Below are 56,809 nucleotides of genomic sequence, written 5' to 3'. Positions count from 1 at the left end.
TAGGCCACGCCTTCCTCGTCCGCGATATGGCGTGCATAGCGCCCGGCAAAGCGATCGAGCGCGGCCTCGTCCGCAGCGCCAAAGGCGCAGATCTGCCCATCCGCGAGGGCCTGCAATGGCTGCCGCGCCGCGGCCCAATCGGCCACCATGTCCCCATGGTCCTGCAGCAGGCGCCGCACCAGCGCGACCACCGCGGGCGCCCCCTGGGCCAGCAGCGGCGGAAACACATGCAGTTCCTCGTCCTGGTGGTGCAGGGGCGCCGCGATGTCGAAGTAGCGCAGCACGTCGCGCGCAGCCTGGCGGGCGGAATCGTCGCTGCCCCGCTCCCGGACGTGTTCGCGCAACCGGCCCAGCAATGCCAGCGTGCGCTGCACGCGCTCGTGGCAGGCCTCCAGCATGGCAAAGGGTTGCTCGAAGCCCACGGCCGGGGTGTTGAACCCGGGAGGCAAGCCCATCAGCACCGCCCCTCGGCCGGGTCGAAGGGCTGCACCACGCCATCGGCGCCCAGGGTGCTCACGTAGGCGCCCGCCCCAGGCCGCACGCGGGCCGCGGCCTTGCGCGCCTGCACCGTGCCGATGCTCAGGAAGCACAGGGCCAGCTCCTGCGGCCCCAGCCCGAAGAGCGCCCGCAGCCCCGCCGACTTGAGGGCCCGGCCACTGGTCAGGGCCGAGCCATAGCCTTGCGCCGTGGCCATGAGCAGCATGTTCTGCAGCGCACAGCCGGCGGACACCAGGCGCTCCGGCAGGTCGATGCGCGGATCGCCGCGGCCGGTGTCCACCACCGCCAGCACCAGCAGCGGTGCGCGGTAGGCCTTCTCGCGCGCCAGGGCCAGTTGCTCCGGCGAGGCGGCAGCGTCGCGCTCGGTCAGTGCCTGGGCGAACACCTCGGCCAGCGCCGCACGCGCGGCCTCGGGCACCAGCACAAAGCGCCAGGGCAGCAGTTGCCCGTGGTCAGGCGCATGGGCTGCCGCATCCAGGATGGCAGAGAGCTCGGCCCCGCTGGGGCCGGGCGCCACCAGGCGCTTGGGCAGCACGGTGCGGCGGGAGCGCACCAGCGCCCAGGCGCTGGCCGCCACGGCGTCCTTGCCCGGCGCCACGGGTGAATCGCCATGCGGCACGGGCCGCAGGGGCCAGGGGATCACCGCCATGGGCAGCCCCCGGGGGCCAGGCCGCCCCTCATCCGCAAGACCCCATGTGGCCGCACTGCGTGCAGTAGTCGCAGCCGTCCTTGCGGATCACGGCATGCGCCCCGCATTCCACGCACTTCTTGCCGGCCATGGCCTGGGGCACGGCGACTGGCGGCGGTGCGGGCTCCTCCAGCGGCAGCAGTTGCTGCACCGGGTCGGCCACGCGGCGCGCCAGGATGTTCTGGATGGCATAGGCCATGGCTGCGACCTCGGAGTCGTGCCACATCGGCACCTGCGTGCCGTCTTCCTTGCGGTGCGTGCCCAGGCGCACGGGGCCCCGGTCCCAGGCCACCTTGCGCATGTCGCTGAGCGCACGCTCCAGGAAGCCGCCGCGCGCCGCCAGCGAGAGCATGCGCATGCTGGAGGTGATCCACTGCTGCGATTCGCCGCTTTGTCCCACGGGCATGAAGAACTCGATGGCCCGGTCCACGGTGGCATTGCCCACGCCGGTGGGCACGGGCAGGAAGGAGACCAGCAGGTACAGGGTCTTGCGACCCTCCTGCGTCCAGTACTCGACCTTTTCAGCCACGGCCGAGAGGCCGCCCTTGGGGCGGCTCTCGATCACGGTGCGCATGGGGTCCACGGGCGGCGCGGCAGGTGCAGGCGCTGCCACCGGCGCACTGTGGGTTTCGAGCACCGATCCCAGGATGCTGTTGGGCCGGTAGGTCGCCAGGCCCTTGAGGCGCGCGCGCCAGGCCTGCAGGTACAGGTCCTTGAAGCCCTCGTACGGGTAGTCGGCCGGAATGTTCACGGTCTTGGAGATGGCCGTGTCCACATAGGGCTGCACGGCCTCCATCATCGCGATATGGCCCTCGGCCGGCATGGCCAGGGCCGAGACGAAATACTCGGGCAGCTGGTGCACATTGCCGCCGAGTTCGCGGTACAGGCGCCAGGCATGGTCTTCCACCGCGTACTCGCTGGTGCTGCCATCGGCCTCGCGCTTCTTGCGCTTGTAGGTCCACGAGAACGGCGGCTCGATGCCGTTGGAGGCATTGTCGGCAAAGGCCAGGCTCACCGTGCCCGTGGGCGCGATGGACAGCAGGTGGCTGTTGCGGATGCCGTGCGTGCGGATGGCATCCTTGATCGGTTCGGGCAGGCGGCTCGCAAACGTGCCCTGCGAAAGATAGGGTCCGGCCTCGAATTTCGGGAACGCGCCCTTCTCGCGCGCCAGGTCCACCGAGGCCAGGTAGGCCGCATCGCGCAAGGCCGCGGCAATGCGCACCGCCATCTCGCGCCCCTCGGGCAGGTCGTAGCGCAGGCACAGCAGGGCCAGCGTATTGCCCATGCCCGTGAAGCCCACTCCGATGCGCCGCTTGGCCATGGCCTCGTCGCGCTGCTGCGGCAGCGGCCAGAAGGTCACATCAAGCACATTGTCGAGCGCGCGCACCTGCAGCGCCACGGTCTGAGCAAACGCCTCGAAGTCGAACGAGGCCACCCCGCCAAAGCCGAAGGGGTTGCGCACAAAGCGCGTGAGGATGATGGGACCCAGGTCACAGCAGCCGTAGGAGGGCAGCGGCTGCTCGCCGCAGTTGTGCGCCACGATGCCGTTGGCATCGAAGGCGTGCACGTCGGCCACGGTCACGTCGTAGACATCCTCCACGCCATCGTCCACCAGCGCCTGCACGGTGGCAGTGAAGCGCTCGCGGTGCAGCGCGCGGCGGTAGCCCGCCAAGGCACTTTCGAGCCGCTCGGCTTTGTCGGTGTCCGCGAAGCCGATGCCCTCGGCAAACACCGCGATGTTGTCGCCGCTGAGCACCAGTTCGTGCTGTGCCCGCGTGCCGTACATCCGCAGGCCGCCTTTGCCATCGGGCATGGGGCGCTCGGCCGCAAGGCGCCGGTCACGGTAGAGGGTGGAGGCCATGCCCAGGCGCAGCAGCATGCGCTGCACGGTCTGCAGCAGTGCTTCATCGCTCTGCGCAAGCCGCACACTCACGCCCTTGTCCTGGCTGCCCTGCACCGACCCATCGGCATCGAACAGGCCACGCAGCAGGCCGCGTGCGAAGTCCGAAGACTGCCGCTCCATGGCCGGCGTGATGGCTTTGCGGCCCGGTGCCATGCCCAGGCCGAATGCCAGGTCGCGCAGCGCCGCGCTGGCCATGCGCGCCTCGCCCCGCCCGGCCACAGGCCGCTGGAAGCCACCGAAAGCGGCGCGGTGCGCCAGGGTGGCTGCAGCGGCCTCGGCCGCCTGCACGATGCCCGCCGCGCCTGTGGCGGCATAGGCCACGGTGCCCTGCCCCACGGCCTTGAGCTCGGGCGCCCAAACCGAAAGCACGGCCTTGTCGGCCTTGAGCGTGCCATCCCCGATGAGCAAACCCAGCAGGTAGCCCTCCGCCTCGCTGCCCGCACCGGCCCAGCCCTGCAGGGCCCGGTGGTCGTGCAGCACGATCTCGTCGCCGGGCGACAGCTGCGCCGCCTCGGCCCACTCCACCTCCAGGCAGTAGCGCGTCTTGCGCGCCACGCGGCGCACGCGGTGCTCAGCCGTCAGACGCAGCGCATGGCCCTCGCGCGTCTGCAGGCGCAACACCGGGCGCGTGCCCGTCTGGAAGAAGCCCTGGCTCTGCACACGGTAGGCGCGCCCGTCGACCACGGCACCGAAGGGCTGGCCGACCAGCTCGGCCACCTGGCGCGGCCCGTTGGTGGTGAGCACCCAGGTATCCGCCGTCACGCAGGGATTGGTGGCAGCGATGTCCTCGCAGTAGTGCAGGTTGTTGTCCTCGTTGATGTGGTCGAGGAACAGGATGCCCGGCTCGGCGAAATCGTAGGCCGACTGCATGATGGTGTCCCACAGCGCACGCGCCGGCACCGTGGCATAGACCCACTGGCCGTCGGCGCGCTGGTGCGCGCCCTGGGCGATCAGTGGCTCGCCGGGGCGGGCGCGGTGCACCAGCTCCCAGGGCGCGTCCTTTTCCACGGCCTGGACGAAGGCGTCGGGCACGCCGACCGAGACGTTGAAGTTGTTCCAGCGCCCGGGTGTGCGCTTGGCGGTGATGAACTCCTGCACATCGGGGTGGTCGATGCGCAGCACGCCCATCTGCGCGCCCCGCCGCGCACCCGCGCTCTCCACCGTGGAGCAGGACTGGTCGAACACATTCATGTAGCTGCACGGCCCCGAGGCCGTGGACGCCGTGCCCACCACGCGCGCGCCCTTGGGGCGGATGCGCGAAAAATCGTAGCCCACGCCGCCGCCGCGCCGCATGGTCTCGGCCGCCTCGCGCAGGGCTTCGTAGATGCCGGGGTAACCGCCCTCGTCCACGCCCTGGATGCAGTCGCCCACGGGCTGCACGAAGCAGTTGATCAGTGTGGCCTGGATGTCGGTGCCCGCCGCGCTCATGATGCGCCCGGCACCGATGGCGCCGGCCTGCAGGTTCTGAAGGAACAGCGCCTCGTACTTGTCGCGCAGCGCGGGCGCTTCGACCGAGGCCAGGGCGCGGGCCACGCGCCGGTAAAGGTCGTCGGCGCTGGTCTCGCCGTTCTTGAGGTATTTCTCGCGCAGGACGTCGAGGCTGATGGCTTGCATGGAGGTGGCGCCGGTCAAAGCACTGGATGTTTCGCGTTTCATGGCTGAAGGTCCTTGCGCTCCATCAAACAAGACGGGGATCCCCCGCACACTGCAAGCCGGCCGGGGAGGCGAAAGCAGCACCATACATCGGCCCTATAGCCACACTGCCACCGTGGCCTCCACCCCGTTCGGGTAGCCTTTGGCGTGCCGTTAGCATTGCGGCATGCGAATCATTACGCTTCTTCCCTCCTCTCTGACGCGCCGAGCCGTGCCCCTGGTGGCGACCCTGGCGCTCGCCGGCTGCGCCAACCAGCCCCCCGAAGTGCCGGCCTCCTGGCCCGCCCGCCTGCAGCAGGTGCTGCCTGCAGACGTGTTGCTGCTGGGCGAGCAGCACGATGCCGCCGAGCACCAGCGCCTGCAGCGCGAGGCCGCGCAATGGCTGGCCGCGCGCGGCGCACTCGCCGCCGTGGTGATGGAGATGGCCGAGCAGGGCGGCAGCACGGCCGGCCTGCCGCACGGTGCGACCGAGGCCCAGGCCCAGGCCGCCCTGAACTGGCAGGACAAGGCCTGGCCCTGGGCCAAGTACGGCCCGGTGGTCATGGCGGCCGTGGAGGCCGGCGTGCCGGTGCTGGGCGGCAACCTGCCGCGCAGCCAGATGCGCGCCACCATGGGCCAGACGCACTGGGATGCGCACCTGCCCGCGCCCGCACTGCAGCGCCAGTACACCGAGATCCGTGACGGCCACTGCGGCCTGCTGCCCGAAGCGCAGATCGCGCCCATGGCCCGTATCCAGATCGCCCGCGATGCCAGCATGGCGCAGACCGCCACCTCGGTCCTGCAGCCGGGAAAAACGGTGCTGCTCATCGCCGGGGCCGGCCATGTCTGGCGCAGCCTGGGCGTGCCCACGCACCTGGGCAGCGGCGTGAAGACCCAGGTGGTGGTGGCACGTGCCGGCGGCGCGCCGGCTGTCACGCACGCCGATGCCGACCTGCTGGCCCCTACGCCCGCACTGCCGCCGCGCGATGCCTGCGCCGAGCTGCGCGAGCAGTGGAAGGCCGCCCCGCGCCAGCCCTGAAATGAAACACCCCCTGAGTCGCTTCGCGCCTTCACCCCTCTCTCATATTGCTTCGCAATCTGGGAGGGGGACGCCCCCAGCGCGGCGGGGCGGCCCTTGCGCGGGGGCACTGGCTTGGGCCGCGCCAGTTTCAGACGTCGCGGGTGGCGCGCAGCGCGATGAATAACTGATACGGGCTCGACAACGGCGCGGCTGCTCAGCCGCCAGCCAGGCTTGGCGCGGGCTGTGCCCGGAGCAGCGCGGCAAACGCCGGCGCGCGCAAGGGCCGGCTGCACAGGTAGCCCTGGTAGGCATCACAGCCCCGCTCTTGCAGGAAGGCCAGTTGCGCAGGCGTCTCCACGCCCTCGGCCAGCACCGACAGGCCCATGCTGTGGCCCATGGCGATGATGGCCGCGCTGATGGCCATGTCGTCGGCGCTCTGCGGGATGTCGCGGGTGAAGCCCTGGTCGATCTTGAGCACGTCGATGGGAAAGCGCTTGAGCTGGGCCAGCGATGAATAGCCGGTGCCGAAGTCGTCGACCGCGATGCGCACGCCCAGGCCGCGCAGGCCCAGCAGCACCTGCAGGGCCTCCTCGGCGCGCTCGGCCAGCGCGGACTCAGTGATCTCCAGCTCCAGCAGCGACGCCGGAAAGCCCGCGTCGGCCAATGCCGCCGCCGTGCAGCCGGCCACATCGGTCAGGTGGAACTGGCGCGGCGAGACATTCACGGCCAGCGTCAGCTCGGGCAGGCCCTCGTCGCGCCACAGCCGGCCCTGGCGGCAGACTTCGCGCAACACCCATTCGCCCAGCGGGCCGATGACGCCCGAGGTCTCGGCCACGGGGATGAAGCGCGCGGGCGAGATGAGCCCCTCGTCGGGGTCGTTCCAGCGCACCAGGGCCTCGGCCCCGGCGATGCGGCCCGTGGCAATGTCCACCTGGGGCTGGTAGTACACCTCCATGTGGCCCTGGGCCAGCGCCAGGCGCAGGCGCGACTCCAGCGCCAGGCGTTCGCGCGCGGCCTGGGTCATGGTCTCGTGGAAGAAGCACCAGGCGCCGCGGCCGCGCGCCTTGGCGCCATAGACGGCCGCATGCGCGCCCTGCTGCAGCCCATCCACCGTGTCCGCATGGGTGGGGAACATGCAGATGCCCACGCTGGCCCCGGCCACCACCTCCAGCCCATCGGGCGAGCGCCAGGGCTCTGCCACGGCGGCGATCAGCTGGCGCGCCACGGCGGCCGCGCCCTCGGAGTTGCGCATGTGGCGCGCCACCACGGCCAGTTCGTCGCCCGCCATGCGACCCAGCAGGTCGCCCGGGCGCAGGGCCGACTGCACCTGGCGCGCGATGTGCTGCAGCACCTGGTCGCCGGTGGCATGGCCGTAGCTGTCGTTCACGTCCTTGAAGCGGTCCAGGTTGATCAGCAGCACGGCCAGGTGCTCGCCGCTCAGCCGCGCCTCGCCCACGGCCTCGGCCAGTTCGGCGCCAAAACGCAGGCGGTTGGACAGGCCGGTGAGCGCATCGTTGTGCGCCAGAAACTCCAGGCGTTGCTGCTGCGCCTTCTCTTCGGAGATGTCGGAGAACATGCAGACGTAGTGCGTCACGGCGCCTGCCGGGTCGCGCACCGCGCTCAGCGACATGTGCTCGGGAAACACCTCGCCGTTCTTGCGCCGGTTCCAGATCTCGCCCTGCCAGTGGCCCGTGCTGTGCAGCGCCCCCCACATGGCGTCGTAGAAAGCCTTGTCGTGGCGGCCCGACTTGAAGACGCGCGGGTTCTGGCCCAGCAGTTCGGTTTCGGTATAGCCCAGCAGGCGGGTGAAGGCCGCATTGACCGAGAGGATGCGGCCCTGGGCGTCGGTCACCACCACGCCTTCGATGGTGTTGTCCACCACCGTGCTGGCCAGGCGCTGGCGCTCCTCGCTGGTGGCCAGCGCCGCCCGCACGGCCGCGATGTCGCCGCGCTCCTGCAGCGCGCGCATGCGCGCCCGCTCGGCCTCGCGCGCACGGTGCGCCAGCCAACCGGCCAGCGCCCCGGTGAGCAGCACGTAGAGCCAGCCCTTCCAGGTCTGGTAGCGCGTCAGCGCGCCCGGCTCCGTGACCCAGTGGGCCAGCAGCAGATCGCCCATCAGCACCCACGCCACACCCAGCACCAGGTACAGCGCCGCCACGCGCCAGGGAACCAGTGGCCTCGGGCCCGCCAAGTCTTGCATGAAATCCTTCTTCCCAACCGATTCCGGGCCTTGCTGCGACAATGGCGCAGCTATGACGACCCAAGCCTACATCCTTACCCTGTCCTGCCCCGACCGCCTGGGGCTGGTGCACGCAGTCTCCGGCTTCCTGCTGGAGCATGGCGGCAACATCGAAGAAGCCGCCCAGTACAACGACCATGCCACGGGCCTGTTCTTCATGCGCGTGCAGTTCGCCTGCGACCAACACGACCATGCCACGCTCAAGGAGCGCCTGACCGCGTTTGCCGAGCCCAACCAGATGCGCTGGAGCCTGCACGCCACGGCAGCGCCGGTCAAGACCGTGCTCATGGTCAGCAAGGAAGGCCACTGCCTCAACGACCTGCTGTTCCGCTGGAAATCCGGCCTGCTGCCCGTGGACATCCGCGCCATCATCAGCAACCACCGCGACTTCTACCAGCTGGCGGCCAGCTACAACGTGCCCTTCCACCACATCCCCGTCACGGCCGCCACCAAGGCGCAGGCCGAGGCCAAGCAGTACGAGATCATCGAGGCCGAAGGGGCCGAACTGGTGGTGCTGGCGCGCTACATGCAGGTGCTGTCAGACGACCTGTGCAAGAAGCTCGCCGGCCGTGCGATCAACATCCACCACAGCTTTTTGCCCAGCTTCAAGGGCGCCAAGCCCTACTACCAGGCGCACGACCGGGGCGTGAAGCTCATCGGCGCCACCGCCCACTACGTCACCGCCGACCTCGACGAAGGCCCGATTATCGAGCAGGACGTGGCCCGCGCCGACCACACCGACACGGTGGAAGACCTCACCGCCCGCGGCCGCGACACCGAAAGCCAGGTGCTGGCCCGCGCCGTGAAGTGGCACAGCGAGCACCGCGTGCTGCTCAACGGGCACAAGACGGTCGTCTTCCGCTGAGCGCCTGATGGCCACGGCCGCCCCCTCCTCGTTCCTCAGCAGCGCGGCACGGCGCATCCCGCCCATCCAGTGCCTGCTGACCTTCGAGGCGCTGGCGCGCCTGCGCAGCGTGACGCAGACGGCCGACGAGCTGTGCGTCACGCCCAGTGCGGTGAGCCACCGCGTCAAACAGCTCGAGCAGATCCTGGGCGTGCGCCTGTTCGGGCGGGCCGATTTTTCGCTGACCACCGAGGGCAGCGCCTACCTGGCCCATGTGCGCGAGGGCCTGGGTGCGCTGCAGCGCTTTCCGGGTGCGGCCGCCGCCCCGGGCCGGCGCCGGCTCAAGCTGGCCGTGACGCCGACCTTTGCGCGCACCATCCTGATCCCGCGCCTGCGCCAGTTCACCGAGGCTTACCCCGAGATCGACCTGGCACTGCAGGTCTCCATCCCGCTGCTCGATGTGGTGGCCGAGGATGCCGACCTGATGGTGCGCTTCGGCCCCGGCCACTATGCCGATGTGGAGCATGTGGAGCTGGCGCGCGACGTGGTCACACCCCTGGCCTCGCCCGCCTTCGTGCGCGAGCACGGCCCCTTTGACCGCCCCGAAGACCTGGAGGGCGTGCCCCTGCTGCGCAGCCCGCTGGAGCCCTGGCGCACCTGGTTCGCAGCCACCCAGCTGGACTGGGCCGAGCCCAGCGAGGGCTCGCAGTTCAACGACATCGGCCTGATGTGCGACGCCGCTGCCGCCGGCATGGGCGTGGCCCTGGTGCGCCTGAAGCTGGGGGCGCCCTGGCTGGAAAACGGCACGCTGGTGCGCCTGTTCGAGACCGACAGCGCCAGCCCCCATGCCCACTACCTGTGCTGGCGCACGGGCACCATGGACCGCTGGGAATGCGCGGCCTTTGCCGAATGGCTGCGCAAGACCATGGTCTGAGCGTGCGCGCGGCCCTGCCCGGGGACGCCGCCGCCATCGCACGCATCCATGTCGCGGCCTGGCAGGCCGCGTACGCAGGCCTCATCGATGCTGCCTTTCTGGCCGCCCTGTCCGTACCCCAACGCGAGGCCTGGTGGTCAGGTGCGATTGCCAAGGGCAGCCCCGAATTGCTGGTCGCACACGGTGAGGATGGTGTCCTGGCCGGCTGGGTCGCACTGGGCGACTGCCGCGACGCTGGCGCACCGGCCACCCGGGGCGAGGTCTGGGCGATCTATGTAGACCCGGCCCGCTGGGGCCAGGGCGCCGGCCACCTGCTCTGGCAGCATGCGCGGGCGCGGCTGGTCGCCCAGGGCCGCACCGAGGCCAGCCTGTGGGTGCTGGCCGCCAACCAGCGCGCGATCCGCTTCTATACCGCGCAGGGCTTCGCGCCCGACCCAGGGAGTGACAGAACCATCACCGTGGCGGGCGCGCCGCTGAACGAACTGCGCCAGATCTGTCCATTGATCCAGCGGTAGGCCCCGGCAGCGTATTTCACGCACCGCCCCCAAAAAATCTCACGGCGCAGCGGGCCGCTATGGCCTACAGTGGCGGCATGCAGTCGACCGCCTCTCCACCCCTCGCAGCCAAGGCCCCCACCGGACCCACGCCAGCCGAACGCAATGCGCGCCAGGCCGAGGTGGTGCAGGCCCTGTCGCGCACCGTACCCGCCCATGCCTTGCTCTGGAACGCCGAGGACACCACACCCTACGAATGCGACGGCCTCACCGCCTACCGCCAGCGCCCGCTGGTGGTCTGCCTGCCCGAGACCTATGAGCAGGTGCAGGCCGTGCTGCAGGCCTGCCACCGGCTGCATGTGCCCGTGGTGGCGCGCGGCGCGGGCACGGGCCTGTCGGGCGGGGCCATGCCCGACGCCATGGGCGTGACGCTGTCGCTGGCCAAGTTCAACCGCATCCTCAAGGTGGACCCGGTGAGCCGCACGGCCCTGGTGCAATGCGGCGTGCGCAACCTGGCCATCAGCGAGGCGGCCGCGCCCTACGGCCTGTACTACGCGCCCGACCCCAGCAGCCAGATCGCCTGCACCATCGGCGGCAACGTGGCCGAGAACTCGGGCGGCGTGCACTGCCTGAAATACGGCCTCACGGTGCACAACGTGCTCCAGGTGCGTGGCTTCACCATCGAGGGCGAGGCCGTGGAGTTCGGCAGCGAAGCGCTCGACGCCCCCGGCTACGACCTGCTGGCCGCCGTGATCGGCAGCGAAGGCATGCTGGCCGTGACCACCGAGGTCACGGTGCGCCTGGTGCCCAAGCCCCAGTTGGCGCGCTGCATCATGGCCAGCTTCGACGACGTGCGCAAGGCGGGTGCCGCGGTGGCCGCGGTCATCGCGGCCGGCATCATTCCTGCGGGCCTGGAGATGATGGACAAGCCCATGACCGCCGCGGTCGAGGACTTCGTGCACGCGGGCTACGACCTCGCTGCCGAGGCCATCCTGCTGTGCGAGAGCGACGGCACACCCGAGGAAGTGGAGGAAGAAATCGGCCGCATGACCGAGGTGCTGCGCGCCGCAGGCGCCGTGGCCATCTCGGTGAGCCGCGACGAGGCCGAGCGCCTGCGCTTCTGGAGCGGGCGCAAGAACGCCTTCCCGGCCAGCGGCCGCATCAGCCCCGACTACATGTGCATGGACTCGACCATCCCGCGCAAGCGCCTGGCCGACATCCTGCTCGCCATTGCCGAGATGGAGAAGAAATACCAGCTGCGCTGCGCCAACGTGTTCCACGCGGGCGACGGCAACCTGCATCCGCTGATCCTGTTCGATGCCAACGACCCCGACCAGCTGCACCGCTGTGAGCTCTTCGGCGCCGACATCCTGGAGACCAGCGTGGCCATGGGCGGCACGGTGACGGGCGAGCACGGCGTGGGCGTGGAAAAGCTCAACAGCATGTGCGTGCAGTTCAGCGCCGAGGAAAACGCGCAGATGGCGGGCCTCAAGCACGCGTTCGACCCGGCCGGCCTGCTCAACCCTGGCAAGGTGATTCCCACACTGCACCGCTGCGCCGAATACGGCAAGATGCTGGTGCGCGCGGGGCAGATCAAGCACCCGGACCTGCCCCGGTTCTGATCCCCTCGTGCAACACCCAGAGCCGCCCTCTGCGGCGCCACCCGCACCCAGCCCCATGAAGGGCCTGCAGGGCCTGGCCTTCCTGCTGCTCATGCAGTCGGCCGGCGAGGCGCTGTCGCATTTTCTGCACCTGCCCGTGCCCGGTCCGGTGGTCGGCATGGTGCTGCTGCTCCTGGCGCTGCAATGGGACCCGGTGCAGCGGGCCGTGGCGCCGGCGGCAGGCTTTCTGCTCACCCACCTGTCGCTGCTGTTCGTGCCGGTGGGCGTGGGGGTGATGACGCACCTCGATCTGCTGGGCGCCTATGGGCTGCGGCTGGTGGTGGTGATCGTGCTGTCCACCTGGGCCGGCATGGCGGCCACGGTGCTGGTGCTGCGCCTGTTCAAGCCCCGGCCGGAAATCCGGGAGGCGGGTGATGGCCAACTTCGTTGAGCTCTGGCTCTACCTCTCGCAAGCGCCGCTGTTCGGCCTCACGGCCACGCTCGCGGTGTACGTGCTGGCGCAGGCGTTTTCCGCACGCATGGGCCATGCGGCCTGGGCCAACCCGGTGCTGTGGTCGGTGGTGGTGCTGGCCTGCGCGCTGCTGGCCACGGGCACGGCCTACCCCACCTTCTTTGCCGGAGCGCAGTTCATCCACTTTCTGCTCGGGCCCGCCGTGGTGGCCCTGGGCTGGCCACTGTGGCTGCGCCGGGCCGAACTGCGCCAGCGCTGGGGCCGCCTGTTGCTGGCCGCGCTGGCCGGCGGCACGGCCGCGGCCACCAGTGCTGTGGGCCTGGGCTGGGCCATGGGCCTGCCGCCGGACATGCTGATGTCGCTGGTGCCCAAGTCGGTCACCGCGCCAGTGGCCATGGGCGTGGCCGCGCAGATCGGCGGCGTGCCGGCGCTGGCGGCACTGTTCGCGGTGCTCACCGGCATGGTGGGCGCGCTCTCGGGCCGCACCCTGTTTGGCTGGCTGCGTGTGGGCACCGATGCCCCCGGCATGGTGGCCCGCGGCTTTGCACTGGGCACCGCCTCGCACGGCATCGGTGCCGCACAGGCGCTGCAGGACGATGCCGATGCGGGCGCCTATGCCGGCCTGGCGCTGGGCCTGCAGGTGGTGCTGGCGGCCCTGCTGGTGCCGCTGGTGGTGAAGTTGTTCTGATCCCACCTCAGCGAGCAGCCGCCCGCCAGATCTCGCCCGCGTGCGACACGCCGAACAGCACCAGGCCGATCAGCCCGCCCACCACCGTGCCGTTGATGCGGATGTACTGCAGGTCCTTGCCCACCTGCAGCTCGATGAGCTCGGACATTTCCCTGGCGTCCCAGCGCTGCACCGTGTCCTCGATGTGCTGGGCGATGAAGGCCGACACCTCGGGCGCCAGCCCTTCGGCCCAGCGTTCGAGCCGTGCGCCGAGCGATTCACGCAGGGCCGGGTCGTCCGCCAGCGAGCGGCCCAGCCAGGCGCCCATGGCCTGCACGTTGCGCGCCACGGCCGAATCGGACTGGGCCAGGTCGCGGCGCAGCGCCGTGCGCATGCCCTGCCACAGCTCCTGCACATAGCGGCCCAGCGTGGCGTCGGTCTGCAGGTACTGGCGTATCTCGTCGGCCCGCTGCTGCCAGTCGGGGTCGGTCTGCAGGCGCGTGATGAGCCGCTGCACGGCCTCGTCGAAACGCTCGCGCAGCTGGTGCTGCGGGTTGGCGGCCACCTCGGCGAGCAGGCCGGCGAGCGCGTTGGCCACCATGGCCGAGCCCTTGTCGCCCAGCCAGTCGGTGGGGAGCATCTTCTCCTTGACCGGGTGGTCCTTCTTGAGCCATTGCACGATGGTGCGCGCGATCAGGTCGCGCGTCTCCTCGCTTTGCAGCACGGCGATGAGCCGGGCCAGTCCGTCGTCGAGCAGCGCCTGGTGGCGGCCGTTGTGTGTGAGCGCGCCCAGTACCGTGGCCATGGTCTGCGACAGGTCGATCTGCCCGATCAGCGTGCGCGCGGCGCGCTGGATGAAGCGCTCCACCTGCGCATCCTGCACGGCGTCGAGCCCCGCAGAGACCAGGCGCACGGCCTGCTGGCCCAGCAAGGCGGTGTTGCCCGGCGCCACCAGCCAATCGGCCACGCGCGCCACCGGGTCGTGGCGGCGGATCAGCGCCACCAGCGAGGGCGCGTCGAGGAATTTGTCGCGCACGAAGCCGGCCAGGTTGCGGCCGATGCGGTCCTTGTTGCGCGGGATGATGGCCGTGTGCGGAATCGGCAGGCCCAGCGGGTGGCGGAACAGCGCCACCACGGCAAACCAGTCGGCCAGCGCGCCCACCATGGCCGCCTCGGCCACGGCCTTCAGGCAGTTCAGGGCCAGGCCCCGCTCCACCAGGCTGGTGCCGACGAACACCGCCGTGGCCAGCAACAGCAGGGCCAGGGCCTGCCGCTTGGCCTTGCGCAGCGCCGCGTGGGCGGCGTCCGCGTCGGTGGAAGATGCCATCGGGCGGCGCAGCAGCGCCGCTCAGGCTGCCGCTGCGATCTGGTCGAGTGCCTTGGACAGGTGGCCCACGGTGCGCTCCACGTTGTGCCACTTCTCCAGGCCGAACAGGCCGATGCGGAAGGTCCTGAAGTCCGGGCCCTCGTCGCACTGCAGCGGCACGCCGGCGGCGGTCTGCAGGCCCACCTCCATGAACTTCTTGCCGTTCTGGATGCCGGGGTCGGTGGTGTAGCTCACCACCACGCCGGGGGCCTTGTAGCCCTCGGCCGCCACGCTGGGGAAGCCCTTGGATTCGAGCAGCGCACGCACCTTGGCACCCAGCTCCACCTGCTCGGCGCGCACCTTGTCGAAGCCGTATTCGCGCGTCTCCAGCATCACTTCGCGCAGGCGCACCAGGGCATCGGTGGGCATGGTCGTGTGGTAAGCGTGCTGGCCCTTTTCATAGCCCTCGGCGATCTGCATCCACTTCTTGAGGTCGCACGAGAAGCTGCTGCTCGTCGTGCCCTCGATGGCCTGGCGCGCACGCTCGCTGAGCATCACCATGGCGCAGCAGGGCGAACCACTCCAACCCTTTTGCGGGGCCGAGATCAGCACATCCACGCCCGTGGCCTGCATGTCCACCCACATCGCGCCCGAGGCCACGCAGTCCAGCACGAACAGCGCACCCACCTCGTGCGCGGCCCCGGTCAGCGTGCGCAGGTAGTCGTCGGGCAGGATGATGCCGCTGGCGGTTTCCACATGGGGCGCGAACACCACCTTGGGCCGCTCGGCGCGGATGGCGGCCGCCACTTCGTCGGCCGGGCATGGCGCCCAGGGCGCCTGCGGGCCGTCGCCCTGCTTGCGTGCCTTGCACACCACGGCACCGCCGCCCAGGCCGCCGGCCGCATCGAAGATCTGGCTCCAGCGGTAGCTGAACCAGCCGTTGCGCACGATGAGCACCTTCTCGTTGTTGGCGAACTGGCGCGCCACGGCTTCCATGCCGAAGGTGCCGCTGCCGGGCACCAGCACGGCCGTGTGGGCGTTGTAGACCTGCTTGAGCGTGGCCAGAATATCCTGCATCACGCCGGTGAAGCGCTTGGACATGTGGTTGAGCGCTCGGTCGGTGTAGACCACCGAGAATTCGAGCAGGCCATCGGGATCGATATCGGGCAGCAGTCCGGGCATGGGGAAGGTCTCCGTCTTGGATGGGCACGGGGCGCGCGCGGCCGTTCAGCCGCAGGCGCCTCAATCAGCCGGTCAGCTTAGCATGGCCCCTTCACACTGGTGTGCTCACCAGGTATCCACAAAGCGGTGCCCCAAGGGCGCCACCTGGGCCGACGCCAGCCCCCGCGCCAGCCAGGCGCGCGTCTCCGCGGGGTCGATCACGGCGTCGATCTCCAGCGTGGTGGCCATGTGCAGAGCCTCGCCGTTGGCGTACTGGCGTGCCACGAGCTTCTGGAACAAGGCATCGCGCTCCGCGCCCTCTGGCACGGCCTCCAGCTCCTTGCGAAAGCCCAGGCGCACGGCGCCTTCGAGCCCCATGGCACCGAACTCCCCGGTGGGCCAGGCCACGGTGAATACGGGCGCATGGAAGCCCCCGGCCGCCATGCCCATGGCCCCCAGCCCATAGCCCTTGCGCAGCACCACGCTGAAAAACGGCACGCGCAGGCTGGCCGCCGTCACGAACAAGCGGCTCACATGGCGCACCTGGGCCGTAGCCTCCACCTCGGGGCCGACCATGAAGCCGGGCGTATCCACCAGGCTCACCAGCGGCAGGCCGTGGGCATTGCACAGCTGCATGAAGCGCGCGCCCTTGTCGGCCGCATCCGCATCGATGGCGCCGCCCAGGTGCAGCGGGTTGTTGGCCAAGAGGCCCACGGGCCGCCCCTCGATGCGCGCCAGCGCCGTGTGGATGCCCGCACCGAAGCCGGTGCGCAGCAGGAGCAGGCTGCCCTCGTCCACCAGGCCCGCCATGGCGGCACGCGTGTCGTACACACGCAGGCGGTTCTCGGGCACCACGCCGCGCAGCAGGCGCTGGTCGGGCGCCGTCCACTGCGCCAGGCGCCCCTGGAAGAACGACAGGTAGTGCCGCGCCGCACGCACGGCGCCCGCTTCGTCGTCCACCAGCACATCGATCACGCCGTTGGCGTGCTGCACCCGGCTCGGGCCGATCTGCTCGGGCTTGAAGACACCGAGCCCCCCGCCCTCGATCATGGCCGGCCCGCCCATGCCGATGTTGCTGCCGCGCGTGGCGATGATCACGTCACTGCAGCCCAACAGCGCCGCATTGCCCGCAAAGCAGCGCCCCGCCGCAATGCCCACCACGGGCACCTGGCCCGAGAGCGCGGCATAGCTGGCGAAGGTGTGCACGTGCAGGCCGGCCACCACGGGCATGTCGGTATCGCCGGGCCGCCCGCCCCCGCCTTCGGCGAACAGCACCACGGGCAGCTTCTGCGCCAGGGCGATGCCCAGCATGCGGTCGGTCTTGGCATGGTTGCGCGCGCCCTGGGTGCCGGCCAGCACCGTGGCGTCGTAGGACATGACGACTGCGCGCGATTGTTCCGGGCCGAAGTCGGCACCGTTGATGCCGCCAATCCCCGTGACCATGCCATCGGCCGGCGTGTTGGCGACCAGGTCCTCCAGGCTGCGCCGGCGCGTCTGCGCGGCAATGGCCAGCGCGCCGTATTCGATGAAGCTGCCCTCATCGCACAGATCGGCGATGTTCTCGCGCGCGCTGCGCCCGCCCAGGGCATGGCGCTTGGCCATGGCCTCGGGCCGGGCGGCGTCGTGCGTGAAGGCGTGGCGGTCCTGCACCCGCTGCAGGTCGGGGCGGATGTGGTCCGCATCCAGCGCCTCCGCGCCTGCGTGCGCGGCAGCCTCCGCGCCATCCATCGGGTCGAGCACCAGCAGCGGCTGGCCCTGCACCAGGTAGCCACCCGGCACAGCCAGCAGCGTGCGCACCCGGCCCGCGTGCGGCGCCAGCAGCACATGCTCCATCTTCATGGCTTCGAGCACGGCCAGTTCCGCCCCGGCCGCGACCATGTCGCCCTCGGCCACGGCCAGTTGCACCAGCCTGGCAGGCATGGGCGCCAGCACCGCACCTTCCGGGGCTGATTCCGGCGGGGTGGGCTCCTGGCCTGCGGGCAGGGGCCCGTCGACCTGATGGCTCGCAGCCTCCAGCAGCGCGGGCAGAACCGACTCCAGCCAGCGCGTGTGCACCTGCTGGCTTTGCATCTCGGGGCGCGCGGCCAGCGCGCGCAGCAGCGCCACATTGGTCGCCACGCCGCCGATGCGGCATTCGGCCAGCGCCCGCTGCGAGCGCCGCAGCGCGTCGCCGAAGCGGGGGCTGCGCGTGTGCACGATGAGCTTGGCCAGCAGCGTGTCGTAGTGCGGCGAGGGTGAGCCACCCGCCACGCCATGCGTGTCCACGCGGATGCCCGGGCCAGCCGGCAGGTCGAAGCGCGTAAGCACGCCATTGCCAGGCGCAGCACCGCCCTGCGCATTCAGCGTCTCGGCATTGATGCGCCACTGCACCGCAAAGCCGTGCACGGCGGGCGGCGCAGCGGGGTCGAGCCCCAGATCGCGCAGGCTGCGTCCCGCGGCCAGCGCGACCTGCGCCTGCACCAGGTCCACGCCCGTGACCTCTTCGGTGATGGTGTGCTCCACCTGCAGGCGCGGGTTGGCCTCGATGAAGACAAAGGGCAGCGCATCGGACGCCAGGTCCACCAGGAATTCGAAGGTGCCCAGGCCCTCGTAGGCTACCTCCCGCGCCATGGCCAGCGCGGCGGCCACGATGCGCTCGCGCAGCGGCGCGGGCAGCGAGGGGCTGGGCGCCACCTCCACCAGCTTCTGAAAGCGCCGCTGCAACGTGCACTCGCGCTCGCCCAGGGCCAGCACCTCGCGCCCGTCGCCCAGCACCTGCACCTCGATGTGGCGCGCCCCGGACATCAGCCGCTCGACGTAGACGCCCTCAACGCCGAAGGCGGCCAGCGCCTCGCTGCGGCAGCGCGCATAGGCGGCCGGCAACTCATCGGCCGACTGCACGGCACGCATGCCGCGCCCGCCACCACCGCCAATTGCTTTGATAAGGATGCCCGCACCGCCCTGTGAATGCCAGAAGGCCTGTGCCTCCTCCAGCGTGACCGCTGCCTGCGTACCCGGCATCAGCGGCACACCGCAGCACAGCGCCAGTGCGCGCGCCTGCGCCTTGTCGCCGAACAGGCTCAGTTGGGCTGGCGTTGGGCCAATGAAGCGCAGCCCGGCCTCGGCGCAGGCACGCGCGAAGTCGGCGCGCTCGCTGAGAAAGCCGTAGCCCGGGTGCACTGCATCGCAGCCCTGCGCGCGTGCAATGGCAATGAGCTTCGCACCGTCCAGGTAGGCCGACGGCCCGGTGGCAGACAGGGCCACGGCCTCATTGGCCGCACGCACATGGGGTGCCTCTTTGTCGTCGTCGGCATACACCGCCACGCTGGCGATGGACAGGTCCTGCAGTGCGCGCGCAATGCGCAGCGCGATCTCGCCCCGGTTGGCGATCAGGACTTTGTGGAACAGGGGCGGGGTCATTGTGGGCTTCTTCTCAGGACAGGTCAGGGGATGTCACGCAGCAGGCGCCGCAGCACCTTGCCGGCGCCCGTGGCGGGCAGCGCATCGATGAAGCGCACCTCGCGCGGCGTCTTGTAGGGCGCCATGTTCTCGCGCGCCCAGGCCACCAGGGCGGCGGCGTCCACCTCCTGGCCGGGCTTCCTCACGATGAAGGCACGCACCACCTCGCCCTTCTCGGCATCGGCCACGCCGATCACGGCGGCCTGCGCCACGGCGGGGTGCTTGATGAGCAGGGTCTCGACCTCTTCGGGGAACACGCTGTAGCCCGAGACCTTGATCATCTCCTTGAAGCGGCCGATGAAGGTGAGGTAGCCATCGGCGTCCATGCGCCCCATGTCGCCGGTGTGCACCCAGCCATTGCGCAGGGTCTGCGCCGTGGCTTCGGGCTTGTTCCAGTAGCCCTTGAAGTTGCCGGGGCCCTGGATGGTGATCTCCCCCACCTCGCCGGCCGGCAGCGGCGCGCCGGTCTCGGGGTCGATGATGCGGATGGTGTTGCCCGGCACGGGCTTGCCGTGCGCACCCCAGCGGATCGCATCGTGCGGCATGTAGGTGTCCACCGTGTGCGTTTCCGACAGGCCGTAGGACGCCTCGAACGACGTGCAGTTCGGGGCAAACCCCTGCCACTGCTGCGCCAGCGCTTCGGTGAAGGTGATGCCGAAGCTCGTGACCGGGTTCCTGCGCAGCGCGCTCCAGTCCATGGCGCGCGCACCGGGCACCTGCATGAGGGCGCCGTTCATGGGTGCGATGCTGTACCACCAGCTCACGCGGTGGCGCTCCAGCGCCTGCGCAACGCCCAGGGGGTCGAAGCGGTAGAGCAGCACCGTGGTGGCGCCGGTGTAGATGGGCAGGTTCACGCCCATGACCATGCCGGCAATGTGGTACAGCGGCGCCACGGCCAGCAGCACGTCGTCGCTGCGCGCACCATTGCATTCGGCCGATGCGGCGGTCTTGAAGCTGGCGTTGCCATAGCTGAGCATGGCGCCCTTGGGCAGGCCGGTGGTGCCCGAGGTGTAGGTCATCAGCGCCACGTCGTCCATGCCGATGTCCACGGGCGCGGGCGCGCCCCCGGCACGCACCACGGCCAGAAAGTCCTCGCAGCCCGCGGGCACCGGCGATACCGCGGCGCGCATGGCCTGCAGCTCAGCCGGCACATCGATGCTGGGCGTGTCGGGAAGCAGGTCGCCATAGCGCACGGCAAAGACATGGGCCAGGTCGGTGGTCGCACGCACCTTGTCGACCACGGGCAACAGCACATCGGCCGCAACGATCACGTGGGCTTTCAGGTCCGACAGCTGGTACTGCAGCTCGTGCTCCTTGTTGAGCGGCCCGCAGGGGCAGACGATGGCACCGACCTTCTGGATGCCGTAGTGCGCCATCACGTACTGCGGGCAGTTGTTCATGAACAGCGCCACCGGCTCGCCCGGCTGCACGCCCAGCGCCTGCAGGCGCGCCGCGAATGCATCGCTGGCCGCGTCGATCTCGGCCCAGGTGATGGGCCGGCCGTACCAGAGGTAGGCGGTGCGATCCGGGGTTTCGCGCGCATGGCGGCGCAGGTGTTCGTGCAGCGGCTGTGGCGTGGCGGTATCGGGCATGCGTTGTCTCCAAGGTGTCTGGAATCGCTGGTTCTTGGCAGCCTTTCAGGGTTTGCGATAGGTCCCTGCGCCCGCCAGCGTCTTGCCAATATATACCCGCAGGTAGAACATTGCTACCCATTGGTATAAATCGACGTCGCGCAAAGGACAGCCCCCATGAATGAGCAGCCCCCCGTACAGGCACGCGGCCGGCAGAAGGCCGCCACGGCCGGCTCGGACGAGAAGCGCGAGCGCATCCTGCGTGCCGCCGAGGCGCTGTTCGACGCGCAGGGCTATGCCAACACCACCATCGAGCAGATCGTGCAGCAGCTCGGGGTGACCAAGCCTTTCGTGTACTACTACTTCCGCAACAAGCAGGAGATCTTCGAGACCCTGTGCTGGGCACCCGCCGTGGCCTGCTTCACGGCCATGGATTTCGCAGATGGCGACAAGCGCCCGGCGCACGAGAAGGTCGTGGAAGGCATCGACCGGCTGATCCGCGCCACGTTGGCGCACCACCCGGCGGCCTTCTTCCCCTACCGCGAGCCCCAGGTCTACCGCCCCGAGTACCTGGCCGCGCAAAAGCAGCTGGCCAACCATTTCTACGACCGGCTCTGCGCCCTGCTCGAAGAGGGCCGCCGGGACGGCATGTTCGAGTTCAACGACACCAAGATCACCGCCCTGGCCGCCTGCAGCCTGCCCGGCTTTCTCTACAACTGGTACCGGCCCGATGGCCGCCTGCCGGCCGACGACGTGGCACGGGAGCTGGCCACTCTGGCCTGGCGGGTGCTGGGCCTGCGCACGCGCCGCAGGCCGCCTGCACGTTGACCAGGTGCGGGACCACTATTTTTCCAACAGCACAAGAAAGCGAGACAAGCATGCACCGCCTTTTGCGTTCCCTGGCAACCCCCGTTGCGGCCGGCGCCGCCCTGCTGTGCGCGGCAGCCCCCGCCCTGGCACAGGAGACCTTCAAGGTCGCCTACATCGACCCGCTCTCGGGCCCGTTCGCCAACGTCGGCGAGCTCATGCTCACGCACACCCAGTACGCCATCGAGGACATCAACGCCAAGGGCGGCGTGCTCAAGGGGGTCAAGCTGCAGCTGCTGCAGTTCGACAGCAAGCTCTCGGCGCAGGAAAGCCAGAGCGCGCTGCAGGCGGCCATCGACCAGGGTGCACGCGCCATCGTCACGGGCGGATCGGGCTCGTCGGTGGTCACGGCGCTGGTGCAGGCCGCGGCGCGCCACAACCAGCGCAACCCGGGCAAGGAGATCCTGGTGCTCAACCACTCCTCCATCGACCCCGAACTCACGGGCAAGGCCTGCAGTTTCTGGCACTTCCAGTTCGACGCGAACACGGCCATGAAGATGAAGGCCATTGCCAACTACATCAAGAAGCAGCCCGACATCCAGAAGGTCTACTTGCTCAACCAGGACTATGCGCACGGCAAGCAGTGGGCGCACTACGGCCGCGAGATGGTGGGCCTGGCGCGGCCGGACATCCAGTTCGTGGGCGAAACCCTGCACCCCATTGGCCGGGTGAAGGACTTCTCGCCCTATGTGTCCAAGGTCAAGAGCACCGAGGCCGATTCGGTCATCACCGGCAACTGGGGCCAGGACATGGTGCTGCTGCTCAAGGCGGCCGGCGATGCAGGCTACAAGCTGCGCTACTTCAACCACAGCGCCGGCTCCGTGCCCGGCACGGTGCTGGCCGTGTCGCAGGCCCAGCTCGGCCAACTCACCTGGGTGGCCGAATGGCACCCGGGCCAGGCCGATAGCGCGAAGACGGATGCCCTGGCCAGGGCGTACAAGGCCAAGACCGGCAAGGACTTCCTTGCGCCGCGCATCGACATGACGCCACGTTTCCTGACCGCGGCGATCAACAAGGCCCAGTCCAGCGACCCGGTGAAGATCGCCCGCGCGCTCGAGGACCTGAGCCTGGACACCGTGGTCGGCCCGGTGCGCATGCGCGGCGAAGACCACCAGCTGCTGCTGCCCCAGGTGGTCAACACCATCGCGCCGGTGGACGGCAAGGGCGTGAAGACCGGCTGGGAAGGCACGAACTACGGCTTTCGCACCGACGCCATCTACACCGGCAACGAACTGGCCCAGGGCACGGAGTGCAAGATGGCCAGGCCCTGAAAGATCCCGCAACCGGTTTCCCCTTGGCAAGCGGCTGCCATGGGTCGCGGCTACCATGGCGGCCATTGCCCAGAACCCGAGGAAACCGCCCCATGCCCGACTTTCGCAGCGACACCGTCACCCAGCCCACGCCCGCCATGCGCGCGGCCATGTTCGATGCCCCGCTGGGTGACGATGTGTTCGGCGACGACCCGTCCGTCAACGCGCTGCAGGACTACGCAGCGCAACTGCTGGGCTTCGAGGCCGCGCTGTTCGCGCCCTCGGGCACGCAAACCAACCTGATCGCCCTGTGGGGCCATTGCCAGCGCGGCGACGAGGCCATCGTCGGCCAGAGCTGGCACACCTACCGCTGGGAGGCCGGCGGCATGGCGGTGCTGGGCTCCATCCAGCCCCAGCCCGTGGAAACCCAGCCCGACGGCACGCTGCGCGTGGCCGACATCGCAGCCGCCATCAAGCCCGACGACCCGCACTTCGCGCGCACCCGCCTGGTGGTGCTGGAGAACACCACGGGCGGCCAGGTGCTGCCTCCGGACTATGTGGCCGAGGTCTCGGCCCTGGCGCGCCAGCGCGGCCTGGCCATGCACCTGGACGGCGCGCGCATGTTCAACGCCGCGACCGTCAATGCGGCCAAGGCGGGCACCGACGTGTACGACGAGGTCCGCACGCTGTGCAGCCATTTCGACTCGGCCTCGCTGTGCCTGAGCAAGGGGCTGGGCGCCCCCATCGGCTCGCTGGTGCTGGGCAGCCACGACTTCATCCGCCAGGCGCGCCGCACGCGCAAGATCCTGGGCGGCGGCATGCGCCAGGCCGGCGTGCTGGCCGCAGCCGGCCGCTATGCGCTGGAACACCATGTGCGCCGCATGGCCGACGACCATGCGCGCCTGGCCCAATTGGCCGAAGGCCTGGCCGAGGCCAACCGCAGCCACCCGGCCCTGAAGGGCAAGATCACCGTCCACCCCTGGCAGACCAACATTTTGTTCACCGACCTGCACACCGACGTGGCGCCCGCCTTCACCGCCTGGCTGGCCCAGCACGGCGTGCGCGTGACCAGCGGCCTCTACGCGGGCCAGACCCGCCTGCGCTGGGTGACGCACCTGGACGTGAGCGACGCCGACATCAAGGCCGCGCTGGACTGCGTGGCCATCTTCACAGGGACCTGAGCGCCAGGTTTCAGGCGGTCGGGTACGTGCGGCCGCCGAAGATGCCGGTGCCGACCCGCACCAGGGTGCTGCCGGCATGGATGGCGGCCTCCAGATCGGCCGTCATGCCCATCGACAGGGTGTCGAAATGGGCCAGACCGGGCACACCGCTGGCCTGGATCTGCCGGAAAAGACGCTGGGCGCGCAGGTGCAGCTCCTTCTGTGTCTCGAAATCCGGGGCATGGTCCGGGATGCTCATGAGCCCGCGCACCGTGAGCCGTGGCAGTTTTGCCACAGCCTGGGCCAGCGCCAGGGCTTCTTCGGGGGGAACGCCGGACTTGGTTTCCCCCCCGTCCACATTGACCTGGATGCACACCTGCAGCGGCGCCAGGTGCTCCGGGCGCTGGGCCGACAGGCGCTCGGCGATCTTCAGGCGGTCCACCGTGTGCACCCAGTCGAAATGCTCGGCCACCAGGCGCGTCTTGTTGCTCTGGATGGGCCCGATGCAATGCCACTGCAGGCTGGCGGGCGACAGCAGGCGCAGGGCCGCCACCTTCTCCACCCCCTCCTGGATGTAGTTTTCGCCAAAGGCCCGCTGGCCCGCGGCCACGGCCTCGGCCACCGCGTCGACACCGAAGGTCTTGGAAACCGCCAGCAGCGACACCCCCGCAGGATCGCGTCCGGCCGCCTTGCACGCCTGTGCAATCCTGCCCATAACCTGTTGGAGGTTGTTGTCAATCGTGGTCATAATGATTGGCAAGCGTACCAAACGATTGAGGGGATTCCGTGGACATTACCCAGCTGCTGGCGTTCAGCGTCAAGAACAAGGCTTCCGACCTGCACCTCTCTGCAGGCCTGCCCCCCATGATCCGGGTCCACGGCGACGTGCGCCGCATCAATGTGGACGCACTGGACCACAAGACGGTCCACGGCATGGTGTACGACATCATGAGCGACGCCCAGCGGAAGACCTATGAGGAATTCCTGGAAGTCGACTTCTCGTTCGAAATCGAGGGCCTGGCGCGTTTTCGCGTCAATGCCTTCAACCAGAACCGCGGCGCGGCCGCCGTGTTCCGGACCATTCCAAGCAAGATCCTGACGCTGGAGCAGCTCAATGCCCCCAAGATCTTCGGCGACCTGGCCCTGAAGCCGCGCGGCCTGGTGCTGGTGACCGGCCCCACGGGCTCGGGCAAGTCCACCACGCTCGCGGCCATGGTGAACTACCTCAACGAGACCGAGTACGGCCACATCCTCACGGTGGAAGACCCGATCGAATTCGTGCACGAATCCAAGAAGTGCCTGATCAACCAGCGCGAAGTCGGCCCCATGACGCTGTCTTTCGCTGCCGCGCTGAAATCCGCACTGCGCGAAGACCCGGACGCCATCCTCGTGGGCGAAATGCGCGACCTGGAAACCATCCGCCTGGCCATGACGGCGGCGGAAACCGGCCACTTGGTGTTCGGCACGCTGCACACCTCGAGCGCCGCCAAGACCATCGACCGGATCATCGACGTGTTCCCGGCCGAAGAAAAGGAAATGGTCCGCGCGATGCTCTCCGAATCGCTGCAGGCCGTGATCTCGCAGACCCTGTGCAAGACCAAGGACGGCTCGGGCCGCGTGGCGGCGCATGAAATCATGCTGGGCACCAGCGCCATCCGCAACCTGATCCGCGAGGCCAAGGTGGCGCAGATGTACTCCACCATCCAGACCAGCAACAGCGTGGGCATGCAGACCCTGGACCAGAACCTCACGGATCTGGTGCGTCGCAATGTCATCAGCCCCGCAGAGGCCCGTGCCAAGGCCAAGATTCCCGAAAACTTCCCCGGCTGACGGCAGCACGGGCGAACACACTGAACTAGAAGATACGGCGGCGCAATGCGCCGCACTCGGAGCAAACTATGAAAGGCATTCTCGGCCTTCTGCGCATGAAGTCGATCGGCAACAAGCCGGCCGAGGAGAGCAGCGATTCCGTACTGTTCTCCACGGCTTTTGCCGGCCAGGGCGTGGACGACTCCATGCTGGTGCCCTGGGAGGCCCGTGCCGTGGAGGTGGGGGCCAAGCGCCTGCCCACGAGCCGTGGCGGCAAGCTGCTGCAGGGGCTGTGGGCCAAGGACAAGTACATGGCCCACCTGGACAAGGACGCCGTGGAGCGCATGGAGCGCTTTTTCGAATTTGCCGCGATTCCCTCCAACCGCGACGTGATCCGCCAGGACGAGTACGGCAACTTCATGGTGGTGCTGCTCACCGGCACCATCGCCGTGGACCGCGTGCAGCCCTGGGGTGAGCACCTGCGCCTGGCCGAGACGCGGCCCGGTGACATCCTGGGAGAAATGTCGCTGCTGGACAGCGGTATCCGCTTTTCCGCCTGCACCACGCTCACCGACTGCGAGATCGCGGTGCTGAGCGCCGAAGCCATGGACGACATGATGTCCAAGGACCCGCAGCTCGCAGCCAGCCTGATTGCCCTGCTGGCCCGCAAACTGTCGTTGCGCCTGCGCGTGGTGAGTGCCCGCCTGAGCGACGGCAACCAGAAATGACAATGACCGTCCGGCAGACAAGGACCGCAAGGGAGAAATTCTGATGGAACGCGATCAGGCCAGTAAATTCATCAACGACCTGCTCAAGCTGATGGTCAGCCGCAATGGCAGCGACTTGTTCATCACGGCAGAGTTTCCACCGGCCATCAAGGTCGATGGCAAGGTGACCAAGGTGTCGCCCCAGCCACTCACGCCCACCCACACGCTCACGCTGGCGCGTGCCGTCATGAGCGACAAGCAGGTGGCGGACTTCGAGCGCACCAAGGAGTGCAATTTCGCGATCTCGCCCGCCGGCATCGGCCGCTTCCGGGTGAACGCCTTCATCCAGCAGGGCAAGGTCGGCATGGTGCTGCGGACGATTCCGCTCACCCTGCCCACCATCGATGGCCTGGGCGTGCCGCAGGTGCTCAAGGAAGTCACCATGACCAAGCGCGGCCTGTGCATCCTGGTGGGTGCCACGGGTTCGGGCAAGTCGACCACGCTGGCCGCCATGGTGGACTGGCGCAACGAAAACTCCTTCGGCCACATCATCACGGTGGAAGACCCGATCGAATTCGTGCACCCGCACAAGAACTGCGTGGTCACGCAGCGCGAGGTGGGCCTCGATACCGACACCTGGGAAGCCGCCCTCAAGAACACGCTGCGCCAGGCGCCCGACGTCATCCTGATGGGGGAAATCCGCGACCGCGAGACCATGGAGCATGCCGTGGCCTTCGCCGAAACCGGCCACTTGTGCCTGGCCACGCTGCACGCCAACAGCGCCAACCAGGCGCTGGACCGCATCATCAACTTCTTCCCCGAGGAGCGCCGCGCCCAGCTGCTGATGGACCTGTCGCTGAACCTGCGCGCCCTGGTCTCGCAGCGCCTGATCCCCAAGCAGGACGGCAAGGGCCGCGCGGCGGCCGTGGAGATCATGCTCAACACCCCGCTGATCTCGGACCTGATCTTCAAGGGCGATGTCCATGAGATCAAGGAAATCATGAAGAAGAGCCGCAACCTGGGCATGCAGACCTTCGACCAGGCGCTGTTCGATGCCTACGAGGCCAACCTGATCAGCTACGAAGACGCGCTGCGCAACGCCGACTCGCTCAACGACCTGCGCCTGCAGATCAAGCTCAACAGCCAGCGCGCCAAGTCGCCCGACCTGGCCCAGGGCACGGAGCATTTTGCGATCGTCTGACCGCCGACGCCCGCAGGAAGTACCCACCGCACACACTCTCGCCCGCCCTTCTGGGCGGGCTTTTTTTCTTTTGGAAGACCTCGGACATGCCAAGCACCAATCCCCGCAGCTACGACGCCACCCCCTCCCTCCAGGTCGCCTTCCTGGGCCTGGGCGTGATGGGCTACCCCATGGCCGGCCACCTGGCCCTGGCCGGCCACGAGGTCACCGTCTACAACCGCACGGCCGCCAAGTCCGCCGCCTGGTGCGAGGAGTTTGCCGCCAGCAAGGCACCGCGCCACGCGGCCACGCCACGCGAGGCCGCAGCGGGCGCTGACTTCGTTTTCTGCTGCGTGGGCAATGATGACGACCTGCGCTCGGTCACCCTCGGTGCCGACGGCGCCTTCGCAGGCATGAAGGCCGGTGCGGTGTTCGTGGACCACACCACGGCATCGGCCGAAGTGGCGCGCGAGCTCTACGCCGCGGCGCAGGCTGCGGGCCTGCATTTTGTCGATGCCCCCGTCTCCGGTGGCCAGGCCGGTGCGCAGAACGGCCAGCTCACGGTGATGTGCGGTGGCGATGCCGCGGCTTTCGACGCGGCCCGGCCCGTGGCCCTGGCGTTCTCGCGCGCATTCACCCTGCTGGGCGCCAGCGGTGCCGGCCAGTTGGCCAAGATGGTCAACCAGATCTGCATCGCCGGTCTGGTGCAAGGCCTGTCCGAGGCCGTGGCCTTTGGCCAGAACGCGGGGCTGGACATGAAGCAGGTGCTGGAGGTGATCGGCAAGGGCGCCGCGCAGAGCTGGCAGATGGACAACCGCGGCAAGACCATGGTCGAGGACCATTTCGACTTCGGTTTTGCCGTGGACTGGATGCGCAAGGACCTGGGCCTGGTGCTCGACGAGGCCCGCCGCAACGGCTCGCGTGTGCCCGTCACCGCGCTGGTGGACCAGTTCTATGCCGACGTGCAGCGCATGGGTGGCAACCGCTGGGATACTTCCAGTCTCATCAAACGCTTGAAGTAGGCTCCCCCCTGAGGCGCTTCGCGCCTTCCCCCCAGAGGGGGGACGCCCCCGGTGCGGCGGGGCGGCCCTTGCACGGGGGCGCTGGTGTTGGCCGCGCCAGTTTCGAGTGGCCGGCGCCGCCAGGGATCAGAGCGAGCGGGCGGGGGCGGTGTCGGTGGTGACGGGCGCCGGGGTGGGGGCGATGCGGCGCAGTTCGTCTTCGGTGACGATCTCGAAGACGCGCACGACCTTGCTCACGCCGCTCACGCCGCGGGAGATCTCGGTGGCGCGGCCGGCTTCGCGCTGGGTGACGCGGCCCATGAGGTAGACGATGTTGCGCTCGGTCACGACCTTGAAGGCATTGGCCGAGATGTCGGCCGCGTCCACGAAGCTGGCGCGCACCTTGCCGGTGATCACGGTGTCGTTGGAGCGCTGGCCCAGGGAGGTGGCGGGCATGACGGCCAGGTCGTTGACCACCGAGCGCACGTTTTCCACGCCGGTCACGATGCGTTCGATGGTCTCGCGGTCCTGGGCGTTGGCCACCTCACCGGTCAGCAGGGCCTGGCGGTTGTAGCTGGTCACGTTCACATGGGCGCGGTCGCCCAGCGCTTCACGGATGCGGTTGGCGGCGCGCAGCTCGATGCCTTCGTCCTCGACCTGGGTGCCCGCCGTGCGGCGGTCCACGGCCATCATGCTGCCCACCACGGCGCCCCCGACGATCAGCGGAGCGCAGGCCGACAGGCCGGTTGCCAGGGCGGCAGCGGCCAGGGCCGTGCAGAGGGTGCGGTTCACGGTTTGCTTCATAGCGGTATCTCCTGTTCACCAAGTAACTGGGCATCCACGCCGTCGCACAGGCAGTGCAGCACCAGGGCGTGGACTTCGCGCACGCGGGCGGCGCGGTCATGCGGCACGCTGATCAGCACATCGGTTTCTTGCAGCACGGCACCCAGCTGCCCCCCGTTGCGGCCGGTGAGCACCACCACGGTCATGTCGCGCTCGTGCGCGGCCTCGGTCGCGGCCAGCAGGTTGGCATCGTTGCCGCTGACCGACAGGGCCAGCAGCAGGTCGCCCGCCTGGCCCAATGCCCGCACCTGGCGGGCAAATTGCTGGGAACCGGGGTCCTGGGCGCCTCCTGGCCCTGCCGTCAGCAGGGTGCTGTCGGCCGTGAGGGCCATGGCGGCCAGTTCGGGGCGTTCGCGCTCGAAGCCGGCCACGCAGAAGGCGGCGAACTGCTGCGCCTCGGCGGCCGAGGCGCCATTGCCGCAGGCCAGTACCTTGCCGCCGCTGGTGACACAGGCCAGCATGGCCTGCACTGCCGCGGCAATGGGGGTGCTCAGGGTCTGGGCCGCCTGGTATTTCAGGTCGGCGCTGTCGATGAAGTGCTGTTGGATGCGTTGCTCAAGCATGGAGGTCCGATGATACCCGCCGCGTGTTACAGCTTTTGCCCCGAATTTTGTAGCAAAGGGTTTAGGCTGCACCGAGGGTTGCGCCCCGGGTGTGGGTTTGAACTTTGCAGATCACTGCGCGTCGAAGGCCGCCTTGAGCCACTGCACCTGGGCCTCTTCGACCAGCACGACGTCAAAGCGGCACGGTGGCGGCGAGGCCAGGCGCATCAGATAGTGCCGTGCCGCCAGCACGATGCGCTGCTGCTTGGCGGCGCCGATGCTCGCCCCGGCCCCACCAAAGGCCTGGCTGGCACGGCTGCGCACCTCCACAAAAACGGTGGTGCCATCGCGCTCGCACATCACCAGGTCAATCTCGCCCCCGCCGCGCCCGGGCGTCCGATAATTGCGCGTGAGCAGGCGCAATCCGGCGGCCTGCAGGTGCGCCAGCGCACGGTCTTCCGCCAGCGCGCCCTGCTGCCGGGTGGTGTTGTTGCCCACTGCGGCGGGTGTGGGCTTGTCCGCGGTCAGCCATCTTCCAAGGAATTTCATTGAGCGCCTCTTTCGCTTCCGCCCTCGATGCCGCACGCGATGCAGCGTCTGCGCAGCATTATCCGCAGGGGGCCTTGTACGTGGTGGCCACGCCCATCGGCAACCTGGCCGACATCACGCTGCGCGCCCTGCACGTGCTGCAGCAGGCCGACACCGTGGCCTGCGAGGACACGCGCCACACCCAGTCGCTGCTGCGCGCCTATGGCATCGACAAGAACGCTTCGCAGCTGCTGGCCGTGCACCAGCACAACGAGGCCGAGGCGGCGCAGAACGTGGTGCAGCGCCTGCACGAAGGCCAGCGTGTGGCCTATGTGAGCGATGCCGGCACACCCGGCGTGAGCGACCCCGGCGCCCGCCTCGTGGCCACGGTGCAGGCCGCCGGCCTGCGCACCCTGCCCCTGCCAGGCGCCAGCAGCATCACCACCGCACTGAGTGCCGCAGGCGCGGTGGCACACAGCGCCGATCATGGCGGCTTCGTCTTCGCAGGCTTCCTGCCGGTGAAGAATGCCGAACGGGCCAGCGCCATCGGCCGCCTGGCTGGCGAGCCGCGCTGCGTGGTGCTGCTGGAGGCCCCCCACCGCATCGGCGAGCTCGCACAGGCCCTGGCGGTGCTGGGCGAGCGCCCGGTGACCCTGGCGCGCGAGCTGACCAAGCAGTTTGAAGAGGTGGTGACCCAGCCCGCGCAGGCACTCACCGCCTGGCTGGAGGGCGCGCCCCAGCGCTCGCGTGGTGAATTCGTGGTGCTGCTGCACCCGGTGCCCGTGGCGGGCGACGATGGCGAGAGCCTGCGCGTGCTGCGCCTGCTGCTGGCCGATCTGCCGCTCAAGACGGCGGTGCGCCTGGCGGCAGAGATCACCGGCGCATCGCGCAATGTGCTCTACGACACGGCCCTGGCCTGGAAAAAGGGCGAGCCGCAGGGCGACTGACGCCCGGTTGTTCAGCGCCCGGAAACCGCCAGCCCTGCCGCCACGCCGCCGAACAGATCACCCTCGACCTGGGGCGTGTCGGGAAAGGCCCGGCGCAGGGCTTCCCGCAGTGGCCGCAATGCCGACGAGCCCCCCGTGAGGTAAATCGCATCCGGCCCGCGCGGCGCCAGGCCGGCCAGTTGCACGCACTCCTGCGCGCAGGCCACCACCTGTTCGAGAGGTCCGGCCAGGTGCTGCGAGAGCCCTTCGGGCGTGACGGCCGACTCCAGCGCAGGTTCGATCCAGCCCAGGTCCATGGGCGCAGGGGCCTGCGACAGCGAGGCCGCGATCTTGGCCTGCTCCACGGTGTTGGCCATGCGGTGGCCCAGGCGCTCCTGGAGCACGGTCATCAGCCGGGCATGCAGGCGCTGGTCGGCGTAGTCGGTGCGCAGGTTCTGTGCATCGCGCAGCGCCTTGGGCGCATACAGCCACTGGATCAGGTGCCAGGTCGACAGGTCGAAGAACACCCGGTTGGGGACCTCGCGCCCGCTGGGCCCGATGTGGCGAAAGCCCAGCATGGGCATCAGCAGCTCCAGGCTCAGGCGCCGGTCGAAATCGGTGCCACCCACATGCACGCCGGTCGTGGCGAGCACATCGGCCGCGCGGTCGCCGCCGCGCGCCAGGCGCTCGGGACCCAGGCGCACCAGGGTGAAGTCCGAGGTGCCGCCCCCGATGTCCACCACCAGCACCAGCGATTCCTGGGCGATGCGCTGTTCATAGTCGAGGGCGGCCGCCATGGGCTCGAACTGGAAGGACACCTGCTCGAAACCCGCATCGAGCGCCGCCTTGCGCAGCGAGTCTTCGGCCAGCTGGTCACGCTCCGGATCGCCGTCCACGAAATGCACGGGCCGCCCCATCACCACGCGGCCGGGCATGCCACCCAGGTCGGCCGTGGCCTTGCTGGCCAGCATGCGCAGGAACAGGCCGATGATGTCCTGGTAGCTGACGAGCTGGCCGTGCACGGCCGTCTTTTCCTCCAGCAAGGCACTGCCCAGCAGGCTCTTGAGCGAGCGCATCAGACGCCCCTCGGTACCGGCCAGGTACTGGCCCACGGCATCACGGCCGAAATGGGTGCTGTGGTCCTCGGCGTTGAAGAACAGCGCCGTGGGCAGCGTCACCCCCGTGCCCTCCAGGGCGATCATGCGCGCGGGCCCGCGCCCCTCGCGCACGCCCATGGCCGAGTTGGAGGTGCCGAAGTCGATGCCAAGCGTGGTGTCCTGCAGGAGGGGCATGGGGAAAATCAGGGAGCGAGAGAAAGAAGAAAACAACGGCGCCGGCAGGCAGCGCGAAGGAGACCGGCAGGCCGGGCAGTCCCCTCTGAAGGGGCTGCGCCCGCGCAAGGGGAGCGGGATTGTGCCACGGACCGGAAGGCCCCCGGCTTTCAGGCCAACGGCCCCGACGCCACCATGGCCGGCACGGCCTCGCGCATGGTGGCGACAAAGCGCAGCAGGCGCACAGGATAGAAGCTTGCGTACGGATAGATCAGGTACACCGGCTGCGGCGCAGGCTGCCATTGGGGGGCCAGGTGCACCAGGTGCCCCTCGGCCACATCTTGCGAGAGCAGCCAGGCCGAACCGGCCCCGGCACCCAGCCCGAGCCGGGCCGCACTGCGCAAGGCATACAGGCTGTCGGTGGCCATGCGCGGGCGCAGGGCGATGCGGCGCGCCTCACCCGTCACCCGGTGGGTGAGCACCAGCTCATTGCGGTAGTAGGTTTGCAGGGCCAGCCAGGGCAGCGCGGCCAGATCCTCGGGATTGTCGGCGCTGCCCGCCCCGGGCAGGGAGGCCGCCCCGACCACGATGCGCGGCACCTCGGCCAGGCGGATGGCCACCACGGCGGGATCGGCGGGCTCGCCCACCTGGATGGCGCAGTCGATGCCCGCACCGATGAAGTCGCGCACATCGTCCTGCAGCAACCACTCCACCGAGACGCGCGGGTGCCTGCGCAGAAACTGCGCCAAGGCGCCGACGAACATCTCCTGCCCGAAGGCATGGGGCATGGCCACGCGTAGCGTCCCCTCGGGCTCCTGCTGCGCACCGCGCAGGTCGGCCTCGAACGCCGCCCAGCTGGCCAACAACTCCTTGGCACGGCGGTAGCAGCGCTCTCCGTCCACCGTGAGGCGCATGGTGTGGGTGGAACGCTGCAGCAGGCGCACCCCCAGCAACTGCTCCAGCGCCTGCAGCCGGCGGCTCACCGTGGGCTGGGTGGCATGCATCTGCGCCGCAGCAGCCGAAAGGCTGCCGGCCTCGACGATGTGGACAAAGGTTTCCATGAGCTGCAGCCGGTTTCCCGGCGCGCGCCCAAGCCCCTCCACGGGCAGAGGCTCGTCCGCCCGGAAGGGTGCCGCCCCGTTGGACGGATCGCTGGTCATACATTCAATGCATATTTGATCTGTGCCCGATGGTACTACCAAGGCGAGGGGTGCCGAATCACACTGGCAGCCATGCTTTTTACCAAGGGTTAATACCATGTCTTCCATACATGAAACGGATACTGCGAGATCTTCTTCGGGGGAGACGCAGCTCCCCACATCGCGGGTGCTGCTGCTCGCCACCGGGGCCGGCCTCGGGGTGGCATCGCTGTACTACAGCCAGCCCATGCTGGGCGTGCTGGGCGCAGACCTCGGCGCCTCTGCCCAGGCCGTGGGCCAGGTTCCCACCCTGACGCAGCTGGGCTATGCGCTGGGCATCCTGCTGCTGGCGCCGCTGGGGGACCGCTTCGACCGGCGCCGCATCATCGTGGCCAAGGCCGCGGCGCTGGTAGCCGCATTGCTGCTGGCAGCGCTGGCGCCCTCCATCGGCGTGCTGCTGGCCGCCAGCCTGGCCATCGGCATCACAGCCACCATGGCGCAGGACATCGTGCCCGCCGCCGCCACCCTGGCACCCACCGCACACCGCGGCAAGGTGGTGGGCATGGTGATGACCGGCCTGCTGCTGGGCATTCTGCTGTCGCGCGTGGTGAGCGGTTTCGTGGCCGAGCACTTCAGCTGGCGCGGCATGTTCCTGGCCGCGGCCGTGGCGGTATCGGCCATCGCGGTGGCCACCTGGCGCGGCCTGCCGCGCTTTCATGCCACCACCGCCCTGCCCTATGGCCAGCTCCTGGCCTCGCTGGCTGCACTGTGGCGGCAGCATCCCACGCTGCGGCGTGCCGCCCTGGCCCAGGGCCTGCTGGCGGTAGGGTTCAGCGCCTTCTGGTCCACCCTGGCCATCATGCTGCACGGCGCGCCCTTCCACCTGGGCAGTACCGCCGCGGGCGCGTTTGGCCTGGCCGGAGCGGCCGGCGCACTGGCTGCGCCCCTTGCCGGCCGCCTGGCCGACCGCACAGGCCCGGAACGGGTGGTCCGTTGGGGGGCCGGCCTGGCCGCCCTGTCCTTCGCCGCCATGGCTGCGGGCCCCTGGATCCCCTCTGGCGCCCAGCTGTGCCTGCTGGTGGTGTGCACCATCGGCTTCGACCTGGGCGTGCAGGCGGCGCTGATCTCCCACCAGACCATGGTCTACGGCATCGATCCGGGAGCGCGCAGCCGGCTCAATGCCGTGTTGATGACGGGCATGTTCATCGGCATGGCGACCGGTGCCGGCCTGGGCAGCCTGCTGCTGGCCTCGTGGGGCTGGATGGGTGTCACGCTGCTGGCGACGACTGCCAGCCTGGCCGCGCTCGGCGTGCGCATGGCCACGCGCCGGGACCCCGGCTGCATGGCCGCAGCCTGAAGCGCCGGCACCTGGAAGGATCAGCGCCCTGGATCAGGACTGCGGCACCCACTCCCGAACAAAGCCCGCAGCGTCCTGCCGCTCGGGTGGCTGCAAGCGGTCTTTGGGGGTGCCCATGTAGAGGAATCCCAGCAGGCGGTCGCCCGCGCCCAGGCCCAGGGCCGCCTTCACGTTGTCGTCGTAGGCATTGACCCCGGTGGCCCAGAAGCCGCCGTAGCCGAGGATGTGCAGGGCGTTGAGCATGTTCATCACGGCAGCCCCCGTGGCCAACACCTGCTCGCTCTCGGGCACCTTGTGCGGCGCCTTGACCTGCGCGATCAGCGCCACCAACAAGGGCGCCGCCACGGCCTTGGCGCGAAAGCGCTCACCATCGTCATAGGGATCGCGCGCCCGCGCCGCCCTTGCGAACACCTGGCCCAGCGCCAGGCGCGCATCGCCGCGCACAAGGACGAAGCGCCAGGGCCGCAGCTGCCCATGGTCGGGCGCCCGCATGGCGGCCGCGAACACCAGGTCCAGCGCCGCGGGATCGGGCGCCGGCTCCACCAGCGGCCAGGGCGAGTGCCGGGTGAGCAGCAGGTCCATGGCATGGCGCTGCTCGGGCGACATCGAGGGATGGGACAAGACCGGATGGGAAGGCACAGAGACTGGCATGGTGTCCTTTGCAAGCAAGGCGAAGAGGACACTCCGGCGCCAGCGGGGGCGCTTGAGCGATGGCAGCGAAGATCGGTGGCGGGCAGCCTGGAGGCCATGGGCCCGAGCGGTACCGGGGACCATGGATCCAGGGGGCTGGCTGGCGCCGGGGGGTGTGGCCACGGCAGGGGCGCCATCGTTCACCGGAGTGTCGCGGGGTGAACAGCGGCCATCGTAGAGCAGCGCCCAGCCCGCTGCCCAGGCACCGCTTTTTCACCGGACTCGCCGCAGGGTGTCTTTGCCGCGACCGTGGTGGTGGTCTCTCCAGTCCGACTCGAACGGACATGCCCGAAGGCCCCAGGGTTTGAGACTGGTGCGTCTGCCAATTGCGCCATGGAGAGAGGCAAAGGAAATGATGGGGTGCACGAACGGAATCGAACCGTCGTCGGCGGGATCACAACCCGCAGCTCTGCCATTGAGCTACGCGCACCATGAGAGAAAAGGAAGACAACGAACTGGAGGTGCGGACCGGATTCAAACCGGTGTCTGCGGATTTGCAATCCGCTGCATGGTCGCTTTGCTACCGCACCCTTGGGTGCCTGCGAAGCAGGCACTGGAAACTGGCCCCACGTGCACGACTCGAACGTGCAACCCCTTGCTTCGTAGGCAAGTGCTCTGATCCATTGAGCTAACGCGGGGGAGATAGATGGCGCTTCGCAGGGGGATCGAACCCCTGACTTCCTCCTAGACAGGGAGGCACTCTGGCCACTGAGTTAGCGAAGCAAAAAAAGATCAATGTGGCGTCCCGTGCGGGATTCGAACCCGCGATCTCCGGAGTGAAAGTCCGGTGTCCTCACCGCTAGACGAACGAGACGAAGAATGCTGGTCTGGGTGGCAGGATTTGAACCTGCAGCCTCCTGCGTCCAAGGCAGGCCGTCTACCAGATTGACAGTACACCCAGCAAAAATAATTGGTGCCCCAGGGGAGAGTCGAACTCCCAGAATTCCGCTTCTAAGGCGGACACGTATGCCAGTTCCGTCACCGGGGCTTGAATCACCAAGAAAACAAACAGTCCTCCATTTCGGTTGTGCCCTCACGCGATGGGCCACGCGCGGCCGGCGCGCGCCCCCGTCGACATCGCTGCACAGGGAGGTCGCGATCCCCTGCACATCCCGCCAGGCCGTCCACGCGGCTCTTCCCTGGCGGTGGTGCGAAGACACACCCGAAATGATTTTTCTCGGGCGGGGTCACTGTGCCAGTGTCATGTCCGGCAAGGCCCCGCAGCAGCTTGTGAAAGAACATCGATGGCCTGCAGCACGATCGCCGCAGGCACTGAAAACAAAACGAAAAGGCCCGGAACCTTGCGGTGCCCGGGCCTCTGCGAAGAGAGCTTGGAAGGGAATGCGCCTATGCGGCGCGCCCTCCACCCGGTGGCCAACGATCCTCATCGTGGTCATGTGCACACAAATCAGCCGCCAGACAGGGCAGCAGGCGCAAGACCGCACGCGGGGCCATCGCAGCGACGCGCACGAGCGCGCGGCCCGGTGCGGGTCGGCGGCTGGTGAGGGTGGCGATGGCGTTCATGGTCAATCCTGGTGAGAAGGTCAGTCGGTCTGAATAAGCAGGCTGCGGTTCAAACCGCGATGGAAGTTAATGTAAATAGTCTTTACTATTTCGTCAACTGCCTGAAGAGAATTTTTTCGAAGCCCCCCGCCCTCAAGGCAAAGACGCGGACCTTTCGCGCAACTGCAGCACCTGGGCGACAAAGTCTGCATGGCCCGCGGCCGGTTGCTGCAGCAACGGCAGGCCCGTGCCACGTACCGCCCACTCCAGCGCCTGCGTCCAGCACAGGCCATCGGACGGCTGCGCCTGTTGGCGCGCCAAGGCGCCCAGCACCAGCTCCTGCCCCCAGAAGTACACCTGTTTGGCCTGCACGTTCGACTGCATGCGCTGCACGTCGGCCAGCGTGCGCGGCTCGGCGATATCCAGCCAGATGTCGGCAAACAGAAAATCGATTGCCGGCGTGCCCATCGGCGGCGTCCATTCCAGGGCATCGGCCTGCACGAGATCGAATTTGCTGGCGGCCGACGCCGGCAGGCCCGCGAGCACCTGGCACTCGTCGAAGAGCTCCAGCACCTCGGCGTCGCGCTCCACCACCGTGACCTTGCGCACGGCAGGCTGCAATGCCATGTTGGCCGCCGTCCAGCCCATGCCCAGGCCCATCACGACCGTGTCCCCATGCGCATGGCGGCAGGCCAGCTCCTGGCTTTCGATTTCGAAGGGAGAGAGCGACATCCAGGTTTCCCAGCGATCGCCAGCACCTTGGCGCAGGAGCACGGCGGAATCCGCGGCGACACAGGGACCACTGTGGTAACCGCGGTCCAGGCCCACGCGGCCACGCTGCATGCGCCATCGCCCCACGGCCCCCTCGGGGTACTGGGGCATGTGCCAGGGAGATGCGAACAGCGGCAGGCCGAGCGCCTGCGCCAAGGCTGCAGCCGGGGGCTGCGGAAAGGGGGATAGTCAGAGGATGGCGGTGTGTGCACAGCAGCCATCTTAGGAAATGGGCCGCCCAGCCGTCCAGTGGAACTGGCCCCTGAATGCAAAACGCCCCAGCACCATTGAAGATACTGGGGCGTTGCGATTTGGTGGCCTGGGGCGGAATCGAACCACCGACACAAGGATTTTCAATCCTCTGCTCTACCGACTGAGCTACCGGGCCTGAGCCTCAAATTATAGCCAGAAAATTGGCCCTAAAAAGATTACGGATCAATTTTTTTCAGGCGCGCTTGCCACGGCCCAGGTCCACACCCAGCTGGCGCAGCTTGCGGTACAGGTGGGTGCGTTCCAGGCCGGTCTTTTCGGCCACGCGGGTCATGGAGCCGCCTTCGCGCGCGAGGTGGAATTCGAAGTAGGCCTTTTCAAAGCCATCGCGCGCCTCGCGTAGCGGGCGGTCCAGATCGAACCCCTGGTGCGAATGCGGGCCGGTCTCGACACCGGACAAGGCCGTGATCACCGGCACCTGGGTGAACGGCGCATCGGCCGGCGCAGCGGCCGGGGCCTGCACGGCGGCCACGGGTGCGGCATGGTGGGCCGCATTGCGCGCCAGGCCCTGTTCCACGGCCTTGAGCAGCTTTTGCAGGGTGATGGGCTTTTCCAGAAAGGAGAAGGCGCCGATGCGGGTGGCCTCCACCGCCGTGTCGATGGTGGCGTGGCCGCTCATCATGATGACGGGCATGGTCAGCACACCGCCGGTGGCCCATTCCTTGAGCAGCGACACCCCATCGGTGTCGGGCATCCAGATGTCGAGCAGCACCAAGTCATAGCTGCTGCCGGCACGCGCTGCACGGGCTTGCGTCGCGTTCTCTGCGAGGTCCACGCTGTGGCCTTCGTCGTTCAGGATTTCGGACAGCAGGTCGCGAATGCCGAGCTCATCGTCGACCACCAGAATGTTTGCCATGTGTGTGAAAACGCCTTGGGAGGTACTGCGGGGCGGTGTTGTTATGCCGCCACCGCTGGTTCAGTGGCGAATGATAACGACACTTGGGCGCCCCGCACCACGCCATCTTCCACACGGTTGGACAGGTCGATGCGAGCTCCGTGCTCGTCCGCGATCTTTTTCACCACCGCCAGACCCAGGCCGGTGCCACGCGGTTTGGTGGTGACATAGGGCTCGAAAGCGCGCTGCAGGATGTGTGCGGGAAAGCCGCTGCCGCTGTCCGAAACCGTGAGCCGCACGCGCCCCGACGACTCGCTCCAGCGGGTGGTGATGCGCACGGGCGGCAGGTTCTCGCCACCCGCTGCGCGCGCCTGTTCGGTCGCGTCCTGTGCGTTCTGCAGCAGGTTGTGCACCACCTGGCGCAGTTGCTGCGCATCGCCTGCAATCGCCGGGCAACGCGCGTCCAGCTCAGCTTTCACGGGGACCGTGGCGTTTTCCTCGCCATACAGATGGAGCACATCGGTCACCAGTGCATTGATGTCCAGCGCATGCAACTCGGCCGCCGGCAGACGGGCGTAATCACGGAATTCGTTGACCAGGCGCTTCATGGCATCGACCTGCTCGACGATGGTCCGGACCGACTTGGCGAGCACGGCCTGTTCGGTCGCGCCGACCTTGCCGGTGAGCTTCATCTCCAGCCGTTCGGCCGACAGCTGGATGGGCGTCAGCGGGTTCTTGATCTCATGCGCAAGGCGGCGCGCAACCTCTCCCCAGGCCTGCGCACGCTGCGCAGAAACGATCTCTGAAATGTCGTCAAAAACCAACAGTCGGGTCGAATCCGGGAGCTCGGCGCCCCGCGCAATGATGCTGGTCGCGTGCTGCCCGGCCCCGGCAAGGGAGGCGTGCAGCTCGAACGGATGCTGCCAGTGGTCCAGGCCATGGTGGTCACGCTCGCCCAGAAAGGCGGCAAACTGCTTTTGCACGGCGGCGGCAAAGTCCGCAAGGCCCGGCACCTCGGCCAGGGCCTGCCCTTCGTACGCCGCCATGGGCGCGCGCAGGATCCGCGTGGCCCCGGGGTTGGACGAGCGGATCGTGCCCGCGCCATCGAGCACCATCACGCCGGCGGTGAGGTTGTCCAGGATGGTCTGCAGGTTGGCGCGGGCCGCGTCCACCTCGCTCATGCTCTGCTCCACGGCACCCCGGGCATCGGCCAGCTGCTGGGTCATGAGCGCGAACGAACGGGTCAGGCCGCCGAGTTCGTCCTTGCCCTGCAGGGCGGCCTTGGGGCTCAGGTTGCCGGCAGCCACCTCGCGCACCCCCTCGGCCAGCACCAGCAGCGGCCGCACCAGCTGGTTGCCCAGCAGCACGGCCAGCAGCACGGCACCGAAGACGGCCAGGAACAGGCTCAGCGTGAGCGTGCCCACATACATGCGCCGCAGGCCACCGCGCGCCAGGGCGCGCTCCTGGTACTCGCGGTTGGCCTCCTGCACGGCGATGGCGTTCTCCACCAGGGCCGGCGGCAGCATCAGCGTGGCCTGCAGGTAGCGCGGCTCGGCCAGCAAGCCCACGGTGGGGCTGCTGACCAGGGCGATGATCTTCACCCGTGCGTTCTGCACGGCGACAGGGTCGGCTATATCGTCGAGCCCCTCGATCTGCGCCAGCGCACGCTGTTGGCGCACGGTGCGCAGCAGCGGCACGCCGGGCCGCTCGGGGTTCAGGCTGAAGCGCGACTGGCCGGCACTGGCCACCGCCTGTCCGGCACCGTTCCACAGGATGACGTCGGTGGCCCCCAACTGGTCGCGGATGCGCTCGAGCACCACCCCGGCGGAAGCGTCGGGGACCTGCGCCACCTGGGCACTGGCGGTGCGCGTCTTGGAGGCCATGTCGGTCGCCAGGGCATCGAGCGAGACGCGCGCCAGGTTCACCCCGGCGGACAGCGCCCCCTCGACCTTCACGTCGAACCAGCTTTCGATGGAACGGGTCACGAACTGGTAGGACACCACATAGATCAGCACACCGGGCACCAGGCCCACCAGCGCAAAAATGGCCGCCAGCTTCACCAGCAGGCGGCTGCCGAAGCGGCCCCGGCGCAGGCGCAGCCACAGGCGCACCGCCACCCAGCCCAGCACCGCAAGCAGCAGCAGGGCCACCAGCACGTTCACGCCGAACAGCCAGGCGTAGTTGCGCTCGTAGAGCGCGCGGTTGTTGGTGGCCAGTGTCAGCAGGAAGAGCAGCACCAGCCCGATGGCCGACATGATGGCCGCGCCCACCCCCACCGCCCAGCGCACGGCGCGGGACTGGCGTGCCGCCAGATGGGCCGAAGCCGACGCGGGCGCCGCCGGGCCCGAGGTGCTCACTTGGCGCCTTCCGGCAGGGCGAGGCGCCCGGAGCGCGAGACCAGCAGGTTCCAGCCCGAGCGACCCACCGCACCGATCTGGAAGGGGCGGGGCAGCTGCGACATGTCGAGCCTGAAACGGAACTGTATCGAATGGCCTGCATCGGTATCGATTGCAGCAGCTTCTGCGATCTTCCAGCGCGAAACACGCTGCATTGCAGACAGCGCATCCTCCAGATCGTCGAAATTCTGGCCCACCAAGGCCACGCCCACGCCGGTGTTGGTGATGGGCGATGCCGAGGTGCTCAGGCGCCAGCGCCGGGTCAGGGGCTGGTAGCTCAGCCGCAGGTAGCGCGTGGCCTCCGCAACCAGGCGGTCGGACCAGTACCAGCGGTCACGCATCACCTGCGCCTCCATCACGAAGTACATGGGAATGCCCTTGCGCAGTGCGTCCTCGGCCAGCTCGGGCAGGTCGAACTCCAGGCTGGTGCTGAGGTAGATCCCGTCGTCCAGGCGCTGCAGCCGCAGTTCGGCCACCTCGCCCCGGCTGCTCTCTGCCCGGGTGGCCAGCGGCCACGCCAGCAAGGTGATCAGCATCAAAAACGCACCAATCCACACCCAACGAGCTGCCAAACGCTCAGTCGGCCGATTTTTGCAACAGTGCGTAAAAAAATCCGTCGTGATCACCGATTCGATTGTCCGGGACAGCCCCCTGCTTGTCCGCTGCGCGGGGGATTAAATGCCCGGGCGAGGGGAGCAAATGTGCATCGGTGTTGTGTGCAAGAAACGTTTGCACCTGCGCATCGCCCTCCGCACGGAAGACGGAGCAGGTGCAGTACAGCAGCCGCCCACCGGGTGCGAGCAGCGGCCACAGGGTGGCCAAGAGCTGCTTTTGCAGGGCCGCCAGCTGGGCGATGTCGGTCTCGCGGCGCAGCCAGCGCACGTCTGGGTGGCGGCGCACGATGCCGGAGGCGGTGCAGGGCGCGTCGAGCAGGATGGCATCGAACAGCGCCCCGCCACTGGCCGCGGGCCACCAGGTCTCGGGCCGGGCGGCGTCGGCCACCAGCACCTGGGCAGACAGGCCCAGGCGCGCAAGGGTCTGGTGGATGCGCTCGGCGCGCATGGCGTCGATCTCCAGGGCCGTCACCTGCAGGGGGGCGCCCTCCCCGGCCATCTCCAGCAGGTGGGCGGTCTTGCCGCCAGGCGCGGCGCAGGCATCCAGCACCCGCAGGCTGCGCGTGCGGTCCATGCCCTGCAGCAGCAGGGGGGCCGCCTGCTGGGCCGCCATGTCCTGTACCGACACCCGGCCCTGTGCGAAACCAGGCAGCGCCTGTACCGGCAGCGGCCGCTGCAGCACCAGGCCGTCGGCGCCGGCCAGGTCGGCAGCAGCGCCCATCTCGGCCAGTTCCTGGTGGTACTGCGCCTGGCTCCCCTGCAGCCGGTTCACGCGCAGCGCCATCGGGGCATGGGTGTTGTTGGCGTGCAGAATCTGCTCCCACTGCGCCGGGTGGTCCTTTTGCAGGCGCTTGATCCACCACAGCGGGTGGTTCCAGCGCGCCACGGGATCGGCATCGGTGGCCGCCACCAGGGCGTCGCTTTCGCGCAGAAAACGCCGCAGGCAGGCATTGATGAACGAAGACTGGGCGCGTGTGGCCGGGTGGCGCTTGGCCGCTTCCACCGCCTGGTTGACCAGGGTGAACGGCTCGTAGGGGGCCTCGTCAGCACGCCAGCACAAGGCGAGCGCGGCGCACAGCAGGGCATCCGCATCGGCCGGAGGCGGTCGCCGGGCCAGTTGTCGCCGCAGGGCCTCGGCACGCCCGAGGTTGCGCAGCACCTGGAACAGCAGGGCCTGCACGCCTGGGCGCAGCGCCGCGCCGACCGCGTCCAGCGCCGCCGTGCCCGAGGCGCCACCGCGGATCGCCTGGAGCACGCCGGCCACCGCGATGAGCTGCTGCCACAGCGCCACCTGGGGCGCGCCGCCGCCGGCAGCGGGCTGCACGGCATTGCGATCGGCGCCAGGGCGCCGCTTGTCGGACGCAGTGGGTTGGGGTGGTGCTGGTTTCATGGTGGTGGGACCCTTGGGGTCACCGCGCCCGGGCGCGGTGTCTGGCAATCAGTGGGAAGGAGCAGGAAACAGGCGAAGGATCACAAGCCCTTGGCCGCCTTGAATCCAAAGACCCAGGCGAGCAAGCGGGCCGGAAACTGGTGGATGGCGGCATCGTGCTGCTCTGCGGCATGGTTGATCACCTGCACCGCCAGATCGATCTGGGCGTGGTGCTCTTCCCAGCGGATGGACCAGGGCGCCACCATCTCCCGGACATCCGGGCCATCGGCTTCGGTCACCACGCTGCGCCAAGTGGCGTCGAGCACGCTGCGCGCGGCGGTCAGCGCTGCCAGGGCGTCGCGCTGCAGGGGCTGCGAGCGCGCCACAGCCAGCGACGCCCCCATCTGGGTGGTGGCACCGCGCAGGGCTGCGACCTTGGCCGGATCCAGCAGCGGGGTGGGCGATTCATCACTGTTCGCGGCGCCACCCGACACTGCCGCAGGGGCCGCACTGTGGCCCTGGACCGCGTCGAACTCACCCAGCAGGGCGATCAGGCGCACCAGGTGGGCATCCACGGCCCCAAAGGCCTGGACCACGGAGGAGCGCAGCCGTGTCAGGCGGTTGTAGGCCCCCAGGGCCCAGAACAGCATGATGGCGACAAAAATCCAGAAAAGGGGCGATGACCACATACACATTGCCACAGGTTGGCGCTGCAGGCGCAGCCCGTGGCCGGGAAAAGAAAACGGAGGAGAACAAGCGGAGCGCACCGGCAGCGCTCCAATAAAAACGCTCCCGGCCTGTCCGAAGACAGGGCGGGAGCGTTTTCGGGCCGGGGCCTGCACCGAACCAGACCCCCACGCGCCGCGCATTGCTGCATCGCTGGGGCCTTGTCCGGTGCCACGGGGCGTCAGTCTGCGGACGTGTCCGTGGCGGTGGTGGTGCTGCCTTCGACCTCGGTGGCATCGTCCGTCGACGAGGCCGCCATTTCAGCGGCTTCGGCTTCGGCGATGGCACGGCGCTCGGCGTCGTCCATGGCGTCCTTGGCCTTGCGCGCCTGGTGGTAGGCCAGGCCGGTACCGGCAGGGATCAGGCGACCCACGATGACGTTTTCCTTCAGGCCACGCAGCTCGTCGCGCTTGCCCATGATGGCAGCCTCGGTGAGCACGCGGGTGGTTTCCTGGAAGGACGCCGCCGAGATGAACGAGTCGGTCGACAGCGATGCCTTCGTGATACCCAGCAACAGGTTGCTGTAGGTCGCGGGGATCTTGCCCTCGGCCTGCAGTGCCTCGTTGGTGTTGAGGATCTCGGAGCGCTCGACCTGCTCGCCAGCGATGTAGTTCGACTCACCGACGTTCTCGACCACGACGCGGCGCAGCATCTGGCGAACGATCACCTCGATGTGCTTGTCGTTGATCTTCACGCCCTGCAAGCGGTACACGTCCTGCACTTCATCGACGATGTAGCGCGACAGCTCTTCGATGCCCAAGAGGCGCAGGATGTCCTGCGGATCGGCCGGGCCATCGACGATGGACTCGCCCTTGTTCACCACCTGGCCTTCGTGCACCAGGATGTTCTTTTCCTTGGGCACGAGTTCTTCGAACACATGGCCTTCGGGATCGGTGATCTGCAGACGGACCTTGCCCTTGGTTTCCTTGCCGAACGACACGGTGCCGGTCATCTCGGCCAGCGTGCCCTTGTCCTTCGGGGTACGGGCTTCGAACAGCTCGGCCACGCGGGGCAGACCGCCGGTAATGTCGCGGGTCTTCTGGCCTTCGACCGGAATACGCGCCAGCACTTCGCCGGGGCCCACGTCCTGGCCGTCACGCACCTGGATCAGCGAGCCGATCTGGAAGCCGATGGTCACCGAGTGGTCGGTACCAGGGATCTTCACTTCGTTGTTCTGCGCGTCGATCAGCTTGACCTGCGGGCGCACGACCTTGGCAGCGCCGCGGCGCTTGGGGTCGATCACCACCAGGGTGGACAGACCGGTCACTTCGTCGAGCTGCTTGGCAACCGTGAGGCCTTCCTCGACGTTCTCGAACTTCACCTGGCCGGCGAACTCGGTAATGATCGGGCGGGTCAGCGGATCCCAGTTGGCCAGGATGGTGCCGGCCTTGATGGACTGGTCGGCCTTCACCGTCAGCAGGGCACCGTACGGCACCTTGTGGCGCTCGCGCTCGCGGCCATGCTCGTCGTGGATGATGATTTCACCCGAACGTGCAATCACCACCAGCTCGCCCTTGGTGTTGCTCACGTAGCGCATCGTGGCGTTGAAGCCGATCACGCCATTGGACTTGGCTTCCACGCTCGAGGCGATGGCGGCACGCGATGCGGCACCACCGATGTGGAAGGTACGCATGGTCAGCTGCGTGCCGGGTTCACCGATGGACTGGGCGGCGATCACACCCACGGCTTCGCCGAGGTTGATCAGGCCGCCGCGGCCCAGGTCGCGGCCATAGCACTTGGCGCACAGGCCGTAGCGGGTTTCGCAGGTCAGTGCGGTGCGCACCTTCACTTCGTCCACGCCGGCGGCTTCGATTTCCTCGATGAGGTCTTCTTCCAGCATCACGCCGGCAGGCACCAGCACCTTGCGGGTTTCGGGGTGCAGCACGTCTTCGGCAGCGGTGCGGCCCAGGATACGGTCGCGCAGCGATTCGATCACTTCACCGCCTTCGACGATGGCGCGCATCAGCGAACCATTGGCGGTGTTGCAATCCTCTTCGGTCACAACCAGATCCTGCGTCACGTCCACCAGGCGGCGCGTCAGGTAGCCGGAGTTGGCCGTCTTCAGCGCCGTGTCGGCCAGACCCTTACGGGCACCGTGGGTGGAGATGAAGTACTCCAACACGTTCAGGCCTTCGCGGAAGTTCGCGGTGATGGGCGTCTCGATGATCGAGCCGTCAGGCTTGGCCATCAGGCCGCGCATGCCGGCCACCTGGCGGATCTGGGCGGCAGAGCCGCGGGCACCGGAGTCGGCCATCATGTAGATGGAGTTGAAGGACTCCTGGTCCACTTCCTTGCCGTGGCGGTCCGTGACCTTCTGCTTGGACAGCTGGGCCATCATCACCTTGGACACTTCGTCGCCGGCCTTGCCCCAGATGTCCACCACCTTGTTGTAGCGCTCGCCGGAAGTCACCAGACCCGAGACGTACTGCTGTTCGATCTCCTTCACTTCCTTCTCGGAGCGCTCGATGATGCCGACCTTTTGTGGCGGCACCAGCATGTCGTCGATGCAGATGGAGATGCCGGCGCGCGTGGCCAGGCGGAAACCGTTTTGCAGCAGCTTGTCGGCGAACACCACCGTTTCCTTCAGACCGCACTTGCGGAAGGAGACGTTGATGAGCTTGGAGATTTCCTTCTTCTTGAGCGCCTTGTTGATGTTCGAGAAGGGAAGGCCCTTGGGCAGGATCTCGGACAGCAGGGCACGGCCCGTGGTGGTTTCCACCATCTTGGTCTCGGGCACGAACTCGCCGGTTTCCTTGTTCTTGGTCCACTCGGTCAGGCGCACGTTGATGCGCGTGGCCAGCTCGACCTCGCCCGCGTCGAAGGCGCGCTGCACTTCACCGGTGTCGGCGAAGATCAGGCCCTCGCCCTTGCCGTTGATGCGATCGCGGGTGGCGTAGTACAGGCCCAGCACCACGTCCTGCGAAGGAACGATGGAGGGTTCGCCCGAAGCCGGGAACAGCACGTTGTTGGAGGCCAGCATCAGCGTGCGGGCTTCCATCTGCGCTTCCACCGACAGCGGGACGTGCACGGCCATCTGGTCACCGTCGAAGTCGGCGTTGAAGGCCGCGCAGACGAGGGGGTGCAGCTGGATGGCCTTGCCTTCGATCAGGATGGGCTCGAACGCCTGGATGCCCAGGCGGTGCAGCGTAGGCGCACGGTTGAGCATCACCGGGTGTTCCTTGATGACCTCTTCCAGGATGTCCCACACCACCGGCGTGCCGGATTCGACTTCCTTCTTGGCGGCCTTGATCGTCGTCGCGATGCCCATGGCTTCCAGGCGCGAGAAGATGAAGGGCTTGAACAGCTCCAGGGCCATCAGCTTGGGCAGGCCGCACTGGTGCAGCTTGAGCGTCGGGCCCACGGTGATCACGGAACGACCGGAGTAGTCCACGCGCTTGCCCAGCAAGTTCTGGCGGAAACGGCCGGACTTGCCCTTGATCATGTCGGCGAGCGACTTCAGCGCGCGCTTGTTGGCGCCCGTCATGGCCTTGCCACGGCGGCCGTTGTCCAGCAGCGAGTCGACGGCTTCCTGCAGCATGCGCTTTTCGTTGCGCGCGATGATTTCAGGGGCCTTCAGTTCCAGCAGGCGGCGCAGACGCGAGTTGCGGTTGATGACACGGCGGTACAGGTCGTTCAGGTCGGAGGTCGCGAAGCGGCCGCCGTCCAGCGGCACCAGCGGACGCAGGTCCGGTGGCAGCACGGGCAGCACTTCGAGCACCATCCACTCGGGCTTGATGCCCGACTTCTTGAAGGCTTCCAGCACCTTCAGGCGCTTGGCGTTCTTCTTGACCTTGACTTCGGAGCCGGTCAGATCGCCGCGCAAGCGTTCGATCGACAGGTCGATGTCGATGGATTCCAGCAGGTCCTTGATGCCTTCGGCGCCCATCTTGGCGATGAACTCATCGCCGTATTCCTTGCGCTTGGCGTCGTAGTCGTCCTCGGACATGATGCTGAACTTCTTCAGCGGGGTCATGCCGGGGTCGGTCACCACATAGGCTTCGAAGTACAGCACGCGTTCGATGTCGCGCAGCGTCATGTCCAGCACCAGGCCCAGGCGCGATGGCAGCGACTTCAGGAACCAGATGTGCGCGCAGGGCGCAGCCAGGTCGATGTGGCCCATGCGCTCGCGGCGCACCTTGGTCTGCGTGACTTCAACGCCGCACTTCTCGCAGATCACGCCGCGGTGCTTCAAGCGCTTGTACTTGCCGCACAGGCACTCGTAGTCCTTGATGGGGCCGAAGATCTTGGCGCAGAACAGGCCATCGCGCTCGGGCTTGAACGTGCGGTAGTTGATGGTCTCGGGCTTCTTCACCTCGCCGAAAGACCACGAACGGATCTTCTCGGGCGAAGCCATGCCGATGCGGATGGCATCGAAGTGCTCATCCGGCGTGAATTGCTTGAACAGGTCGAGTAGCGATTTCATAGTGACTCTTTCCTTTTCCGCTTAGGAGCGTTCCAGCTCGATGTCCAGGCCCAGCGAACGGATTTCCTTGACCAGCACATTGAACGATTCCGGCATGCCGGCTTCGATGGCGTGTTCGCCCTTGACGATGGACTCGTACACCTTGGTACGGCCCACCACGTCGTCGGACTTGACGGTAAGCATTTCCTGCAGCACATAGGCGGCGCCGTAGGCTTCCAGCGCCCACACTTCCATTTCCCCGAAACGCTGGCCACCGAACTGGGCCTTGCCGCCCAGCGGCTGTTGCGTGACCAGGGAGTACGGACCCGTGGAACGGGCGTGCATCTTGTCGTCCACCAAGTGGTGCAGCTTCAGGTAGTGCATGTAGCCGATGGTGGTGGGGCGCTCGAAGCGGTCACCGGTGCGACCATCGTGCAGGTAGGCCTGGGTGCGCGTGGGCGTGAGGCCCTTGCGTGCGGCCAGGTCGTCCGGGTAGGCCAGCTTCAGCATGTCCATGATTTCTTCTTCCGAAGCACCATCGAACACGGGGGTTGCGTAGGGCACGCCGGCCGTCAGGTGCTGCGCCATGGACAGCAGGTCGTCGTCCGTCAGCTGCGACAGGTCTTCCTTGCGGCCGCGCGAGTTGTACACCTCTTCGAAGAAGGCACGCAGCTCGCTCGCCTTGGCTTCCTGCTGCAGCATGTCGCCGATGCGCTGGCCAATGCCCTTGCCGGCCCAGCCCAGGTGGACTTCCAGCACCTGGCCGATGTTCATCCGCGAAGGCACGCCCAGCGGGTTGAGCACGATGTCGGCAGGGGTGCCGTCGGCCATGTAGGGCATGTCTTCGACCGGAACGATCTTGGAGACCACACCCTTGTTACCGTGGCGGCCGGCCATCTTGTCACCCGGCTGCAGGCGGCGCTTGACGGCCAGGTAGACCTTGACCATCTTGAGCACGCCAGCGGGCAACTCGTCGCCTTGCGTGAGCTTCTTGCGTTTTTCTTCGAAAGCCAGGTCGAAGCTGTGGCGCGTCTGCTCCAAAGCGTTCTTGATGGATTCGAGCTGGGTGGCGACTTCGTCTTCCGCAGGGCGGATGTCGAACCAGTGGAACTTCTCCACCGAGGCCAGGTAGGCCTTGTCGATCTTCGTGCCCTTGGACAGCTTCTGCGGGCCGCCATTGGCCACGCGGCCGTTGAGCAGCTTCTCGATACGGTCGAAGGCGTCGGCCTCGACGATGCGCAGCTGGTCGTTCAGGTCCAGGCGGAAGCGCTTGAGTTCATCGTCGATGATCTGCTGGGCGCGCTTGTCGCGCTGGATGCCTTCGCGGGTGAACACCTGCACGTCGATCACGGTGCCTTGCGAGCCCTGGTCCACGCGCAGCGAGGTGTCCTTCACGTCGGAAGCCTTCTCGCCGAAGATGGCGCGCAGCAGCTTCTCTTCGGGCGTGAGGGTGGTTTCGCCCTTGGGCGTGACCTTGCCGACCAGCGTGTCGCCGGGCTGCACTTCGGCGCCCACGTAGATGATGCCGGACTCGTCCAGGCGGTTCAGCTGCTGTTCCGACAGGTTCGGGATGTCGCGCGTGATTTCTTCGGCGCCCAGCTTCGTGTCACGGGCCATGACCACCAGTTCCTCGATGTGGATCGAGGTGTAGCGGTCTTCGGCCACCACGCGTTCGGAGATCAGGATCGAGTCTTCGAAGTTGTAGCCGTTCCAGGGCATGAAGGCGATCAGCATGTTCTGGCCGATGGCGATTTCGCCAAAGTCCGTCGATGCGCCGTCGGCGATCACGTCACCCTTGACCAGCATGTCGCCCTTCTTGACGATGGGACGCTGGTGGATGTTGGTGTTCTGGTTGGAACGCTGGTACTTGATGAGGTTGTAGATGTCCACACCCACTTCACCGGCAACGGCTTCGGCGTCGTTCACGCGCACCACGATGCGGGTCGCGTCGACATAGTCCACCACGCCGCCACGGTTGGCCGTGACCACGGTGCCGGAGTCGACGGCGGCCACGCGCTCGATGCCCGTGCCCACCAGGGGCTTCTCGGGACGCAGCACGGGCACGGCCTGGCGCGACATGTTGGCGCCCATCAGCGCGCGGTTCGCATCGTCGTGCTCCAGGAACGGAACCAGCGAGGCAGCGACCGACACGATCTGCGCTGGCGACACGTCCATGTACTGCACGCGGTCGGCACCGCACAGGATGGATTCACCCTTTTCACGGGCCGACACCAGGTCACCGGACAGGCGGCCGTCCTTGTCGAGCACGGCGTTGGCCTGCGCGATCACGTACTTGCCTTCTTCGATGGCCGACAGATAGTCGATGTCGTTCGTCACCTTGCCATCGGCCACGCGGCGGTACGGGGTTTCGATGAAACCGTACTCGTTCAGGCGGGCGTACAGGGCCAGCGAGTTGATCAGGCCGATGTTCGGACCTTCAGGCGTTTCGATAGGGCAGACGCGGCCGTAATGGGTCACGTGCACGTCGCGCACTTCGAAGCCGGCGCGTTCGCGGGTCAGACCGCCCGGGCCCAGTGCGGACACACGGCGCTTGTGCGTGATTTCGGCCAGCGGGTTGGTCTGGTCCATGAACTGCGACAGCTGCGAGGCGCCGAAGAATTCCTTCAGGGCGGCCGAGATCGGCTTGCTGTTGATCAGGTCATGGGGCATGAGCGGCTCTTGCTCGGCCTGGCCCAGACGTTCCTTCACGGCCTTCTCGATACGTGCCAGGCCGGTGCGGTACTGGTTTTCGGCCAGTTCGCCCACGCAGCGCACGCGGCGGTTGCCCAGGTGGTCGATGTCATCGACTTCGCCGTTGCCGTTGCGCAGGTCCACCAGGATCTTGACCACGGCCAGGATGTCCTCGTTGGACAGCACCATGGGGCCGGTGGATTCGTCGCGGCCGATCTTGGCGTTGAACTTCATGCGGCCCACGCGCGACAGGTCGTACGTGTCGGGGTTGTAGAACAGGCGCTGGAACAGGGCCTGCACGGCGTCTTCCGTTGGCGGCTCGCCAGGGCGCATCATGCGGTAGATGGCCACGCGCGCAGCGAACTCGTCTACCGTTTCGTCAATGCGCAGGGTCTGCGACATGTACGCACCCTGGTCGAGTTCGTTGGTGTAGATGCACTGCACGTCCTGGATGCCGGCCACACGCAGCTTCTTGAGCAGCGCTTCGGTCAGCTCGTCGTTGGCCTTGGCGATGATCTCGCCGGTGTCCGTGTCGACGATGTTGCGGGCCACGACGCGGCCGATCAGGAAGTCTTCGGGCACGCTGATGTGCGTGGTGCCCGATTGCTCCAGTTCACGGGTGTGGCGCGCGGTGACGCGCTTGTCCTTGGCGACCACGACCTTGCCCGACTTGTCGGTGATGTCGAAACGGGCCACTTCGCCGCGCAGGCGCTCGGGCACGAACTCCATCTGCGCACCACTGTCCATGATGCGGAAGTTGTCGTTCACGAAGAAGTTCGCGAGGATGGACTCGGGGTTCAGGCCGATGGCCTTGAGCAGGATCGTGACCGGCATCTTGCGGCGACGGTCCACGCGGAAGTACAGGATGTCCTTCGGGTCGAATTCGAAGTCCAGCCAGGAGCCGCGGTAGGGAATGATGCGAGCGGAGAACAGCAGCTTGCCCGAGCTGTGGGTCTTGCCCTTGTCGTGCTCGAAGAACACGCCAGGCGAGCGGTGCAGCTGCGAGACGATCACACGCTCCGTGCCGTTGATGATGAAGGAGCCCTTCTCGGTCATCAGGGGCACTTCGCCCATGTAGACCTCTTGTTCCTTGACTTCCTTGACCACCTTGGACTGCGAGGTCGAAGACTCGCGGTCATAGATGATCAGCTGCACCTTGGCGCGCACGGCCGAGGCGAAGGTCAGGCCCCGGGTCTGGCACTCGCGCACGTCGAAGGCGGGCTTGGCCAGGTTGTACTCGATGAACTTCATCTCCACGAAACCGTTGTGGGAGACGATGGGGAAAGCTGCGTCAAAGGCCGCCTGCAGGCCTTCGATGGTCCGTTTCTGGGGTGCTTTGTCTGCCTGCAGGAAAGCGGTGTATGCGTCCTTCTGCATCTGCAGCAGATAAGGGACTTCCAGCACGCTGTCGCGGCTGCCGAAACTTTTGCGGATTCGCTTGCGTTCGGTATAGGAATAGGCCATGAGATCTCCGGGCAAAGACATGAGTCCTGGGTCTTCGACGACTGACCCGCAAAGGCTCTCCTCCTTGCGGGCTTGGCGGTTGGCCACTACCAACCATGGCGGACGGCGATGCATTGCACATCACCCGAACCAAGGTATCTTCTGCTGTCGGGGTTGTCAGAAGACACTCGAAAACCGCTACGGGAATGCGGCTTTCGGGTGCGCTCTGAAAGCGCCAAAGGCTGGAGGCCCGCGAGGAGCGCTCCAGCCCTTGCAAGGGACCGAATTACTTCAGTTCAGCCTTGGCACCGGCTTCCACCAGCTTCTTGACGGCAGCTTCGGCGTCAGCCTTGGCAATGCCTTCCTTGACGTTCTTTGGAGCGCCGTCCACCAGGTCCTTGGCTTCCTTCAGGCCCAGGCCGGTGATTTCGCGCACTGCCTTGATGACGGACACCTTGTTGGCGCCGGCATCGGTCAGCACCACGTTGAATTCCGTCTTCTCTTCAGCAGCTGCAGCAGCGCCACCGCCGCCGCCGGCAGCAGGAGCAGCCATGGCTGCAGCGCTCACGCCAAACTTCTCTTCAATGGCCTTCACCAGGTCATTGAGTTCCAGAACCGTCATGCTGTCCAGAGCGGTCAAAAATGCGTCTTTATCGAATGCCATTTTTATTTCCTAACAATTGTGTTGGTTATCTGCCCGGCCATCAAGCCGCTGCAGGTTCGGCGGCCACAGGGGCTGCGCCTTCGCCTTTTTTCGCCGCCAGTGCGCCCAGCACAACGGCCGTACGCGACATGGGGGACATAAGCAAGCCACAAATCTGGGCCAGCAGCACTTCCTTGGAAGGAATGTTGGCCAGTTGCTTCACGCCGTTGACATCCAGGGCCTTGCCACCGAAAGCGCCACCGCGAATGACCAGCTTGTCGTTGGTCTTCGCGAAATCGGCCACCACCTTGGCGGCGGCCACAGCGTCTTCGGAGAAGCCATAGATCAGCGGACCGGTCATCTGGTCAGCCACCACGTCAAACGCGCTGCCTGCCACAGCACGGCGGGCCAGGGTGTTCTTCAGAACACTCAGGCTCACACCCTTGCTGCGGGCGTCGACGCGCAGTTTGGTCATGTCGGCGACCGTGATGCCGCGGTATTCCGCGATCACAAGCGTTTGAGCTTTTGCGGCGAGGCTGGTCACTTCATTGATGACCGCTTCTTTCTCACTGCGATTAAGACTCAAGGTCTACTCCTTAAAATGCGCACTCGGCGATGGCCTCGTGCGCGCTCTTGTTGCAGCGACCAACTGTTTTAGGAAAATTTTCCATCTGCAGCGGGATCGCCATCTGCGTTGGCACCTTGTCTGGCTTTAAGTGCGACCGGCTCGCACACCAACGGTCTTGGATGGCCTGGGCCTGCCGAAGCAGCCCCAGCCCACCACATCGGGCCCACCCGAAGGCCGGCCCGAAGATTTCTTGCAATTACGCTGCGATGGTTTGCGTGTCCACGCGGACACCCAGGCCCATCGTGGAAGACACAGCCACCTTGCGCAGGTACAGGCCCTTGCTGGTAGCAGGCTTGGCCTTGTTCAGGGCTTCGATCAGTGCAGCCAGGTTGCCTTGCAGCTTCTCGTTGTCGAACGAACGGCGACCGATCGTGCTGTGCACGATACCGGCCTTGTCCACGCGGAACTGCACTTGACCTGCCTTGGCGTTCTTCACAGCCGTAGCGACGTCAGGCGTCACGGTGCCCACCTTGGGGTTGGGCATCAGGCCACGTGGGCCCAGGATCTGGCCCAGCGTACCAACGACGCGCATCGCGTCAGGGGCAGCGATCACCACATCGAAAGGCATGTCGCCAGCCTTGACCATGGCGGCCAGGTCGTCCATGCCGACGACGTCGGCACCAGCGGCCTTGGCTTCTTCAGCCTTGGCGCCCTGGGCGAACACGGCCACGCGGGTCGTCTTGCCGGTACCGTTGGGCAGCACCACGGCGCCACGAACCACCTGGTCGGACTTCTTGGCATCGATGCCCAGCTGAACGGCCACGTCGATGGATTCGTCGAACTTGGCCGTAGCGGCTTCCTTCACGATCGCAACTGCTTCGGCGAATGCGTACAGCTTGGTGCTGTCGACCTTGCCTTGCAGGGCTTTTTGCTTCTTGGTCAGCTTGGCCATCTTACAAACCCTCCACCGTCACGCCCATCGAGCGGGCGGAGCCAGCCAGCGTGCGCACAGCAGCGTCGACGTTGGCAGCATTCATGTCCTTCAGCTTGGTCTTGGCGATCTCTTCGAGCTGTTCGCGCGTGATCTTGCCGACCTTGGTCTTCAGCGCATTGGCCGAACCCTTTTCGAGCTTGATCGCCTTCTTGATCAGGGTCGTCGCTGGCGGCGTCTTGATGATGAAGGTGAAGCTCTTGTCTGCAAAAGCCGTGATGACCACGGGCAGTGGCAGGCCTGGCTCAACGCCTTGGGTCTGCGCATTGAATGCCTTGCAGAACTCCATGATGTTGAGGCCACGCTGGCCCAGTGCGGGACCGATTGGTGGGGATGGATTGGCCTTACCAGCTGGAACTTGCAGCTTGATGAAGCCGACGATTTTCTTCGCCATGCTTTACTCCTTGCGGGTGATGACGCCCAGGCCTTGCGGCTTGAGCTCCCCGGGGTTAACGACTCACAACACTTTCATCCGCACCGAGCCGAAAAGGTGCGGCATCCAAAAACAAACAGCAGGCTCAGGTCTTCTCGACCTGGCCGAATTCGAGTTCCACCGGGGTGGAGCGGCCGAAGATCATGACGGACACCCGCACACGGCTCTTCTCGTAGTTCACCTCTTCGACGGAACCGTTGAAGTCGGTGAATGGGCCTTCCTTCACGCGGACCAGCTCGCCCACCATGAATTCGATCTTGTGGCGCGGCTTCTCCGTGCCTTCCTGCATCTGGCTGACGATCTTCTGCACTTCGTCTTCCGAGATGGGAGCGGGACGGTTCTTGGCACCACCCACGAAACCTGTGACTTTGTTGGTGTGCTTCACCAAGTGCCAAGTATCGTCGTCCATGACCATTTCGACGAAGACATAGCCGGGGAACAGGCGGCGCTCGGTGGTCTTGCGCTGGCCGTTCTTCATTTCGACGACTTCTTCGGTCGGGACCAGGATGCGGCCGAACTTGGTCTCCATGCCCGAGCGGCCGATGCGCTCCACGATGTTGCGCTCGACCGCCTTTTCCATGCCCGAGTAGGCATGGACGATGTACCAGCGCAGATCGGGGTTGCCCGATGCAGCGGGGGCCAGGGCTTCAGATCCGGTGGCGTCCACAGAATTGTCAGTCATCACTTACTTCCTCCAGCCCAAAAGCAGGTCGTACAGGACCCATTCCAGGGTCTTGTCGGTCGCCCACAGGAAGATCGACATGATGACGACGAATGCAAACACGTAGGCCGTCATCTGCAAGGTTTCCTTGCGCGTGGGCCAGACGACCTTCTTCACTTCGCGCCAGGCTTCGCGCGCAAACGCGACAAACTGCCGGCCTGGCTCGGACACCAGGAACACGGCAGCCGCAGCAACCAGTCCGACGATCAATGCCGCCCATTGGGCGATCGCACCCTGCTTGCTCAGCAGGTAAAAGCCAGCCACCGATGCAATGACCAGTGCGGCCACAGCAGCGAGCTTGGCTTTGTCTGCACCGGTATTGACGGTTTCAACCTGGGAAGTGGCCATGTGTATTGTTTCCTGATCCGATTCGCGGCGTCGCCCAAGACGCCGAAGCCCGCCAGGTTCTGGCGGGCTTGCTGGGCGCCACTTTTCAGGTGGCAGGGGCAGTAGGAATCGAACCTACAACCTTCGGTTTTGGAGACCGACGCTCTGCCAATTGAGCTATACCCCTGTAACGCTATTAGGCGATGATCTTGGCCACGACGCCGGCGCCGACGGTACGACCGCCTTCACGGATGGCGAAGCGCAGACCTTCTTCCATGGCGATGGGGTTAATCAGCTTGACGGTGATCGACACGTTGTCGCCTGGCATGACCATTTCCTTGTCCGCTGGCAGCTCGATCGCGCCGGT

At 67.4% G+C, this 56,809-nt stretch carries 46 protein-coding genes and 10 tRNA genes (1 of these 56 cut by a window edge); 16 read left to right on the top strand and 40 right to left on the bottom strand.

The window, feature by feature from the left end; translation table 11 throughout:
- The 3 genes in view from AC3WOH_RS17075 to AC3WOH_RS17065 are tightly spaced (at most 28 nt apart) and all read right to left on the bottom strand, a layout consistent with a single transcriptional unit that may run on beyond the window.
- On the bottom strand, window positions 1–455 hold the 5' portion of the coding sequence (locus AC3WOH_RS17075) for a hemerythrin domain-containing protein (RefSeq protein WP_492230481.1). Its footprint begins 136 nt before the window's first position; only the first 455 of its 591 coding nucleotides appear in the window; it begins with the start codon at window positions 453–455; its stop codon lies beyond the left edge, outside the window.
- Window positions 455–1,147: a nitroreductase family protein gene (locus AC3WOH_RS17070; protein WP_492230480.1), complete on the bottom strand. Its 693-nt coding sequence runs from the start codon at window positions 1,145–1,147 to the stop codon at window positions 455–457. Before AC3WOH_RS17070 ends, AC3WOH_RS17075 begins: the two co-directional genes overlap by 1 nt.
- A 28-nt stretch (window positions 1,148–1,175) precedes the next feature.
- Window positions 1,176–4,745: a ribonucleotide reductase barrel domain-containing protein gene (locus AC3WOH_RS17065; protein WP_492230479.1), complete on the bottom strand. Its 3,570-nt coding sequence runs from the start codon at window positions 4,743–4,745 to the stop codon at window positions 1,176–1,178.
- A gap of 163 nt (window positions 4,746–4,908) precedes the next feature.
- Between AC3WOH_RS17065 and AC3WOH_RS17060 the strand changes: the two genes are divergently transcribed.
- Window positions 4,909–5,760: a ChaN family lipoprotein gene (locus tag AC3WOH_RS17060; RefSeq protein WP_492230478.1), complete on the top strand. Its 852-nt coding sequence runs from the start codon at window positions 4,909–4,911 to the stop codon at window positions 5,758–5,760.
- Window positions 5,761–5,956: 196 nt separating this feature from the next.
- On the opposite strand, the gene AC3WOH_RS17055 is transcribed toward AC3WOH_RS17060, so the two are convergent.
- Window positions 5,957–7,942: a putative bifunctional diguanylate cyclase/phosphodiesterase gene (locus AC3WOH_RS17055; protein WP_492230477.1), complete on the bottom strand. Its 1,986-nt coding sequence runs from the start codon at window positions 7,940–7,942 to the stop codon at window positions 5,957–5,959.
- 52 nt (window positions 7,943–7,994) lie between these two features.
- On the opposite strand from AC3WOH_RS17055, the gene purU reads away from it, so the two are divergent.
- The 6 genes from purU to AC3WOH_RS17025 all read left to right on the top strand — a co-directional run bounded on the left by purU (window position 7,995) and on the right by AC3WOH_RS17025 (window position 13,014).
- Window positions 7,995–8,846: a formyltetrahydrofolate deformylase gene (purU, locus tag AC3WOH_RS17050; protein WP_184859227.1), complete on the top strand. Its 852-nt coding sequence runs from the start codon at window positions 7,995–7,997 to the stop codon at window positions 8,844–8,846.
- 7 nt (window positions 8,847–8,853) lie between these two features.
- Window positions 8,854–9,759: a LysR substrate-binding domain-containing protein gene (locus tag AC3WOH_RS17045; RefSeq protein WP_492230476.1), complete on the top strand. Its 906-nt coding sequence runs from the start codon at window positions 8,854–8,856 to the stop codon at window positions 9,757–9,759.
- A complete protein-coding gene (locus tag AC3WOH_RS17040; RefSeq protein WP_492230475.1) occupies window positions 9,735–10,274 on the top strand; it encodes a GNAT family N-acetyltransferase in 540 nt (179 codons plus the stop codon). Before AC3WOH_RS17045 ends, AC3WOH_RS17040 begins: the two co-directional genes overlap by 25 nt.
- 77 nt (window positions 10,275–10,351) lie before the next feature.
- Window positions 10,352–11,875, top strand: coding sequence for an FAD-linked oxidase C-terminal domain-containing protein (locus tag AC3WOH_RS17035; protein ID WP_492230474.1), 1,524 nt, complete (start codon window positions 10,352–10,354; stop codon window positions 11,873–11,875).
- Between the two features lie 55 nt (window positions 11,876–11,930).
- On the top strand, window positions 11,931–12,305 hold the full coding sequence (locus AC3WOH_RS17030) for a CidA/LrgA family protein (RefSeq protein WP_492230473.1): 375 nt from the start codon (window positions 11,931–11,933) through the stop codon (window positions 12,303–12,305).
- Entirely contained in the window at window positions 12,289–13,014 is a 726-nt protein-coding gene (locus tag AC3WOH_RS17025) for an LrgB family protein (RefSeq protein WP_492230472.1), read from the top strand. Before AC3WOH_RS17030 ends, AC3WOH_RS17025 begins: the two co-directional genes overlap by 17 nt.
- A gap of 7 nt (window positions 13,015–13,021) precedes the next feature.
- Here AC3WOH_RS17025 and AC3WOH_RS17020 read toward each other — a convergent pair whose 3' ends face one another.
- The 4 genes from AC3WOH_RS17020 to AC3WOH_RS17005 form a co-directional block, all read right to left on the bottom strand.
- Complete coding sequence (locus AC3WOH_RS17020) at window positions 13,022–14,320, bottom strand: DUF445 domain-containing protein (protein ID WP_492230471.1); 1,299 nt, start codon at window positions 14,318–14,320, stop codon at window positions 13,022–13,024.
- Between the two features lie 21 nt (window positions 14,321–14,341).
- Window positions 14,342–15,481 (bottom strand): aminotransferase class V-fold PLP-dependent enzyme, encoded by a 1,140-nt coding sequence (locus tag AC3WOH_RS17015; RefSeq protein WP_492230470.1) that lies wholly within the window; start codon window positions 15,479–15,481, stop codon window positions 14,342–14,344.
- A 105-nt stretch (window positions 15,482–15,586) separates the two neighbouring features.
- Complete coding sequence (locus AC3WOH_RS17010; protein ID WP_492230586.1) at window positions 15,587–18,847, bottom strand: carboxyl transferase domain-containing protein; 3,261 nt, start codon at window positions 18,845–18,847, stop codon at window positions 15,587–15,589.
- A 35-nt stretch (window positions 18,848–18,882) separates the two neighbouring features.
- Window positions 18,883–20,490, bottom strand: a complete 1,608-nt coding sequence (locus tag AC3WOH_RS17005; protein WP_492230469.1) for an AMP-binding protein — start codon at window positions 20,488–20,490, stop codon at window positions 18,883–18,885.
- A 156-nt stretch (window positions 20,491–20,646) separates the two neighbouring features.
- Between AC3WOH_RS17005 and AC3WOH_RS17000 the strand changes: the two genes are divergently transcribed.
- From AC3WOH_RS17000 to ltaE, 3 genes are all read left to right on the top strand, one after another.
- Window positions 20,647–21,297 carry a TetR/AcrR family transcriptional regulator gene (locus AC3WOH_RS17000; RefSeq protein WP_492230468.1) on the top strand — a complete coding sequence of 217 codons (651 nt, stop codon included), beginning with the start codon at window positions 20,647–20,649 and terminating at the stop codon, window positions 21,295–21,297.
- A gap of 50 nt (window positions 21,298–21,347) precedes the next feature.
- Window positions 21,348–22,607 (top strand): branched-chain amino acid ABC transporter substrate-binding protein, encoded by a 1,260-nt coding sequence (locus AC3WOH_RS16995; protein ID WP_492230467.1) that lies wholly within the window; start codon window positions 21,348–21,350, stop codon window positions 22,605–22,607.
- 92 nt (window positions 22,608–22,699) lie between these two features.
- Window positions 22,700–23,767: a low-specificity L-threonine aldolase gene (gene ltaE / locus AC3WOH_RS16990; RefSeq protein ID WP_492230466.1), complete on the top strand. Its 1,068-nt coding sequence runs from the start codon at window positions 22,700–22,702 to the stop codon at window positions 23,765–23,767.
- A 10-nt stretch (window positions 23,768–23,777) separates the two neighbouring features.
- On the opposite strand, the gene AC3WOH_RS16985 is transcribed toward ltaE, so the two are convergent.
- Window positions 23,778–24,494 carry a YggS family pyridoxal phosphate-dependent enzyme gene (locus tag AC3WOH_RS16985; protein WP_492230465.1) on the bottom strand — a complete coding sequence of 239 codons (717 nt, stop codon included), beginning with the start codon at window positions 24,492–24,494 and terminating at the stop codon, window positions 23,778–23,780.
- A gap of 38 nt (window positions 24,495–24,532) precedes the next feature.
- On the opposite strand from AC3WOH_RS16985, the gene AC3WOH_RS16980 reads away from it, so the two are divergent.
- The 4 genes from AC3WOH_RS16980 to AC3WOH_RS16965 all read left to right on the top strand — a co-directional run bounded on the left by AC3WOH_RS16980 (window position 24,533) and on the right by AC3WOH_RS16965 (window position 28,464).
- Window positions 24,533–25,576, top strand: a complete 1,044-nt coding sequence (locus AC3WOH_RS16980; RefSeq protein ID WP_492230464.1) for a type IV pilus twitching motility protein PilT — start codon at window positions 24,533–24,535, stop codon at window positions 25,574–25,576.
- A gap of 68 nt (window positions 25,577–25,644) precedes the next feature.
- Window positions 25,645–26,283 (top strand): cyclic nucleotide-binding domain-containing protein, encoded by a 639-nt coding sequence (locus AC3WOH_RS16975; protein WP_184859254.1) that lies wholly within the window; start codon window positions 25,645–25,647, stop codon window positions 26,281–26,283.
- Window positions 26,284–26,326: 43 nt separating this feature from the next.
- A complete protein-coding gene (locus tag AC3WOH_RS16970; RefSeq protein ID WP_492230463.1) occupies window positions 26,327–27,463 on the top strand; it encodes a PilT/PilU family type 4a pilus ATPase in 1,137 nt (378 codons plus the stop codon).
- Window positions 27,464–27,549: 86 nt separating this feature from the next.
- Window positions 27,550–28,464: an NAD(P)-dependent oxidoreductase gene (locus AC3WOH_RS16965; protein ID WP_492230462.1), complete on the top strand. Its 915-nt coding sequence runs from the start codon at window positions 27,550–27,552 to the stop codon at window positions 28,462–28,464.
- Between the two features lie 126 nt (window positions 28,465–28,590).
- On the opposite strand, the gene AC3WOH_RS16960 is transcribed toward AC3WOH_RS16965, so the two are convergent.
- From AC3WOH_RS16960 to AC3WOH_RS16950, 3 genes are all read right to left on the bottom strand, one after another.
- Window positions 28,591–29,247, bottom strand: coding sequence for a BON domain-containing protein (locus AC3WOH_RS16960; protein WP_492230461.1), 657 nt, complete (start codon window positions 29,245–29,247; stop codon window positions 28,591–28,593).
- On the bottom strand, window positions 29,244–29,849 hold the full coding sequence (locus tag AC3WOH_RS16955; RefSeq protein WP_492230460.1) for an SIS domain-containing protein: 606 nt from the start codon (window positions 29,847–29,849) through the stop codon (window positions 29,244–29,246). Before AC3WOH_RS16955 ends, AC3WOH_RS16960 begins: the two co-directional genes overlap by 4 nt.
- Before the next feature lie 111 nt (window positions 29,850–29,960).
- The gene (locus AC3WOH_RS16950) at window positions 29,961–30,377 is read right to left on the bottom strand and encodes a YraN family protein (RefSeq protein WP_492230459.1); all 417 of its coding nucleotides are present in this window, start codon (window positions 30,375–30,377) and stop codon (window positions 29,961–29,963) included.
- On the opposite strand from AC3WOH_RS16950, the gene rsmI reads away from it, so the two are divergent.
- Window positions 30,377–31,303 (top strand): 16S rRNA (cytidine(1402)-2'-O)-methyltransferase, encoded by a 927-nt coding sequence (gene rsmI / locus AC3WOH_RS16945; RefSeq protein WP_492230458.1) that lies wholly within the window; start codon window positions 30,377–30,379, stop codon window positions 31,301–31,303. The genes AC3WOH_RS16950 and rsmI overlap by 1 nt on opposite strands.
- 11 nt (window positions 31,304–31,314) lie before the next feature.
- Here rsmI and AC3WOH_RS16940 read toward each other — a convergent pair whose 3' ends face one another.
- Window positions 31,315–32,574 carry an Hsp70 family protein gene (locus AC3WOH_RS16940; RefSeq protein WP_492230457.1) on the bottom strand — a complete coding sequence of 420 codons (1,260 nt, stop codon included), beginning with the start codon at window positions 32,572–32,574 and terminating at the stop codon, window positions 31,315–31,317.
- A 149-nt stretch (window positions 32,575–32,723) separates the two neighbouring features.
- Window positions 32,724–33,713, bottom strand: a complete 990-nt coding sequence (locus tag AC3WOH_RS16935) for a LysR family transcriptional regulator (RefSeq protein ID WP_492230456.1) — start codon at window positions 33,711–33,713, stop codon at window positions 32,724–32,726.
- Window positions 33,714–33,810: 97 nt separating this feature from the next.
- Here AC3WOH_RS16935 and AC3WOH_RS16930 point away from each other — a divergent pair, with 97 nt between their 5' ends.
- Complete coding sequence (locus AC3WOH_RS16930; protein ID WP_492230455.1) at window positions 33,811–35,049, top strand: MFS transporter; 1,239 nt, start codon at window positions 33,811–33,813, stop codon at window positions 35,047–35,049.
- 33 nt (window positions 35,050–35,082) lie between these two features.
- On the opposite strand, the gene AC3WOH_RS16925 is transcribed toward AC3WOH_RS16930, so the two are convergent.
- The 26 genes from AC3WOH_RS16925 to AC3WOH_RS16800 all read right to left on the bottom strand — a co-directional run.
- Entirely contained in the window at window positions 35,083–35,700 is a 618-nt protein-coding gene (locus AC3WOH_RS16925) for a nitroreductase family protein (protein WP_492230454.1), read from the bottom strand.
- A gap of 295 nt (window positions 35,701–35,995) precedes the next feature.
- Window positions 35,996–36,080 (bottom strand) — tRNA-Leu (locus AC3WOH_RS16920).
- 15 nt (window positions 36,081–36,095) lie between these two features.
- Window positions 36,096–36,169: transfer RNA gene (locus tag AC3WOH_RS16915), tRNA-His, on the bottom strand.
- Window positions 36,170–36,195: 26 nt separating this feature from the next.
- Window positions 36,196–36,269, bottom strand: a tRNA-Cys gene (locus AC3WOH_RS16910).
- A gap of 31 nt (window positions 36,270–36,300) precedes the next feature.
- Window positions 36,301–36,377 (bottom strand) — tRNA-Arg (locus AC3WOH_RS16905).
- Between the two features lie 9 nt (window positions 36,378–36,386).
- Window positions 36,387–36,462: transfer RNA gene (locus AC3WOH_RS16900), tRNA-Asp, on the bottom strand.
- Between the two features lie 15 nt (window positions 36,463–36,477).
- Window positions 36,478–36,553, bottom strand: a tRNA-Glu gene (locus tag AC3WOH_RS16895).
- Window positions 36,554–36,562: 9 nt separating this feature from the next.
- A tRNA-Pro gene (locus tag AC3WOH_RS16890) sits at window positions 36,563–36,640 on the bottom strand.
- A 10-nt stretch (window positions 36,641–36,650) separates the two neighbouring features.
- A tRNA-Leu gene (locus tag AC3WOH_RS16885) sits at window positions 36,651–36,727 on the bottom strand.
- 668 nt (window positions 36,728–37,395) lie between these two features.
- A complete protein-coding gene (locus AC3WOH_RS16880) occupies window positions 37,396–38,124 on the bottom strand; it encodes an O-methyltransferase (RefSeq protein WP_492230453.1) in 729 nt (242 codons plus the stop codon).
- Between the two features lie 201 nt (window positions 38,125–38,325).
- Window positions 38,326–38,401, bottom strand: a tRNA-Phe gene (locus AC3WOH_RS16875).
- A gap of 57 nt (window positions 38,402–38,458) precedes the next feature.
- Window positions 38,459–39,139, bottom strand: coding sequence for a response regulator (locus AC3WOH_RS16870; protein WP_184859276.1), 681 nt, complete (start codon window positions 39,137–39,139; stop codon window positions 38,459–38,461).
- Window positions 39,140–39,180: 41 nt separating this feature from the next.
- A complete protein-coding gene (locus AC3WOH_RS16865; protein WP_492230452.1) occupies window positions 39,181–41,475 on the bottom strand; it encodes a sensor histidine kinase in 2,295 nt (764 codons plus the stop codon).
- Entirely contained in the window at window positions 41,472–42,050 is a 579-nt protein-coding gene (locus tag AC3WOH_RS16860; RefSeq protein WP_492230451.1) for a DUF4390 domain-containing protein, read from the bottom strand. Before AC3WOH_RS16860 ends, AC3WOH_RS16865 begins: the two co-directional genes overlap by 4 nt.
- Window positions 42,051–42,090: 40 nt before the next feature.
- On the bottom strand, window positions 42,091–43,518 hold the full coding sequence (gene rsmB / locus AC3WOH_RS16855; protein ID WP_492230450.1) for a 16S rRNA (cytosine(967)-C(5))-methyltransferase RsmB: 1,428 nt from the start codon (window positions 43,516–43,518) through the stop codon (window positions 42,091–42,093).
- Between the two features lie 80 nt (window positions 43,519–43,598).
- A complete protein-coding gene (locus AC3WOH_RS16850; protein ID WP_492230449.1) occupies window positions 43,599–44,147 on the bottom strand; it encodes a LemA family protein in 549 nt (182 codons plus the stop codon).
- Window positions 44,148–44,404: 257 nt separating this feature from the next.
- On the bottom strand, window positions 44,405–48,646 hold the full coding sequence (rpoC, locus tag AC3WOH_RS16845; RefSeq protein ID WP_492230448.1) for a DNA-directed RNA polymerase subunit beta': 4,242 nt from the start codon (window positions 48,644–48,646) through the stop codon (window positions 44,405–44,407).
- A gap of 21 nt (window positions 48,647–48,667) precedes the next feature.
- Window positions 48,668–52,780: a DNA-directed RNA polymerase subunit beta gene (gene rpoB, locus AC3WOH_RS16840; RefSeq protein ID WP_492230447.1), complete on the bottom strand. Its 4,113-nt coding sequence runs from the start codon at window positions 52,778–52,780 to the stop codon at window positions 48,668–48,670.
- A 265-nt stretch (window positions 52,781–53,045) separates the two neighbouring features.
- Window positions 53,046–53,423 carry a 50S ribosomal protein L7/L12 gene (rplL, locus tag AC3WOH_RS16835; RefSeq protein ID WP_184859290.1) on the bottom strand — a complete coding sequence of 126 codons (378 nt, stop codon included), beginning with the start codon at window positions 53,421–53,423 and terminating at the stop codon, window positions 53,046–53,048.
- A gap of 40 nt (window positions 53,424–53,463) precedes the next feature.
- Window positions 53,464–53,988 carry a 50S ribosomal protein L10 gene (gene rplJ / locus AC3WOH_RS16830; protein WP_492230446.1) on the bottom strand — a complete coding sequence of 175 codons (525 nt, stop codon included), beginning with the start codon at window positions 53,986–53,988 and terminating at the stop codon, window positions 53,464–53,466.
- 238 nt (window positions 53,989–54,226) lie between these two features.
- Window positions 54,227–54,922, bottom strand: a complete 696-nt coding sequence (gene rplA / locus AC3WOH_RS16825; protein WP_492230445.1) for a 50S ribosomal protein L1 — start codon at window positions 54,920–54,922, stop codon at window positions 54,227–54,229.
- Window position 54,923: 1 nt separating this feature from the next.
- On the bottom strand, window positions 54,924–55,355 hold the full coding sequence (gene rplK, locus AC3WOH_RS16820; protein WP_492230444.1) for a 50S ribosomal protein L11: 432 nt from the start codon (window positions 55,353–55,355) through the stop codon (window positions 54,924–54,926).
- A 124-nt stretch (window positions 55,356–55,479) separates the two neighbouring features.
- The gene (gene nusG / locus AC3WOH_RS16815; protein ID WP_492230443.1) at window positions 55,480–56,076 is read right to left on the bottom strand and encodes a transcription termination/antitermination protein NusG; all 597 of its coding nucleotides are present in this window, start codon (window positions 56,074–56,076) and stop codon (window positions 55,480–55,482) included.
- 3 nt (window positions 56,077–56,079) lie between these two features.
- On the bottom strand, window positions 56,080–56,463 hold the full coding sequence (gene secE, locus AC3WOH_RS16810) for a preprotein translocase subunit SecE (protein ID WP_409962814.1): 384 nt from the start codon (window positions 56,461–56,463) through the stop codon (window positions 56,080–56,082).
- A 90-nt stretch (window positions 56,464–56,553) separates the two neighbouring features.
- Window positions 56,554–56,629: transfer RNA gene (locus AC3WOH_RS16805), tRNA-Trp, on the bottom strand.
- A 9-nt stretch (window positions 56,630–56,638) separates the two neighbouring features.
- Window positions 56,639–56,809 (bottom strand): EF-Tu C-terminal domain-related protein (locus tag AC3WOH_RS16800; RefSeq protein WP_492230585.1); only part of this gene is annotated, 171 nt, incomplete at its 5' end.

The sequence above is a fragment of the Acidovorax sp. FW305-C-20-28 genome, from assembly GCF_058783375.1.
The sequence above is the reverse complement of the archived record's forward strand: the minus strand, read 5'-3'. Positions and strand labels throughout refer to the sequence as shown.

What these genes read in the sequence shown, in the direction of transcription:
- AC3WOH_RS17060 (WP_492230478.1), top strand. Translation starts at nt 4,909, where the DNA reads ATGCGAATCATTACGCTTCTTCCCTCCTCTCTGACGCGCCGAGCCGTG.
- AC3WOH_RS16975 (WP_184859254.1), top strand. Translation starts at nt 25,645, where the DNA reads ATGAAAGGCATTCTCGGCCTTCTGCGCATGAAGTCGATCGGCAACAAG.
- AC3WOH_RS16985 (WP_492230465.1), bottom strand. Translation starts at nt 24,494, where the DNA reads ATGACCACGATTGACAACAACCTCCAACAGGTTATGGGCAGGATTGCA.
- rplL (WP_184859290.1), bottom strand. Translation starts at nt 53,423, where the DNA reads ATGGCATTCGATAAAGACGCATTTTTGACCGCTCTGGACAGCATGACG.
- AC3WOH_RS16935 (WP_492230456.1), bottom strand. Translation starts at nt 33,713, where the DNA reads ATGACCAGCGATCCGTCCAACGGGGCGGCACCCTTCCGGGCGGACGAG.
- AC3WOH_RS16960 (WP_492230461.1), bottom strand. Translation starts at nt 29,247, where the DNA reads ATGAAGCAAACCGTGAACCGCACCCTCTGCACGGCCCTGGCCGCTGCC.
- AC3WOH_RS16930 (WP_492230455.1), top strand. Translation starts at nt 33,811, where the DNA reads ATGTCTTCCATACATGAAACGGATACTGCGAGATCTTCTTCGGGGGAG.
- AC3WOH_RS16925 (WP_492230454.1), bottom strand. Translation starts at nt 35,700, where the DNA reads ATGCCAGTCTCTGTGCCTTCCCATCCGGTCTTGTCCCATCCCTCGATG.
- AC3WOH_RS16955 (WP_492230460.1), bottom strand. Translation starts at nt 29,849, where the DNA reads ATGCTTGAGCAACGCATCCAACAGCACTTCATCGACAGCGCCGACCTG.
- ltaE (WP_492230466.1), top strand. Translation starts at nt 22,700, where the DNA reads ATGCCCGACTTTCGCAGCGACACCGTCACCCAGCCCACGCCCGCCATG.
- AC3WOH_RS16870 (WP_184859276.1), bottom strand. Translation starts at nt 39,139, where the DNA reads ATGGCAAACATTCTGGTGGTCGACGATGAGCTCGGCATTCGCGACCTG.
- rpoC (WP_492230448.1), bottom strand. Translation starts at nt 48,646, where the DNA reads ATGAAATCGCTACTCGACCTGTTCAAGCAATTCACGCCGGATGAGCAC.
- AC3WOH_RS16995 (WP_492230467.1), top strand. Translation starts at nt 21,348, where the DNA reads ATGCACCGCCTTTTGCGTTCCCTGGCAACCCCCGTTGCGGCCGGCGCC.
- AC3WOH_RS16860 (WP_492230451.1), bottom strand. Translation starts at nt 42,050, where the DNA reads ATGCTGATCACCTTGCTGGCGTGGCCGCTGGCCACCCGGGCAGAGAGC.
- AC3WOH_RS17065 (WP_492230479.1), bottom strand. Translation starts at nt 4,745, where the DNA reads ATGAAACGCGAAACATCCAGTGCTTTGACCGGCGCCACCTCCATGCAA.
- AC3WOH_RS16940 (WP_492230457.1), bottom strand. Translation starts at nt 32,574, where the DNA reads ATGCCCCTCCTGCAGGACACCACGCTTGGCATCGACTTCGGCACCTCC.
- rsmB (WP_492230450.1), bottom strand. Translation starts at nt 43,518, where the DNA reads ATGAAACCAGCACCACCCCAACCCACTGCGTCCGACAAGCGGCGCCCT.
- rpoB (WP_492230447.1), bottom strand. Translation starts at nt 52,780, where the DNA reads ATGGCCTATTCCTATACCGAACGCAAGCGAATCCGCAAAAGTTTCGGC.
- AC3WOH_RS17020 (WP_492230471.1), bottom strand. Translation starts at nt 14,320, where the DNA reads ATGGCATCTTCCACCGACGCGGACGCCGCCCACGCGGCGCTGCGCAAG.
- AC3WOH_RS17005 (WP_492230469.1), bottom strand. Translation starts at nt 20,490, where the DNA reads ATGCCCGATACCGCCACGCCACAGCCGCTGCACGAACACCTGCGCCGC.
- secE (WP_409962814.1), bottom strand. Translation starts at nt 56,463, where the DNA reads ATGGCCACTTCCCAGGTTGAAACCGTCAATACCGGTGCAGACAAAGCC.
- AC3WOH_RS16950 (WP_492230459.1), bottom strand. Translation starts at nt 30,377, where the DNA reads ATGAAATTCCTTGGAAGATGGCTGACCGCGGACAAGCCCACACCCGCC.
- AC3WOH_RS17045 (WP_492230476.1), top strand. Translation starts at nt 8,854, where the DNA reads ATGGCCACGGCCGCCCCCTCCTCGTTCCTCAGCAGCGCGGCACGGCGC.
- nusG (WP_492230443.1), bottom strand. Translation starts at nt 56,076, where the DNA reads ATGACTGACAATTCTGTGGACGCCACCGGATCTGAAGCCCTGGCCCCC.
- AC3WOH_RS16970 (WP_492230463.1), top strand. Translation starts at nt 26,327, where the DNA reads ATGGAACGCGATCAGGCCAGTAAATTCATCAACGACCTGCTCAAGCTG.
- AC3WOH_RS16850 (WP_492230449.1), bottom strand. Translation starts at nt 44,147, where the DNA reads ATGCTGTTCTGGGCCCTGGGGGCCTACAACCGCCTGACACGGCTGCGC.
- purU (WP_184859227.1), top strand. Translation starts at nt 7,995, where the DNA reads ATGACGACCCAAGCCTACATCCTTACCCTGTCCTGCCCCGACCGCCTG.
- AC3WOH_RS17015 (WP_492230470.1), bottom strand. Translation starts at nt 15,481, where the DNA reads ATGCCCGGACTGCTGCCCGATATCGATCCCGATGGCCTGCTCGAATTC.
- rplA (WP_492230445.1), bottom strand. Translation starts at nt 54,922, where the DNA reads ATGGCCAAGCTGACCAAGAAGCAAAAAGCCCTGCAAGGCAAGGTCGAC.
- AC3WOH_RS17055 (WP_492230477.1), bottom strand. Translation starts at nt 7,942, where the DNA reads ATGCAAGACTTGGCGGGCCCGAGGCCACTGGTTCCCTGGCGCGTGGCG.
- AC3WOH_RS17025 (WP_492230472.1), top strand. Translation starts at nt 12,289, where the DNA reads ATGGCCAACTTCGTTGAGCTCTGGCTCTACCTCTCGCAAGCGCCGCTG.
- AC3WOH_RS17030 (WP_492230473.1), top strand. Translation starts at nt 11,931, where the DNA reads ATGAAGGGCCTGCAGGGCCTGGCCTTCCTGCTGCTCATGCAGTCGGCC.
- AC3WOH_RS17040 (WP_492230475.1), top strand. Translation starts at nt 9,735, where the DNA reads ATGGCTGCGCAAGACCATGGTCTGAGCGTGCGCGCGGCCCTGCCCGGG.
- rplK (WP_492230444.1), bottom strand. Translation starts at nt 55,355, where the DNA reads ATGGCGAAGAAAATCGTCGGCTTCATCAAGCTGCAAGTTCCAGCTGGT.
- AC3WOH_RS16965 (WP_492230462.1), top strand. Translation starts at nt 27,550, where the DNA reads ATGCCAAGCACCAATCCCCGCAGCTACGACGCCACCCCCTCCCTCCAG.
- AC3WOH_RS16880 (WP_492230453.1), bottom strand. Translation starts at nt 38,124, where the DNA reads ATGCCCCAGTACCCCGAGGGGGCCGTGGGGCGATGGCGCATGCAGCGT.
- AC3WOH_RS17035 (WP_492230474.1), top strand. Translation starts at nt 10,352, where the DNA reads ATGCAGTCGACCGCCTCTCCACCCCTCGCAGCCAAGGCCCCCACCGGA.
- AC3WOH_RS17000 (WP_492230468.1), top strand. Translation starts at nt 20,647, where the DNA reads ATGAATGAGCAGCCCCCCGTACAGGCACGCGGCCGGCAGAAGGCCGCC.
- AC3WOH_RS17070 (WP_492230480.1), bottom strand. Translation starts at nt 1,147, where the DNA reads ATGGCGGTGATCCCCTGGCCCCTGCGGCCCGTGCCGCATGGCGATTCA.